The organism is Microcella alkaliphila (assembly GCF_004216855.1).
Lineage (GTDB): Bacteria > Actinomycetota > Actinomycetes > Actinomycetales > Microbacteriaceae > Microcella > Microcella alkaliphila.
The window spans coordinates 1-56922 of record NZ_SGXT01000015.1 but is presented as its reverse complement, the minus strand read 5'-3'; the positions used below and the strand labels follow the sequence as shown (position 1 = coordinate 56922).

The 56922-nt window shown below is 67.7% G+C and carries 50 protein-coding genes, 2 tRNA genes and 5 pseudogenes (1 of these 57 only partly in view); 32 read left to right on the top strand and 25 right to left on the bottom strand.

Annotated features, from left to right (window positions below):
- The 10 genes from EV140_RS07540 to EV140_RS07495 form a co-directional block, all read right to left on the bottom strand.
- Positions 1 to 282: the 5' end (the start) of a saccharopine dehydrogenase NADP-binding domain-containing protein gene (locus EV140_RS07540; RefSeq protein ID WP_130282623.1), read on the bottom strand. 630 nt of this gene lie to the left of the window's left edge; 282 of the gene's 912 nt are visible here — the first part of the coding sequence; its start codon is at positions 280 to 282; its stop codon lies off the left edge, out of view.
- Complete coding sequence (locus EV140_RS07535) at positions 279 to 935, bottom strand: bifunctional 4-hydroxy-2-oxoglutarate aldolase/2-dehydro-3-deoxy-phosphogluconate aldolase (RefSeq protein ID WP_130282621.1); 657 nt, start codon at positions 933 to 935, stop codon at positions 279 to 281. Before EV140_RS07535 ends, EV140_RS07540 begins: the two co-directional genes overlap by 4 nt.
- Positions 932 to 1954 (bottom strand): NAD(P)-dependent oxidoreductase, encoded by a 1023-nt coding sequence (locus EV140_RS07530; protein WP_130282619.1) that lies wholly within the window; start codon positions 1952 to 1954, stop codon positions 932 to 934. Before EV140_RS07530 ends, EV140_RS07535 begins: the two co-directional genes overlap by 4 nt.
- Positions 1954 to 3459, bottom strand: coding sequence for a xylulokinase (gene xylB / locus EV140_RS07525; protein WP_130282617.1), 1506 nt, complete (start codon positions 3457 to 3459; stop codon positions 1954 to 1956). The genes EV140_RS07530 and xylB overlap by 1 nt, the downstream gene beginning before the upstream one ends.
- A complete protein-coding gene (locus EV140_RS07520) occupies positions 3456 to 4037 on the bottom strand; it encodes a glucose-6-phosphate isomerase family protein (RefSeq protein WP_241971361.1) in 582 nt (193 codons plus the stop codon). The genes xylB and EV140_RS07520 overlap by 4 nt, the downstream gene beginning before the upstream one ends.
- Positions 4038 to 4123: 86 nt before the next feature.
- Positions 4124 to 4942, bottom strand: a complete 819-nt coding sequence (locus EV140_RS07515) for a GntR family transcriptional regulator (protein WP_130282615.1) — start codon at positions 4940 to 4942, stop codon at positions 4124 to 4126.
- A gap of 2 nt (positions 4943 to 4944) precedes the next feature.
- Complete coding sequence (gene rbsD / locus EV140_RS07510) at positions 4945 to 5349, bottom strand: D-ribose pyranase (protein ID WP_130282613.1); 405 nt, start codon at positions 5347 to 5349, stop codon at positions 4945 to 4947.
- Positions 5349 to 6314 (bottom strand): ribokinase, encoded by a 966-nt coding sequence (locus EV140_RS07505; RefSeq protein ID WP_198674384.1) that lies wholly within the window; start codon positions 6312 to 6314, stop codon positions 5349 to 5351. Before EV140_RS07505 ends, rbsD begins: the two co-directional genes overlap by 1 nt.
- 128 nt (positions 6315 to 6442) lie before the next feature.
- Positions 6443 to 7189: an SDR family NAD(P)-dependent oxidoreductase gene (locus EV140_RS07500; RefSeq protein WP_130282611.1), complete on the bottom strand. Its 747-nt coding sequence runs from the start codon at positions 7187 to 7189 to the stop codon at positions 6443 to 6445.
- On the bottom strand, positions 7186 to 8037 hold the full coding sequence (locus EV140_RS07495) for a fumarylacetoacetate hydrolase family protein (RefSeq protein WP_130282609.1): 852 nt from the start codon (positions 8035 to 8037) through the stop codon (positions 7186 to 7188). Before EV140_RS07495 ends, EV140_RS07500 begins: the two co-directional genes overlap by 4 nt.
- A 154-nt stretch (positions 8038 to 8191) precedes the next feature.
- Here EV140_RS07495 and EV140_RS07490 point away from each other — a divergent pair, with 154 nt between their 5' ends.
- The 4 genes from EV140_RS07490 to EV140_RS07475 are packed head-to-tail and all read left to right on the top strand — an operon-like array spanning position 8192 to position 11748.
- On the top strand, positions 8192 to 9523 hold the full coding sequence (locus EV140_RS07490; protein WP_130282607.1) for an enolase C-terminal domain-like protein: 1332 nt from the start codon (positions 8192 to 8194) through the stop codon (positions 9521 to 9523).
- Between the two features lie 4 nt (positions 9524 to 9527).
- The gene (locus EV140_RS07485; protein WP_130282605.1) at positions 9528 to 10505 is read left to right on the top strand and encodes an aldo/keto reductase; all 978 of its coding nucleotides are present in this window, start codon (positions 9528 to 9530) and stop codon (positions 10503 to 10505) included.
- Positions 10502 to 11329 carry an amidohydrolase family protein gene (locus EV140_RS07480; protein WP_130282603.1) on the top strand — a complete coding sequence of 276 codons (828 nt, stop codon included), beginning with the start codon at positions 10502 to 10504 and terminating at the stop codon, positions 11327 to 11329. Before EV140_RS07485 ends, EV140_RS07480 begins: the two co-directional genes overlap by 4 nt.
- Positions 11329 to 11748 carry an RbsD/FucU family protein gene (locus EV140_RS07475; protein ID WP_130282601.1) on the top strand — a complete coding sequence of 140 codons (420 nt, stop codon included), beginning with the start codon at positions 11329 to 11331 and terminating at the stop codon, positions 11746 to 11748. Before EV140_RS07480 ends, EV140_RS07475 begins: the two co-directional genes overlap by 1 nt.
- Before the next feature lie 19 nt (positions 11749 to 11767).
- Here the strand turns inward: EV140_RS07475 and EV140_RS07470 are convergent, their stop codons facing one another.
- Positions 11768 to 12469 (bottom strand): FadR/GntR family transcriptional regulator, encoded by a 702-nt coding sequence (locus EV140_RS07470; protein WP_130282599.1) that lies wholly within the window; start codon positions 12467 to 12469, stop codon positions 11768 to 11770.
- A 137-nt stretch (positions 12470 to 12606) separates the two neighbouring features.
- Here EV140_RS07470 and EV140_RS13330 point away from each other — a divergent pair.
- The 5 genes and pseudogenes from EV140_RS13330 to EV140_RS07450 form a co-directional block, all read left to right on the top strand.
- Positions 12607 to 12744: pseudogene (locus EV140_RS13330) on the top strand (IS256 family transposase); the annotation flags it as partial.
- A pseudogene (locus EV140_RS07465) lies at positions 12724 to 13152 on the top strand (xylose isomerase); the annotation flags it as partial. The pseudogenes EV140_RS13330 and EV140_RS07465, both read left to right, overlap by 21 nt.
- 2 nt (positions 13153 to 13154) lie before the next feature.
- Positions 13155 to 14512: pseudogene (locus EV140_RS07460) on the top strand (FGGY-family carbohydrate kinase).
- Positions 14513 to 14521: 9 nt separating this feature from the next.
- Positions 14522 to 15502 (top strand): annotated as a pseudogene (locus EV140_RS07455) (1-phosphofructokinase family hexose kinase).
- Positions 15503 to 15732: 230 nt separating this feature from the next.
- Entirely contained in the window at positions 15733 to 16602 is an 870-nt protein-coding gene (locus EV140_RS07450) for a sugar phosphate isomerase/epimerase family protein (RefSeq protein WP_130282595.1), read from the top strand.
- 278 nt (positions 16603 to 16880) lie between these two features.
- On the opposite strand, the gene EV140_RS07445 is transcribed toward EV140_RS07450, so the two are convergent.
- Positions 16881 to 17837, bottom strand: a complete 957-nt coding sequence (locus tag EV140_RS07445; protein WP_130282593.1) for a sugar-binding transcriptional regulator — start codon at positions 17835 to 17837, stop codon at positions 16881 to 16883.
- A gap of 102 nt (positions 17838 to 17939) precedes the next feature.
- On the opposite strand from EV140_RS07445, the pseudogene EV140_RS13615 reads away from it, so the two are divergent.
- The 9 genes and pseudogenes from EV140_RS13615 to EV140_RS07400 all read left to right on the top strand — a co-directional run.
- A pseudogene (locus tag EV140_RS13615) lies at positions 17940 to 18107 on the top strand (biotin/lipoyl-containing protein); the annotation flags it as partial.
- A 45-nt stretch (positions 18108 to 18152) separates the two neighbouring features.
- On the top strand, positions 18153 to 19190 hold the full coding sequence (locus EV140_RS07440; protein ID WP_241971359.1) for a dihydrolipoamide acetyltransferase family protein: 1038 nt from the start codon (positions 18153 to 18155) through the stop codon (positions 19188 to 19190).
- A gap of 34 nt (positions 19191 to 19224) precedes the next feature.
- Positions 19225 to 21693 carry an alpha-ketoacid dehydrogenase subunit alpha/beta gene (locus EV140_RS07435; RefSeq protein WP_130282589.1) on the top strand — a complete coding sequence of 823 codons (2469 nt, stop codon included), beginning with the start codon at positions 19225 to 19227 and terminating at the stop codon, positions 21691 to 21693.
- A complete protein-coding gene (locus EV140_RS07430; RefSeq protein ID WP_130282587.1) occupies positions 21694 to 22140 on the top strand; it encodes a transaldolase family protein in 447 nt (148 codons plus the stop codon). It abuts the gene before it with no gap.
- 7 nt (positions 22141 to 22147) lie between these two features.
- The gene (lpdA, locus tag EV140_RS07425; protein WP_130282585.1) at positions 22148 to 23548 is read left to right on the top strand and encodes a dihydrolipoyl dehydrogenase; all 1401 of its coding nucleotides are present in this window, start codon (positions 22148 to 22150) and stop codon (positions 23546 to 23548) included.
- A gap of 82 nt (positions 23549 to 23630) precedes the next feature.
- On the top strand, positions 23631 to 25301 hold the full coding sequence (locus EV140_RS07420; RefSeq protein ID WP_130282583.1) for a circularly permuted type 2 ATP-grasp protein: 1671 nt from the start codon (positions 23631 to 23633) through the stop codon (positions 25299 to 25301).
- On the top strand, positions 25295 to 26224 hold the full coding sequence (locus EV140_RS07415; RefSeq protein WP_130282581.1) for an alpha-E domain-containing protein: 930 nt from the start codon (positions 25295 to 25297) through the stop codon (positions 26222 to 26224). Before EV140_RS07420 ends, EV140_RS07415 begins: the two co-directional genes overlap by 7 nt.
- On the top strand, positions 26221 to 27066 hold the full coding sequence (locus EV140_RS07410) for a transglutaminase family protein (RefSeq protein ID WP_130282579.1): 846 nt from the start codon (positions 26221 to 26223) through the stop codon (positions 27064 to 27066). Before EV140_RS07415 ends, EV140_RS07410 begins: the two co-directional genes overlap by 4 nt.
- 378 nt (positions 27067 to 27444) lie before the next feature.
- A complete protein-coding gene (locus tag EV140_RS07400; protein WP_130282574.1) occupies positions 27445 to 27912 on the top strand; it encodes a MarR family winged helix-turn-helix transcriptional regulator in 468 nt (155 codons plus the stop codon).
- Positions 27913 to 28126: 214 nt separating this feature from the next.
- Here EV140_RS07400 and EV140_RS07395 read toward each other — a convergent pair whose 3' ends face one another.
- Both EV140_RS07395 and EV140_RS07390 read right to left on the bottom strand, forming a co-directional pair.
- Positions 28127 to 29455: an MFS transporter gene (locus EV140_RS07395; RefSeq protein WP_241971358.1), complete on the bottom strand. Its 1329-nt coding sequence runs from the start codon at positions 29453 to 29455 to the stop codon at positions 28127 to 28129.
- A gap of 5 nt (positions 29456 to 29460) precedes the next feature.
- Positions 29461 to 29922: a MarR family winged helix-turn-helix transcriptional regulator gene (locus EV140_RS07390; protein WP_130282570.1), complete on the bottom strand. Its 462-nt coding sequence runs from the start codon at positions 29920 to 29922 to the stop codon at positions 29461 to 29463.
- A 75-nt stretch (positions 29923 to 29997) separates the two neighbouring features.
- Here EV140_RS07390 and EV140_RS07385 point away from each other — a divergent pair, with 75 nt between their 5' ends.
- The gene (locus EV140_RS07385) at positions 29998 to 30900 is read left to right on the top strand and encodes an alpha/beta fold hydrolase (protein ID WP_130282568.1); all 903 of its coding nucleotides are present in this window, start codon (positions 29998 to 30000) and stop codon (positions 30898 to 30900) included.
- Here the strand turns inward: EV140_RS07385 and EV140_RS07380 are convergent.
- Positions 30897 to 31247: a cupin domain-containing protein gene (locus EV140_RS07380; protein ID WP_130282566.1), complete on the bottom strand. Its 351-nt coding sequence runs from the start codon at positions 31245 to 31247 to the stop codon at positions 30897 to 30899. The two genes, EV140_RS07385 and EV140_RS07380, sit on opposite strands and share 4 nt — an antisense overlap.
- A gap of 22 nt (positions 31248 to 31269) precedes the next feature.
- Here EV140_RS07380 and EV140_RS07375 point away from each other — a divergent pair, with 22 nt between their 5' ends.
- The 4 genes from EV140_RS07375 to EV140_RS07360 are packed head-to-tail and all read left to right on the top strand — an operon-like array spanning position 31270 to position 35051.
- Positions 31270 to 32106 (top strand): sulfurtransferase, encoded by an 837-nt coding sequence (locus EV140_RS07375; RefSeq protein ID WP_130282564.1) that lies wholly within the window; start codon positions 31270 to 31272, stop codon positions 32104 to 32106.
- Between the two features lie 28 nt (positions 32107 to 32134).
- Positions 32135 to 33184, top strand: a complete 1050-nt coding sequence (locus EV140_RS07370; protein WP_130283022.1) for a lipoate-protein ligase LplAB — start codon at positions 32135 to 32137, stop codon at positions 33182 to 33184.
- On the top strand, positions 33181 to 34221 hold the full coding sequence (locus EV140_RS07365) for a FecCD family ABC transporter permease (RefSeq protein WP_241971357.1): 1041 nt from the start codon (positions 33181 to 33183) through the stop codon (positions 34219 to 34221). The genes EV140_RS07370 and EV140_RS07365 overlap by 4 nt, the downstream gene beginning before the upstream one ends.
- On the top strand, positions 34221 to 35051 hold the full coding sequence (locus tag EV140_RS07360; protein ID WP_198674381.1) for a heme ABC transporter ATP-binding protein: 831 nt from the start codon (positions 34221 to 34223) through the stop codon (positions 35049 to 35051). Before EV140_RS07365 ends, EV140_RS07360 begins: the two co-directional genes overlap by 1 nt.
- A gap of 192 nt (positions 35052 to 35243) precedes the next feature.
- Here the strand turns inward: EV140_RS07360 and EV140_RS07355 are convergent, their stop codons facing one another.
- Positions 35244 to 35528 (bottom strand): GNAT family N-acetyltransferase, encoded by a 285-nt coding sequence (locus EV140_RS07355; RefSeq protein WP_130282560.1) that lies wholly within the window; start codon positions 35526 to 35528, stop codon positions 35244 to 35246.
- A gap of 86 nt (positions 35529 to 35614) precedes the next feature.
- Between EV140_RS07355 and EV140_RS07350 the strand changes: the two genes are divergently transcribed.
- Positions 35615 to 36256, top strand: coding sequence for a DUF6226 family protein (locus EV140_RS07350; protein WP_130282558.1), 642 nt, complete (start codon positions 35615 to 35617; stop codon positions 36254 to 36256).
- Between the two features lie 39 nt (positions 36257 to 36295).
- On the opposite strand, the gene EV140_RS07345 is transcribed toward EV140_RS07350, so the two are convergent.
- From EV140_RS07345 to EV140_RS07325, 5 genes are all read right to left on the bottom strand, one after another.
- Positions 36296 to 37315 (bottom strand): LacI family DNA-binding transcriptional regulator, encoded by a 1020-nt coding sequence (locus tag EV140_RS07345; protein WP_096420375.1) that lies wholly within the window; start codon positions 37313 to 37315, stop codon positions 36296 to 36298.
- 36 nt (positions 37316 to 37351) lie between these two features.
- Positions 37352 to 38788: a glycoside hydrolase family 1 protein gene (locus EV140_RS07340; protein WP_130282556.1), complete on the bottom strand. Its 1437-nt coding sequence runs from the start codon at positions 38786 to 38788 to the stop codon at positions 37352 to 37354.
- Positions 38788 to 39690 (bottom strand): carbohydrate ABC transporter permease, encoded by a 903-nt coding sequence (locus EV140_RS07335; protein WP_422386094.1) that lies wholly within the window; start codon positions 39688 to 39690, stop codon positions 38788 to 38790. The genes EV140_RS07340 and EV140_RS07335 overlap by 1 nt, the downstream gene beginning before the upstream one ends.
- A complete protein-coding gene (locus EV140_RS07330; protein ID WP_241971356.1) occupies positions 39687 to 40742 on the bottom strand; it encodes a carbohydrate ABC transporter permease in 1056 nt (351 codons plus the stop codon). Before EV140_RS07330 ends, EV140_RS07335 begins: the two co-directional genes overlap by 4 nt.
- Positions 40743 to 40825: 83 nt before the next feature.
- Complete coding sequence (locus tag EV140_RS07325; RefSeq protein WP_241971355.1) at positions 40826 to 42142, bottom strand: ABC transporter substrate-binding protein; 1317 nt, start codon at positions 42140 to 42142, stop codon at positions 40826 to 40828.
- A gap of 197 nt (positions 42143 to 42339) precedes the next feature.
- Here EV140_RS07325 and EV140_RS07320 point away from each other — a divergent pair, with 197 nt between their 5' ends.
- Complete coding sequence (locus EV140_RS07320) at positions 42340 to 43128, top strand: M15 family metallopeptidase (protein ID WP_130283006.1); 789 nt, start codon at positions 42340 to 42342, stop codon at positions 43126 to 43128.
- On the opposite strand, the gene EV140_RS07315 is transcribed toward EV140_RS07320, so the two are convergent.
- Both EV140_RS07315 and pgm read right to left on the bottom strand, forming a co-directional pair.
- Entirely contained in the window at positions 43116 to 44333 is a 1218-nt protein-coding gene (locus EV140_RS07315; protein ID WP_241971354.1) for a MalY/PatB family protein, read from the bottom strand. The genes EV140_RS07320 and EV140_RS07315 overlap by 13 nt on opposite strands.
- 2 nt (positions 44334 to 44335) lie before the next feature.
- Positions 44336 to 45955 (bottom strand): phosphoglucomutase (alpha-D-glucose-1,6-bisphosphate-dependent), encoded by a 1620-nt coding sequence (gene pgm, locus EV140_RS07310; protein WP_130282552.1) that lies wholly within the window; start codon positions 45953 to 45955, stop codon positions 44336 to 44338.
- Positions 45956 to 46148: 193 nt separating this feature from the next.
- Here pgm and pheA point away from each other — a divergent pair, with 193 nt between their 5' ends.
- Positions 46149 to 47102: a prephenate dehydratase gene (gene pheA, locus EV140_RS07305; protein WP_130282550.1), complete on the top strand. Its 954-nt coding sequence runs from the start codon at positions 46149 to 46151 to the stop codon at positions 47100 to 47102.
- 233 nt (positions 47103 to 47335) lie between these two features.
- Positions 47336 to 51157 carry an endo-1,4-beta-xylanase gene (locus EV140_RS07300; RefSeq protein WP_130282548.1) on the top strand — a complete coding sequence of 1274 codons (3822 nt, stop codon included), beginning with the start codon at positions 47336 to 47338 and terminating at the stop codon, positions 51155 to 51157.
- 138 nt (positions 51158 to 51295) lie between these two features.
- On the opposite strand, the gene EV140_RS07295 is transcribed toward EV140_RS07300, so the two are convergent.
- Positions 51296 to 52282: a diacylglycerol/lipid kinase family protein gene (locus EV140_RS07295; RefSeq protein WP_130282546.1), complete on the bottom strand. Its 987-nt coding sequence runs from the start codon at positions 52280 to 52282 to the stop codon at positions 51296 to 51298.
- 107 nt (positions 52283 to 52389) lie between these two features.
- On the opposite strand from EV140_RS07295, the gene serS reads away from it, so the two are divergent.
- The 5 genes from serS (at position 52390) to EV140_RS07270 (ending at position 56128) form a co-directional block, all read left to right on the top strand.
- Positions 52390 to 53658: a serine--tRNA ligase gene (serS, locus tag EV140_RS07290; protein ID WP_130282544.1), complete on the top strand. Its 1269-nt coding sequence runs from the start codon at positions 52390 to 52392 to the stop codon at positions 53656 to 53658.
- On the top strand, positions 53655 to 54485 hold the full coding sequence (locus EV140_RS07285) for an HAD family hydrolase (RefSeq protein WP_130282542.1): 831 nt from the start codon (positions 53655 to 53657) through the stop codon (positions 54483 to 54485). Before serS ends, EV140_RS07285 begins: the two co-directional genes overlap by 4 nt.
- Before the next feature lie 57 nt (positions 54486 to 54542).
- Positions 54543 to 54630 (top strand) — tRNA-Ser (locus EV140_RS07280).
- A gap of 34 nt (positions 54631 to 54664) precedes the next feature.
- Entirely contained in the window at positions 54665 to 55957 is a 1293-nt protein-coding gene (locus tag EV140_RS07275; protein WP_157985629.1) for an LCP family glycopolymer transferase, read from the top strand.
- Between the two features lie 79 nt (positions 55958 to 56036).
- A tRNA-Ser gene (locus EV140_RS07270) sits at positions 56037 to 56128 on the top strand.
- Positions 56129 to 56367: 239 nt separating this feature from the next.
- On the opposite strand, the gene EV140_RS07265 is transcribed toward EV140_RS07270, so the two are convergent.
- The gene (locus tag EV140_RS07265) at positions 56368 to 56781 is read right to left on the bottom strand and encodes a hypothetical protein (protein WP_130282538.1); all 414 of its coding nucleotides are present in this window, start codon (positions 56779 to 56781) and stop codon (positions 56368 to 56370) included.
- Positions 56782 to 56922: the final 141 nt, after the last annotated feature.

The following is a 56922-nucleotide window of genomic DNA, read 5'->3' as shown; positions in this document are numbered from 1 at the left end:
TTCGCCGCACGCCAGCGCGAAGTCGTCGAGCTCGTCGAAGAGGTCGTGAGCCGCGGCGAAGAGAGCCATCTTGTGCGTGGTGACGAGCGCGCCGCGGTGCTCGGGGTCGTCCCTGATCGTCGTGACCAGCGCGCGGTACTCGGCCGATGAGGCGCCGATCGCGACGTCGTGGCCGTCGAGCTGGCTCGTCGGCAACCCGAGCTCGGTCGCCCACACGGGAAAAATCTGCATGATCGACGATCCCGAGGTAGTGACCCCCACGAAGCCCATCCGTCCGCTCATGCAACCCTCGTGCTGGCGAGCGCTGCGGCGTATTCCCGCGCGCGCGTTTCGATGCGGTCCCAGTCGCGCTCCGCGAGGGCGTCGCGGGCGATGAGGTCGCCTCCCGCGCCGACGGCGATCACTCCGGCGGCGAAGAACTGCCCGAGGTTTTCTGCCGTTACTCCCCCGGTCGGCATCAGGGCCGCCTCCGGGAAGGGCTCGCGGAGAGCCTTAATATGGGGAACACCTCCGAAGGATGCGGGGAACACTTTGACGACGTGAACGCCCAGTGCCAGCGCGCTCATGAGCTCGGTGGGGGTAAGGGCGCCCGTCATTGTGATGAGGCCGGTGTCGAGCATGGCGCGCGCGACGTCGGGCAGCGTGCCGGGCGAGACGAGAAAGCGTGCCCCGGCGGCGGCTGACTCGTCGGCCAGGGCGGCAGTGGTGACGGTGCCCGCGCCGATCAGCGCTGCATCGCCGTGGCGGCGATGCAACTCGGCGATCACGGATGCGGCTTCGGGCGTCGAGTAGGTCACTTCGATTCCCGTTACCCCGCCACGAATCAGTGCGTCGGCTGCGTGGAGGGCGGCATCCGGGTCGGGGGCGCGCACGACCGCGAAAACACCCGTCGTGTGAACGCTGTCGAGGGCGGGCGAAGGTGTCGAGTCGCTCACGGTGTGTCCTTGAGGGTGGTGTCGAGACGTGCCGCGGCCCGGTCGCGCGCGGCACGAGCATCCGGGTCGGGAGTGTTCACGGCGTCGTGCGGTGTGTCGCCCGCGAGCACCGCGAGCACGTTTTCGACGGCGCGGGAACCCATGCCGTCGACCGCTTCAACCGTTTGCGCGCCGAGGTGCGGCGTGATGGTCACCCGCGGCGACAGCCGCGGCGTGAGCAACGGTGACGGTAGGCCACCTGTGTCGCCGTGCAGCGTGTCGGCGGCGTACGCGGCAATTCGGCCCAGCTCGAGGGCCGCGGCGAGCGCGGCTTCGTCGACAAGGTCGGAGCGCGCCGTGTTCACGATCACGCACGAACGCTTGATTGTGTCGAGCCACTGCGCGGTGATAAGCGTGTCGCCTCCGGGTGCGTGCAGGGTGATGACATCGCACTGGCTCGCCATATGCTGCAGCGTGCTGGGCTCGACACCGAGATCGCTGAGCTGCTGCGGCGTGATCATCGGGTCGGCAGCGAGGATGCGCGAGCCGAATCCGGAGAGGCGCTGCGCGACTCCCCGCCCGATGCGGCCGAACCCGACGATGCCCACGGTGAGCCCACCGAGCTCGCGGCCACGAAAGGTCGACCAATCACCCTTGCGCACCCGACGGTCGCCGTCGACGACGCCACGGAGGGCGGTCAACATGAGCGCAATGGTGTGTTCAGCGACAGCCGATGAATTCGCGCCGGGGGTGTTGGTGACCCAGACACCTCGTACGGCAGCGGCCTCGAGGTCGACTGCTTCGAAGCCGACCCCGTAGCGGGCGACAACGCGCAGGTTCGGGGCGGCGTCCAGATGTTCGGCGGTTACTGGGCCCGTGCCCGCGACCCACGCGTCAGCGTCGGCGAGTTCGCGCGCGACGAACGCGAAGTCGTGATCACTCGGACCGCGCAGGATGCGGTGCCCGGCGTCTTCGAGCTCGCGCGCCAGATCGAGGTCGCCGTCTCCGAATGATCTGCTGGTCGCCAGTATCGTCGCCATCAGGAGGCGCCGCTGCCCGAGACAGCGAACCACGGCGCCAGTGCGGTGTACGCCTCGTCGAAGCGCGCGAGGCGGTCGCGGTAGGCGCCGCGTCTGCTCGGTTCGGGGGTGAATTCTGCGGTCACCTGAGACAGGTCGCGCGCGGCCGAGAAGTCGTCGACGAGGCCGAGGCCGACGGCCCCAACGACGGCGGCGCCGAGGCTGTTGGCCTCTTCGACGACGGAGCGCCGCCGCACGGTGACGCCCCAGACGTCCGCCATGATCTGTAACCACGTGTCGCTTGCCGCGCCGCCGCCGACCGCATCGATGCGGTCAATAGTGACGCCCGCATCCCGGAAGGCTTGAATGCCGATCGCGAGGTTGAAGGCGACCCCCTCGAGCACCGCGCGCACGAGGTGGGGGCGGCCGTGGTGCCGGCCGATGCCCACGAACGCGCCCCGCGCATCCGGATCCCAGCGGGGGGAGCGCTCGCCCAGCAGGTAGGGCAGAAAGTACAGCCCGCCTGTCGCCGCTTCGTCGGTGTCGGCGTCGGCGACCAGTCGCGCAAGCGTCGAGCCGTCGGCGGTCTCGCTAAGCACTTCGTTGATCCAGCTGACGGATGCGCCGGCCGCCTGCATCGTCGCGGTCGGCACGAACATGTCGGGCACGACGTGGGTGAAGGTGAAGGTGCGACGGCTGGGGTCGAGGGCCGAGGTGGCCGAGGCAAACGAGATCCACGACGAGGTGCCCATGCACACGTAGGCACCGTCTTCGGGGGCGACAACTCCGGCCCCCACAGCGGCGATCGGCCCGTCGCCTCCTCCCATGACGACGCGGGTGCTCGCGTTCAAGCCGGTTGCAGCGGCAACCCGGTCGGTGAGCGTGCCGACCACCTCGGTCGACGGCACGACCTCGGGAAAGATCGATGCATCGAGGCCGGCAGCGTCGATGGCCTCGTGCGACCAGGTCCCCGCATGCAGGTCGAAGGCGTTGGTGGCGGATGCGTCGCTCGGCTCGGTCACGAGGCGACCGGTCAGTCGGTGCACAAGGAAGTCTTTGGCGACGCAGAACCAGCGCACGCGGTCGAAGACGTCGGGCTCGTTGTCGCGCACCCACATCACTTTGGCGAGGGAGTATGTGGGGTTCACCCGGTGCCCCAACAGCTCGTAGGCCTCTGATTCGCCCAGGCGTTCCGCGAGTTGTGCGGTCTGCGCGTGGGCACGCGTGTCGGCCCAGATGATGGCCGGGCGCACGGGTTCGTAGTGCTCGTCGAGCAGAACGGCGCCCATCATCTGGCCGCTGAGGACCATGCCGGTGACGCGGTTGCGGTCGGTCTGGGTGCGTTCCAGCAGCGTTCGGGTGGCCTCAATGACGGCGTTTTCCCAGTCGCGGGGGTTTTGTTCGGCGATGCCGCCGTCGCGAAAGTCGACGGGGTACGAGACGGTGACGGCCGACAACAGTCGGCCGGTTTCGTCGTGCAGCGATGCCTTGTTGCCGGTGGTGCCGAGGTCGTGGGCGATGATCATGAGAGCCCTCCGTAGGGGCGCAGCTCGAAGCCGTTGGGAGTCTTGTAGACGCGATTGCCCATGCCGTGCTCGAGCACCCAGTTGTAGTCGTGTCCTGCCCCGCCCGGGTAGACTGCGAGCATCGAGTAGGGCTCATCGCCGATGTTGATGGAGCGGTGCGCCCAGCCCGGCGGGATGTAGCCGATGGTGCCGGGAGCCATGGTGACCCATTCGACGCGGTCGCCGTCGAACATCAAGAGCCCCCCGGTGCCGTGCAAGGCGAGGTAGATCTCGCCCTGGTAGTTAGGGTGCTGGTGGCCTTTCGTCATCCACAATTCACCGCCGGTCGTGCCCGGCTCGATGGTGGTGATCGACTGTGGCAATTCCCGATCGATCTCGGGCACCGGCGACGACTGCACGCGGTAGACGACGGGGTTGTCGCCGTCGACAGCCTTCTGCCAAGCGTCGCGATCGGCAAAGAGGCCTTCGAGGTCGCTCATACGACGTTCCAGGGTGGGCCCGGGGGGAGAAAGGGTCGCAGCGGCGGCGTCGAACTGAATAGCGAACGGGGCGATCGGGGTCGCTGCGTAGGACTGCACGGCGTCTCCTCAGGGGTCAGCGGGCTGAATCTGGACGAGCCCAATCCTACCTGTAATTACAGGTTGACGCCACTGATTTCTGCCCTCTACTGCGTGATGAACACCGGGCGATCGCGGGAGGTGCTCGCCTCGAGGTGAAACTCGAATCGGCTGCGGTCACCGCGGTGCAGCGCTTCAAAGTATTCGACTGGGCGCCGGTGAGCATCGAAGGTGCGGCTGCGCAGTTGCAGTACCGGCTTGCCCGGTCCGATTCCGAGCAGTTGGCCCTCCCGCGCATCCGTCAGTGCCGCCTCGATCGACCGGATTCCGGTCTCGGCCTTGACCCCACGTGACTCCAGCAACGCGTACAGCGAGCTGTTCGTGAGGTCGACGCCGAACACGTGTCGTCCGATCGCCTCGGGCATCCAGGTCGTCGAGAGTGACCACCGTTCGTCGTCGACAAACCGCAGCCGCTCGAGCACGACGACGGGCGTGCCGACTGCGAGGTCGAGCTGTTCGGCCACAAACTCTGACGCTGGCTCTCGTTCGAGCCGCAGCACGGTCGAGCGCACGTGCCCGTTGCGTGATGCGACCTCCTCGAACAGTCCCGCGAGGCGCCCGGCCAGGGTCTCCGTTGTCTTTTGCGGTGCGACAAAGGTGCCTTTGCCCTTCACGCGAACGATGACGCGCGCGTTTTCGAGCTGCGCCAACGCCTGCCGCACGACCGTGCGCGAGACTCCGTAGAGCTCACAGAGGTGCAGTTCCCCGGGCAACAGTTCGCCGGGCTTGAGGATTCCGTCTGCGATGGCCGCGCGAATAATGCGCTCGAGCTGGTCGTACATGGGCAATGCTGAGCCCTTGTCGATCCGCCCGGCAGACAGGTGAGCCCGCGCGCGCCCGCGCCGCACCGCACCCTCGGTGCTCATGGCTAGTAGTCGACTCCCATGATGAGGGCGACATTGGCGTACGACGTGTATTCGCCCGAGCGAACGAAGGCGCGTGCGTGCTGCGAGCGCGCCTTGTAATCTACGTGCGGAATCAGCTCGACCTCGATGCCGAGCGGCGCAAGGCGTTCGCGCACCGCCTGCAACATGTGGGGGCTCGCCTCGGCCACTTCGGCCGGCATGACGGCGCCCTCGATGACGACCTCATTGAGCAGGGTGTCGAGAACGTCGAGAAACGCCGGCTCGCCCTTGCGATAGGCCAGATCGACCCGTTCGGCTCCGGGGGGAATCGGCAGACCCGCGTCGGTCACGAAAACTTCGTCGTAGTGACCGAGTTCAGAGATGATGCGGCTCAATTGGGGGTTGATCGTGGTCGTACTGCGTCGCATTAGGCACCGTCTTTCTGGGTGGTGGAGGCGAGGAGGGCGTCGACGTCATCCGCAGTAGGCAGGCTCGGCGAGGCGCCGCGCTTGGTGACCGCGAGGGCGCCGGCGGCGCTCGCCCGGCGGATGGCCTCGTCGCGGTCAATCCCGGCTGCCAGCGAGGCTGCCAGGTGACCCGCGAAGGCATCGCCGGCGGCGGTGGTGTCCTCGACGGTCACAGCAATCGCGGGGTAGTCGACGACCGAGTCACCCGTGACGAGCACGCTTCCCGCCCCGGCGAGGGTGATGAGCGCGGCACTGACGCCGCGCGATACGAACCATCGCCCCGCCTCCACCGCGGTGTCGCGCGAGGTGACGGAAACGCCCGTCAGCAGGGTCGCCTCGGTCTCATTCGGCAGCACCATGTCGACGAGCGGCCAGATCGAGTCGTCGAGCTCGTGCGCCGGCGCGGGGTCGAGCAACACCATGATGGAGCGTTCGTGGGCTCGTCGGATCGCGTGCATCGTCAGCGAGAACGGAATCTCGAGCTGGGTGAGCATGACCGCGGTGTTCGGGCCGAGCTCTTCGAAGGCCTGATCGATGTGTTCGACGCTGAGGGCAGCGTTGGCGAGCGGCACCATGACGATGTCGTTTTCTCCGCTCGCATCGACGCGGATGTGCGCGACGCCGGTCTGCCCCGGAACCTCGCGCACCTGCGTCATGCCGACGCCCGCATCCCGCAACCCGTCGCTAACCAGATCCCGAAACAGGTCGTCTCCCACGCATCCGACCATGTGTGACCGGGCCCCGGCCCGTCCTGCCGCGATGGCCTGGTTGGCTCCCTTGCCGCCCAGGACGAGCGTGAACGCGTCGCCGAGGAATGTTTCTCCGGGCTGGGGGAGCCTGCTCGAAAAAGTTGTCACATCAGCGGTTATCGACCCAACGACGAGCACGTCTCCCGGACGGGGCTGACTCTGGGGGGCAACGGTCACGACGATCTCCGAGTTCTGCGCGGTCCTCGTTGATATCCGCGCGTACGTGTCATTACATTACCGATGACCGGTGAGTTTGTTGTGCGCCGTGCCCCGTGCCCCGTGCCCCGACGGCGACCGTCGAGCGACTACGCCTGTGGCTTGCGCAGCCGCAGCTCCTGCATCCCTCCGTCGACAGCGAAGCTTGTGCCGGTGGTGGAGGTGGCGCGCGGGCTGGCCAGCGAAGCAACGGCGTACGCGATCTCCTCGGCGGTCACGAGGCGGCCGTGCGGCTGGCGAGCCTCGAGCTGCGCACGCTCGGCGGCAGGGTCGTCCGCGTTGTCGAGCAGCCGCTGCACCCACGGGGTGTCGGCGGTGCCGGGGCAGACGGCGTTGACGCGAATTCCCTCGGGCAGGTGGTCGGCGGCCATCGCGCGGGTGAGCGAGAGCACCGCCCCCTTCGTCGCCGAGTACAGTGCGCGCTGCGGCAGGCCGGCGGTCGCGGCGATCGATGACGTGTTCACGACGGCAGCGGCAGGCGATTGGCGCAGGTACGGCAGGGCTGCCCGCGTAACGCGGGCGATTCCGACCACGTTGACATCCCACACGCGGTGCCACTCGTCATCATCGTTGCCGTCAATTGCTCCGGTCGCCCCGATTCCCGCGTTGTTGATCACGATGTCGATGCGGCCCAGCCGATCGACGACGCGGTGGATGGCGGTGCGCACGGATGCGTCGTCAGAGATGTCGCAGACCACGCCCGTGTGCTTGTCGCCCGGTGTCAGATCGAGCACGGCGACGCGCGCGCCACGGTCAGCGAGTTCGTCCGCGACGGCGGCGCCGATGCCGCTGCCCCCGCCGGTGACGAGCGCGACGAGCCCGGCGAACTCGCTCATGCTGATGCCTCCGCGACGACGCGGTGGCGTTGAACGCCGATGCCGTCGATCTCGATTTCGACGACGTCGCCGTCGGTGAGGTACGGGAAGCGACCCGACAACGCGACCCCTTCGGGCGTGCCGGTGAGAATCAGGTCGCCCGGGTCGAGGCGCATGTAGCGGCTGAGGTCGTGCACGACCGTAGCCACGTCGAAGATGAGGTCAGCGGTCGACGAGTCCTGTCGCGTTTCGCCGTTGACGCGGCTGGTCAGGCGCAGGTTGCCCAGGTCGAGTTCGTCCACGGTGACGAGCACGGGCCCGAGCGGCGTCGAGTGGGGCGCGCACTTGCCTTTCGACCACTGGCCGCCCGAGACCTCGAGCTGCCAGGTGCGCTCTGAGAGGTCGTCGGCGATGGTGGCGCCGGCCACGCAGGCCATGGCTTCTTCACGTGAGCTGAGGTTCCAGACGGTGCGCCCGATCACGATGGCGAGCTCAACCTCCCAGTCCATTTTGTGGGCGTGCGCGGCGAGGGGAAAGTCGTCATTGGGGCCCACCACCGTGTTGGGGTGCTTGAGGAAGATGACCGGCTGGGTGGGGGGCGCACTTCCCGATTCGGCCGCGTGGGCGGCGTAGTTCATCCCGACACACACGACCGCACCCGGCCGCGCGATCGGCGCCCCGACGCGAACGCCGTGCGAGGCGAGAATGGGTAGCTCGTTCGCGTCGAGTGCGGCGCGCACGGCGTCGAGCCCGGTGGCGAGAAAGGCAGCATCGATATCTGCGGTGAGCGAGCGCAGGTCGCGGGCCTCGTCGCCGTCGAGAACAACCGGCACTTCGTGCCCCGGTGGTCCGAGTCGTGCCAGTCGCATCTGCGCACCTTTCGTCTGGTGTTCACTGTCACGGATGTGCGAACATCCGAAGTCTGATCCCCGATCGTAGGGGAAAGAACGCGGAATTCCGAAGTCTTGCCCCAAAAACATCCGATCTATATGATGACTGATCAGACCTAACGAAGGGGCGACCGTGAGCGTTATCGTGAGCATCGACACCGCCGATGTGAGGTTCCCCACATCGCAGAGCCTGGACGGCTCTGACGCCATGAACCCCGACCCGGATTACTCGGCCGCGTACCTCGTCGTTCACACCGACGCCGCGGACGGCCTGGAGGGGCACGGTTTCGTCTTCACGATTGGCCGCGGCAATGAGGTGCAGCTGACCGCCATCTCGACCGTTGCCGAGCACCTACGAGGCCGCAATGTCGAAGCGCTGCTCGACGATATGGGCGCGACCAGTGCAGAACTGATCGGCGACTCGCAACTGCGCTGGCTGGGGCCCGAGAAGGGCGTCATGCACATGGCGATCGGCGCCGTGATCAATGCGCTGTGGGATCTCAAGGCGAAGCGGGCGTGCATGCCATTGTGGCAGTTGCTCAGCCGCATGAGGCCAGAGGAGCTCGTCAACCTCGTCGACTTCCGGTACCTGAGTGACGCCCTCACCCGCGACGAGGCGCTCGCGATCCTGCGTGCCAGCGAGCCCGGCCGCGCCGACCGTGAACGTCAACTGCTCGAGTCGGGTTTCCCCGCCTACACGACGACGCCGGGCTGGCTCGGCTATTCCGACGAGAAGCTGGCGCGGTTGTGCCGCGAGGCGATGGACGAGGGCTTCCCACAGATAAAGCTGAAGGTCGGTGCCGACCTCGACGACGACATTCGCCGCATGCGCATCGCGCGCGAGGTGTGCGGGCCCGACTACCCCATCGCGATCGATGCGAACCAGCGTTGGGATGTCGCCGCCGCGATCGAGTGGGTCACGGCGTTGGCCTCGTTCTCGCCGAGCTGGGTGGAAGAGCCGACGAGCCCCGACGACATCTTGGGCCACGCCGCTATCGCCCGCGGCATCGCACCGATCCCTGTCGCGACCGGCGAGCACGTGCAGAACCGCATCGTGTTCAAGCAGCTCATGCAGGCCGGCGCGCTCGAGATCGTTCAGATCGATGCGACGCGTGTGGGCGGCGTGAATGAGAACATCGCCATCCTCCTGCTGGCGGCGAAATTCGGTCTCACCGTCTGCCCGCACGCCGGCGGCGTGGGGCTGTGCGAGCTGGTGCAGCACCTGTCGATGTTCGACTTCGTGGCGGTGGCGGGCACGACCGAGGGCCGAATGATCGAGTTCGTCGACCACCTGCACGAGCACTTCGTCACACCGATCGAGGTCGAGCGGGGCGCGTACCGTGCCCCGCTCGCACCCGGTAGCGGGGCCGAGATGCGGGCATCGTCGATACGCGATTTCCGGTGGGCTGGCGCGCATCACTCCGCCGGGGATGCACCGCTCGTCGCGGAGTTCGCGGCAAGCTAGAGCCATGACGATTCTCGCGACGTATCCCCTCGCCTTTGGGGCGGCTACGGTCGGCAATCTTTACCGACCGCTCTCTGACGAGAAGGCGTTCGAGACGTTGGCCGCCGCGTGGGATGCGGGCATTCGACATTTCGACACGGCTCCCCACTACGGGCTGGGTCTGTCAGAACGTCGGTTGGGGGCGTTCTTGCGCACCAAACCGCGCGATGAGTTCGTGATCTCGACGAAGGTCGGGCGCATCCTTGAGCCGGTCGATCAGGCCGATGGTGCAGAAATCGGCGACGACATGGCGCACAATTTTGCGGTGCCGCGAACGCATGTGCGTCGCTATGACGCGAGCGCGGCGGGCGTTCGGCGCAGCCTCGACGAGTCGTTGCAGCGGCTGGGGCTCGATCGGGTCGACATCGTTTACCTGCACGACCCGGATGTCGCGCCGGAGGGCGAGCGTCGGGCTCTCGATTCGGCGCTGCCCGCGCTCGCCGAGTTGCGGGCTGAGGGGATGGCGTCGGCGGTGGGGATCGGCTCGAAGTCGCTGACGGCGCTGGAGGGTGCAGCGACGAGCGGGCTCTGCGACGCCCTCATGGTGTCGAGCCGCACGACGTTGCTCGACTACTCGGCGGTCGACACCGTTTTGCCCGCGTGTGTGTCGAACGGGGTGGAGACGATCGCCGTGTCGATCTTTAACTCCGGTCTGCTCGCGCGGCCGCGGCCAGACGCCGCGCTGCGTTATAATTATGGCCCCGCCTCCGCCGAGCTGGTCGACCGCACGTCGCGCATCGCCGACATTTGCGAGCAGCACGGTACCGACCTGCCGACCGTCGCGATCGCCTTCCCGCGCCGCCTGAACGGTGTCGCGGCGGTGTGCGTCAGCGCGAGCAGTGCCGAACAGTCGACGCAGACGGCCGAGCGTGCCGTCACGCCGGTTCCCGAGGGGTTGTGGAGCGACCTTGAGGCCGCGGGATTGATCCCTGCGCTGCCATGAGAGTCGATGCCCACCTGCACCTGTGGCCGTCGACCGAGGGCTACAGCTGGCTGACCCCGCAACTCGCGCCGCTCTTTCGGGGGTTCTCTGCCGACGAGGCGCTCGCCGCTATCACGGGTGCGGGCTTTGACAGTGCGGTGCTGGTGCAGGCGGCAGACACGGATGCGGACACCGAGTGGCTGTTGGATCTCGCCGCCACGCACCCCTGGATTCGCGGCGTGGTCGGCTGGGTGCCGCTCGATGACGCGGCGGCGGCAGAACGCCTGCTCGATGCGCGGGCCGGCCGCGCGCTGGTGGGCATTCGCGCACTCATCAATGACTACGGCATGCCCGACTTTCTTGACCGCCCCACCGTGCGTGACACTCTGCGCCTGATTGCGTCATGGCAACTGCCCTTCGATGTGCACGACGCGTGGCCGCACCATTTCGACCGTGCGACGCGGGTGGCTCACGAGGTGGAGGGCCTGACCGTCGTGCTCGATCACCTGGGCAAGGTTCCGCACGATGCGCGCAGCTTTGCCGACTGGCAGAGCGCGCTGCGACGTTTCGCGGCGGCGCCGAACACGTGCGCGAAGCTCTCCGGAATGCATCGGGGCGGAACTCCGCTCGACAACCAGACCTTCTCGCGCGCGTGGGATCTCGCGTTCGACGCGTTTGGGGCCGAGCGTCTCATGCTGGGATCGGATTGGCCGATCCCGTTGTTGGTCGATGGTTTCGGCGCTGTCACCGAGCAGGTGAACGACGCCGTTTCTCGACTGTCACCCTCCGACCGAGCACACATTGAGGTGGGCACGGCGGAACGAATATATGTATGGGATACATGATGCTGACTGGAATCAACCCGCTCTTGACCGGCGATCTCTTGCGGTTACTAGACCGCATGGGCCACGGTGACTCTGTGCTGATCGCTGACGCGCACTATCCCGTGTATGCGGTGGGCGTTCCGGTGGTCGAGGTGAACGCATCCGCCCCCGCGGTGTTGGAGGCGATTCGCTCGGTGGTACCGTACGACGACTACGCCGACGAGTCGGTGGCGCTCATGGAGGCAGAGCCGGGCGAGGGCGTGGAGGTCGGCGCTGAACTGCGCGAGGCGGCCCGCTGCCCGGATGACCGAGTGACAAAGGTCGAGCGTTTCGCGTTCTATGAGCTCGCGAGCAAGGCGTTCTGCGTGGTGCGCACGGGCGAGGCCCGCAAGTATGGCAACGCGCTGCTGCGCAAGGGTGTCGTCGGCTTCGGCGACTAACGAGCGCGGCTGAGCGCGGCTACGCCTCGTTGGTGGCCTGGGCGTCGCGCTCGGCTGCGGCGTGCAGCCAGCGTTCGACGCCGACGATGTGCATGGTCATGGCGGCGTGGGCGGCTTCGGCGTCTCCGGCATCGATGGCGTCGAGCACGGCCTCGTGCTCGTTGAGGGTGCGGGGTACCGCGCCTTCTTGGGTGAGCGCCCGCCACACGCGTGCTCGCGCCGTCTGACTCGAGATTCCTTCCAGGATGCTCTCGAGGTAGCTGTTGCCGGTGGCGTTGGCGATCATGCGGTGATAGACCAGGTCGTGTTCGACGAGAAGGTCGCTCGAGGTGGTGGCGTCGATCGTGCTGAGGTGTGCGCGCATGGCGGCGACGTCGTCGGGTGTCGCGCGGCGGGCGGCCAGTGCGGCCGAGGCGGTTTCCAGGATGCGCCGCACCTCAAACACTTCGAGTACGGCGTGCGACTCGTGAAAGTCGTGCACAAACGACATGGCTTCGAGCAGCAGGCTGGGCTGCAGGCTGGTCACGTAGGTGCCGTCGCCGCGCCGCACATCGAGGATACGCATGGCTTCGAGAGCTTTGACGGCTTCGCGCATTGACGAGCGGGATAGCCCGAGTCGGGCGGAGAGCTCTTGCTCGGGCGGCAGCCGGTCTCCGGGGCGCAATTCGCCCTCTTGGATCATCTGCTTGATCTTGTCCATCGCGTCGTCGGTCAGAGCCACTATGTCAGCCTACGCGGAGTGGAGTCCCGCATAGTGGTGTAGCGCCCGGTGGCCCACCGCGTCGATGACGACGTGAACGCGGTCTCCGTGTGATTCTTCGAGAAGTCTCTTACCTCCACTCGAACGGCATCAACACGATGACCGCTTCACACATTCTCGACCCTGCCGGCCTGCTTAGTGAAGCCCTCACCGAAGCATCACCGGATTTGATGCGTTATCTGCTGCAAACCGTGCTCAACGCCCTGCTCTCCGCCGACCAAGACCTCGTATTCGGCCACGGCGGTCTGCACAACGCGTTCTCGCTCGTCGACCTGCTTGAGAACGGAGGGCCGGGAGGCGGCAGTGGGTACGACGACCCCCGCCGCTTCGACTACAAGCCAAGCCGCACCGAGGACGAGTCGGGCGTGTGGGAGTCGGCAAAGGCCAACGTGCGCACCTACCTGCTGCTCAAGGAGCGCGCCGCGGTCTTCCGTGCCGACCCCGAGGTGCAGCAGGCGCTCGCCGCGGACCGCGCGGCCGAGCTCAGCGAGCCGACGCTCGGCGCCGACGAGACGGTCGAGGCGCTGCTCGCCGACCGCAGCGCGTTCGAAGACTTCGACGCGAGTGCGTACTTCAATGGCAAGGACTTCGGCTACGTGCGGCGGCAGCAGCTCGCCACCGAGCAGCTCCTTGGCGCCCACTAGTCGTGGCGCTCGTCGCGGGAGTCGACTCCTCGACTCAGAGCTGCAAGATGTTCGTCGTCGCCCTCGACGTCGCGAGCGGCCGCGTCGTCCGTGAGGGGCGAGCCGCGCATCCCGGCGGAACCGAGGTCGCCGCCACCGAGCTGATCGCGGAGGTCGGAGCGGAGGAGTACGCCCGCCGCGTGGGCGTCGTGCCGGTGGCGTCCTTCACGGCGACGAAGTTGCGCTGGCTGCGCGACCACGAGCCCGACAATGCCGCGCGCGTCGCCGCCGTGGCCTTGCCGCACGACTGGCTGACCTGGCGCCTGCGCGGCTACGGGCCCGAGGGCGAGAGCGCACTCGGCCCCGTCCTCGACGAGCTGGTCACCGACCGGTCGGATGCCAGCGGCACCGCCTACTTCTCGGCCGCGACGGGCGAGTACGACCTCGACCTATTCGAGCGCGTGCTTGGCCGCCCCGCTCGGGTTGCTGACGCCGCACGCACTCATGCCGGTTCGGCCCGCGCCGACTACGCTCACCAGGCTGGCTCGGCCGACCCTGAGGCGACCGCGTTCTCAGGAGTCGTCGTGCCTCGCGTACTTGGCCCCGCGGGTTTCCGGGTGATCGACGCGGCAACTCCTGAGATCGCGTCGGCTCGACCGGGCACGCGGGTAGGCGCGGGCGCGGGCGACAACGCCGCCGGCGGGCTCGGCCTCGGCGCGGGCCCCGGCGACGTCGTCGTCTCGATCGGTACGAGCGGCACTGTCTTCGCCGTCAGCGCCCACCCCGTAGCGGATGCACGGGGCACCGTCGCCGGCTTCGCTGACGCTGCCGGTGCCCACCTGCCCCTCGTCGCGACGCTCAACGCCGCACGCGTGCTCGACGCGATCGCGCTCGTGCTCGGCGTCGACCACGAGGGCCTTGCGGCCCTCGCCTCCCTGCCGAGCCCGGGGGCGGGGGTCTCGTGCTGCACCCGTACTTCGAGGGCGAGCGCACCCCCAACCTGCCCGACGCGACAGCGACTCTCAGCGGCCTCACGCTCGCGAGCAGCACGCGCGAGAACCTCGCGCGCGCGGCGATCGAGGGTATCCTGTGTGGGCTTGCCGACGGCCTCGATGCGATCACGCGCCTCGGGGTGTCGGCCGAGCGCATCCTTCTCATCGGCGGTGCCGCGCGCAGCACCGCGGTGGGTGTGATCGCCGCTCAGGTCTTCGGTGCCCCAATCGTCATCCCCGCACCGGGAGAGTACGTCGCGCTCGGCGCTGCTGCGCAGGCCGTGTGGGCACTGGCCGGCGAGCGACCCACGTGGCCTGCGGCAACGTGGGCTGAGCATCCCGCAGACGACCGCCCGGTGATCCGCGAGCAGTACGCGGCGCAGGGCTAGCCTGGGCCCATGGCCGAGACCACCTCCGCGCCACCCCAGCCGATCGTCACCTTGACGATCAATCCCGCGCTCGACGTGAGCACCTCGACCGAGCGCGTGCGACCTCAACACAAGATGCGGTGCGGCCCGAGCCGCCTCGACCCGGGTGGCGCCGGGGTCAACGTGAGTCGGGTCATCCGGCGCCTCGGTGGCCAGTCGACCGCGATCTACGCTCTCGGCGGCGCGACCGGGCAGGCCTACCGTCAACTGCTCGAGGAGGAGGGGATTATCGGCCGCGTCATCCCGATCGGCGGGTCGACGCGTGAGAACGTGGCGATCGACGAGACATCGACGGGCCAGCAGTTCCGCTTCGTGCTGCAGGGCCCCGAGCTGAGCGACCGCGAATGGCAGGCCGCGCTGGATGCGACCGAGGATGCGAGCCGCCTGGGCGGCTACGTCGTGGTGAGCGGGTGGCTCTCGCCGGGAGTGCCCGACGACTTCTATGCCCGGCCCACGCAGGCGGCGCACCGCCATGGTGCGCGCGCGATCGTGGACGCCTCGGGCGACGCCCTCGCCGCGGCGCTGGACGAGGGAGTCTACCTCATCAAGCCGAGCGGCCGCGATCTGGGGCAGCTCGTCGGCGCGACCATATACAACTATCGAGGATCATGTTGCGGCAGCCGAGGAGCTCGTGGACCGCGGCCGGGTGGATGTTGTCGCGCTCACCCTCGGCGGCGACGGCGCGGTGCTCGTCACTCGTGACGGCACACGGCTAGACTGCGTCCGCCGCCCATCGAGGTGAGGTCGACGGTGGCCGCGGGGGACAGCTTCCTCGCGGGTCTCGTGTTGCGGATCGCGGATGGGCGTGACCTCCAGTCGGCGTTCTGCATGGGGGTCGCCGCGGGCGCACCGACCGCGATGACCGAGGCGACGCAGCTCTGCCACAGCGCCGACGTCGAGCGCCTCGAGGTGGAGCTCGCGAGGACGATCACGGAGACATGCCCACCCTGAGCTGCGACGTCCGGGTCGCCACACCCTGACCGGTCTTCGTCTGAGCTCGCGGGCACCACGATAGCCATCGCTCCGGAACGGACAAGGGGAGCGGGGCCACGCTGTGGTCGAGGGGCGGCCGTGTCGTGCGGCATCGATAGGATGGCTGCCGGCGTGAAGCCCGGACCTTCACCATGGCGCACGCCCGCCGGGGCCTCGCGTGAAACCCCCCTCGAGCAAAGGAGTCCCGCATGCAGATCGGCGTACACGGCCTCGTCTTCACCGGAACATTCGACGAAGCTGGCCTGAACACTGCCATCAGCGGCACGCAGGCGGCGGGGTTCGATCTCTTGGAGTTGCCATTGATGGACCCCTCCTCGTTCGACGGTGCTCTCGTGCGACGGATGCTGGACGACCACGGAGTCGCCATGTCAGCAAGTATGGGTCTCGACGCTGACCACGATCTCTCAAGCTCCGACGCGACGGTGAGCCGCAGTGGCGAGTCACTTCTGGAGAACGCCATTGACGTAGTGGCCGAGGCCGGCGGCTCCCAGCTGTGTGGTGTCATCTACTCGGCAATGCAGAAGTACATGACCCCTGTGACCGAACTCGGCCGGTCGCATTCAGCGGAGGCTCTAGGACGTCTGGGTGCTCGGGCGGAAGCCGCGGGGGTCTCCCTCGCGCTGGAGATCGTCAACAGGTACGAGACCAATGTCGTCAATACCGCGCGGGAAGGTCTTCGCTTTCTCGACCTGGTCGATCACGACAACGTGCACCTGCACCTCGACACTTACCACATGAATATCGAGGAGGCTGGGATGCTCGAACCCGTGCTGGATGCCGGTGGCCAGCTCGCCTACGTGCACATTGGTGAGAGTCATCGCGGCTATCTGGGCACGGGCACCGTCGATTTCGGCGCATTCTTTCGGGGACTCACGCGTCTCGGCTACGACGGCCCGATCGTGTTTGAGTCCTTCTCGAGTGCGGTCGTGTCGGAGTCGCTCTCCAACACCTTGGGCATTTGGCGCAACCTGTGGGAAGACTCTGCTGACCTGGCCGCCCACGCGAATCGATTCATCCGGGATCAGCTGCGCGCGGTCGCGACACTTGACCTGCAATAGAGGCGGCTGTCGTTATTCGGCTTGCCAGCGCCGCCAGCTGCGTCTGGACATCTCGATCAGCTGACAAAACCTAGAGGTGGACATGCTTGCCTCCTCGCGTGTCACCTCGAGGATCTCGAAGGACCCCTGGGTCAAGCCCCGGGAAGTGGCGTTCAGCCTATTCCGCGCCAGCGCCTCGCATAGTTGGAGGGAGAAGCTCCTGCAGCAGAGATTGCGTACCCCGCTCCTCGCGCGACGACGTGCCAGTACACACTGTTGCGCCCAGAGGGGGAGGGCGCTCAGTCCTGGGGCATGAGGGCAATCGCAGTCACATCGTCGATGACGAGCGTGTCGATCATGCCGCTACGGAGTGACGCGGCAATCGCATCCTTTTTGTCCGCTCCGCCGGCGACCGCGATCACTTCCGGCACGCGCATCAGTTCTTCGCTCGTGACGCCCACGGAGCGAGCCGTAGCATCGCTGCTGACCACGTGACCGTTCCGGTCGAGAACAAACGTGCAGATGTCTGCGACGGCGCCTCGCGCCTCCAGCTCGGCACGCTCGGTCGCATCAAACTCTCCTCGAAGCGATGATCGTGCGGGATTCCATGATCCGATGCCGACAAGCGCGGCTCTTAAGCGACTGTAGCGGCTCGTCGTCTCGGCCAAACTCGGGTCGGCACGCAGAGCTTCGGCCATACTGGCCGACCCGACCAGGAGTGGTGCGTGCAGTACGAACGGTCGCCCACCGGTGTGCTTCGCGAAACGTCGCACCAACTCTGCTCCTGGAATCGAGGTGTTGGAGCGAAGGCCTCCCACCAGTTGTACAACGTCTACTGCGGGGAACGAGCCCGCCGCGTCGACAGTGCTGGTCAGGCTTCGGCCCCACGACATTCCGAGAAGGTCTCCGGGCGCAAGCACCCGAGAGAGATACTGGGCCGCCGCTGCACCGAGCAAAGGAACCGTCTGGTCAACCGCACCCAAGGTTCTCACGATCAATGCGCGGCGGAGTCCATGGCGACGAGCAAACTCGTCCCCCATTGGTACGTCGAAATCAGCAGGCATGTCGATGGAGATCTTGACCAATCCCCGAGCGCGGGCCTCATCGAGTAGGCGAGCCACCTTGAATCGAGACAGCCCCAACTCATCGGCGATCTCATTCTTCTTGCGGTCGTCTAGGTAGTAACGACGGGCCACGATCGCTGCCTCGAGAGCCTCTGCCCAACCACCCGGGTTGGATGCTTCGGACGTCGACATGTCGTCTCCTCAATTTGGCCGCCTCTTGACCGGGCGGGCGCATACGCTAAACTATCACGCGCGCTCAAAAGAGCGCATCGCGATCGTTTGAGCGGAGACTTTGTGGCTGTCGATGTGAGAGTGCCCACCACCGGCAATGCGGGCGAAGACGCCATCGTCGTCGAGTGGAGCGTGAAAGTCGGAGATGACGTGAGTGCTGGCGATGTCCTGGTCGTCCTCGAGACGGCAAAGTCGACCATCGATATCGAGGCGCCCGCCTCCGGTCGCGTCCTCGACATTCGCTATGAGCCAGGCGAGGAAGTGCCAGAGCACGAGGTGCTCGCGATCCTCGGGGAGCCTGGGGAGCAGTTGGAGCGCGGCGATAGTGGCGGTCGTGGCGCAACGCACGACGACGACGTTTCTCCTTCGACGCCTGCCGCCGGTGGCAGCTCGATGGGCAGCGAGGACGCCTCCAACACCCAGGCGAGCAGTGAGGTCGAGCGCGGCTCGCGCCTACGAATCTCGCCACGTGCCCGGGCGCTCGCGGCGGAGCGCGGCCTTGATGTGTCTGGCATCACAGGAACCGGCCCCTTTGGTCGAATCGTGATCGAGGATGTCCGCCACGCGGTGTCGCCTGAGACCGCTGGTTCCGCGGGAGCCCCGGTCGCCGAGAGTGAGTCAGGTGCGGCAACATCCTCCCCTTTCACACTCATCCCCGTCCGCGGAGCACGCAAAGTCACCGCGCAGCGAATGCACGAGTCACTGAGCAGCACGGCGCAGGTCACGCTCACCCGCTACGCCGACGCCAATCACCTTCTTGCTTTTGTATCCCGGCTACGCCAAGTCACTGATGTGCAGAAGGCAGGCAAGATCGGAGTCAACGATGTCCTCCTCTACGCGGTCGCCCGGGTCGTTGCACGGCACCCTGAGGCAAACTCCTGGTTCGCGTGGGATGGCATCAAGCAGTTCCACGACGTGAACCTCGGGTTCGCTGTGGACACTGGCCAGGCACTCCTCGTCCCCGTTATCCGCGGTGCTGACACCCTTTCTCTTGGCGAGATTGCTCGCGCCGCGCGCACGTCCATTAACAAGGCGCGATCCGGTGCTATCACGGCTGACGACATGGCGGGCGGCACCTTCACGCTCACGAATCTTGGCAGCCTCGGCGTCCACTGGTTCACCCCGGTGCTGAACCCCCCACAGAGCTGCATCCTCGGGGTTGGTGCCGCTCACCGGAGCGCGCCTGATGCGCCTGCACTGCTCCCCCTTTCCCTCACCTTCGACCACCGGGCGCTCGACGGTGCTGCTGCGGCAAAGCTCCTCGCGGATCTCGCCGACGGCATCGCCACGGTCGATGTACTCGCTGCTCTCTGACCTCTCTCCGTCTCCTCGCCCCTAAGGACATCCCATGGCAAAAGAACTTCTCATTGACCCCACGGCCATTCGCGCCACGTCGTCGGTCTCGCTCGGCGCGATTCCTGTCAACAACTACTCTCCCGATCTGAAGCGCGAGCGAGCGCACGTGGGCGATGACGCCATCGAACGGATCGGACGAGACATGATTCTGGTTCGCGAATTCGAACTCATGCTCTACGCGATCAAGCGCGACGGTTCGTACCTCGGCGTCGACTACGTGCACGCCGGCCCTGCTCACCTGTCCATTGGTCAGGAAGCAGCCGCCGTCGGACAGTCATTCACGCTTTCGGCTGAGGACAAGGTCTTCGGCAGTCACCGCAGCCACGGCGAGGTCATCGCCAAAGGCCTCTCCGCGATCAGCAAGAGCTCACCTGAGTTCCTTGACGACGCTTTCACGAATTGGTCGGGCGGCGAAACGTGGGAGATCACTCAACGACGTCTTCCCGCCGGTGATGACGAGCAACAAGCAATCAACTGCTTAATGTACGGCATGACCGCGGAAACCTTCGGCCGCAGAACCGGGTTCAATCGCGGACTGGGGGGCAGTATGCATGCCTTCTTTCCTCCGCTCGGCATCTATCCCAATAATGCGATTGTCGGCGGATCGGGGCCGCTCGCGACGGGTGCCGCGCTCTACAACAGACTCCAGGTACAGCCGGGACTTGTGGTGGCGAGCATCGGAGACGCCTCGACCGGAACAGGGCCCGTCTGGGAGTCATTCAATCTGGCGAGCATGGCGCAACTCGAATCCCTGATGGACACCAAGCACCGTGGCGGATTGCCGGTCGTATTCTTCGTAGTCAATAACTTCTACGGAATGGGTGGCCAGACCATCGGTGAGACGATGGCATACGAGCGACTCGCTCGCATCGGCGCCGGCATCAACCGGCACAACATGCACGCCCAGACCATTGATGGCAATGACCCCTTTGCCGTCATCGACGCCATGGAGGCGGCTCGACGCCATATTGAGGAGGGTACGGGCCCCGTTCTTATCGATTGCCAGACCTATCGGCTCTCCGGGCACTCGCCCAGCGACTCGTCGTCGTACCGCACTAAAGAGGAGCTGGATCTGTGGGCGGCCGTCGATCCGATCTCGACGTACTTCGATCGTTTCGTCGAGGCCAAGGTCTTGTCAGCTGGCCGTCATGAGGAGCTCAAGGATTGGGCGCAGCAGACGGTCCGTTCGGCCTTGGAAGTCGCGATCGACAGCAATGATTCTCCGCGCCTCAACCTGCGCCATGATCCGTCCCTCATGGCGAAAATGACATTCAATTCGGAAACGATCGAACAGGACTCTGCGCCCGTGGGTGAGACTTCTGTCCCTCTCGACGAGTTACCGCAACTTGTGGCGATCGGGAAGAAGTCGCGCACCGGCATCGTCGATGGCAAGACCGTCAGCGGACTCAAGGCTGTGACTTTTCGAGACGCTATTTTTGAGGCCATCGCCACAGGAGCCGCGGCCGACGACCGTGTAACACTGTGGGGTGAAGAGAACCGTGACTGGGGTGGATCCTTCGGTGTCTACCGGGGACTCACAGAACTGCTGCCGCGTCACCGGCTCTTCAATTCGCCCATCTCGGAGGCCGCCATTGTGGGTGCGGGTGTTGGCTACGCTCTGAGCGGCGGTCGTCCCGTCGTCGAGCTCATGTATGCCGACTTCATTGGCCGGGCGGGCGACGAGATCTTCAACCAGATGGCCAAGTGGCAGCCGATGTCCGGTGGACTCGTCAAGATCCCGATGGTGCTTCGCGTCTCGGTTGGCGCCAAGTACGGAGCCCAGCACTCGCAGGACTGGAGTTCCATGGTCGCAGGAGTGCCGGGCCTGAAGGTTGTGTTCCCCGCTACGGCAAAGGACGCCAAGGGGCTTCTCAACGCCGCTCTTCTCGGGAACGATCCTGTTGTCTTCTTCGAGAGCCAGCGCCTGTACGACCTGCCCGAGACGGTTCACGCTGACGGCGTGCCGACTGAGCGTTTTGTCACGCCGATCGGTGAGCCCAATATCGTCCGTGCGGGCGAAGATCTCACCATCCTGACCGTGGGTGCCGCGCTGTACCGTGCGATCGATGCTGCAGCTCGACTGGAGGATGAACACGGCATCAGCGTGGAAATCATCGACGCTCGATCGCTCGTGCCATTCGACTACACGCTACTGCTCCAATCCGTGGCGAAGACCGGTCGGCTCGTGTGCGTATCCGATGCGAACCTGCGTGGCAGTTGGCTGAACACTGTCGCTACTCGAGTGAGCACCGAATCATTCGACGACCTCGATGCGCCCGTCGTCGTTCTCGGCGCACGCAACTGGATTGCGCCGCCCGCGGAACTCGAGTGGGACTTCTTTGTCACCCCAGACGACATCATTGACGCCGTCCACACCCGGATTCGACCCCTCAAAGGTCATCGCGTGCAGGACGGCCCGGGTGCCGAGGGCACACTGGTGGAATCGTCAATGGGTATCTGAATGCAGTCCTACATCGACAGTGCCGATCGGGAAGTAGTCGAACCCTTGCTGTTGACCGGGCTATTCTCTGGCGTCACCACGAATCCTGTGATTCTGGAAAAGGCGGGCTTGGGGAGCAAGGACATTCCTGACCTCATCGCCTGGGCCACCGAGTCTGGCGCGCAACAGGTGTTTGTCCAATCCTGGGGTCGATCTGCCGCGGAGATTGCTAACTGCGGTGCATCATTTCGAGATTTTTCCGAACGCGTCGTCGAGAACTCAGGCGCACGAACCCGACTCCTCGTCGATAGTGTCCGCTCCCCGAAACAGGTGCTGGAATGCGCAGAGATCGGCGTGGAGCACGTCACTCTCGCCCCACATGTGTGGGAAGAGTTCTTCTCTGACCCACTCACCGACGCGGCCGTCGACCGCTTTCAGTCCATTGCTAGCTCGGCGCACGAGGGATAGGACGAACGTGACTCAACACTACGATCTGGTCGTACTCGGCGCGGGCCCCGGCGGGTACGTTGCCGCCATTCGGGCATCGCAACTAGGACTCTCGGTTGCGATCGTCGAGCGCCGCTACTGGGGCGGTGTGTGCCTCAATGTGGGTTGCGTACCCACGAAAGCGTTGCTGAGGAACGCCGAAATTGGTTATCTCGTTACTCGCGAGGCGGCACGGTTCGGCATTTCGGGTGACATCTCGATTGACTATTCAGCCGCATTCGAGCGCAGTCGTTCCGTCGCCGATGGCCGCACCGCGGGCGTTCACTACCTGATGAAGAAGAACGGCGTCGTTGAGTACGAGGCGAGCGGGATCTATCAGGATGCGCACACGATGTCGATCGTGCGCGACACCGGCGAGCCGGAGACCATCACCTTCGACGCGACCATCATCGCAACCGGCTCCACAACGCGCTTGTTGCCCGGCGTCACGTTGGGCGAGCGGGTCGTGACCTACGAGTCGCTCATCCTCGAGCCGACCGCTCCTCAGTCGATCGTGATCGTGGGTGGGGGTGCCATCGGGCTCGAGTTCGCCTACCTCTTGCGCGCCTATGACACCGAGGTCACCGTCGTCGAGTATGCCGATCGGTTGCTCCCGAACGAAGACGCTGACGTCTCCGCTGAGGTTCACAAGCAGTTCAGGAAGCTGGGCTGCACCGTCGTGACCTCCGCGCGCGTCGACAGCGCTGAAACGGTGGGTGACGTAGCCGTCGTGCGCTACACCGACGCGGCGGGTTCACGCTTGACAGTCGAAGCAGAGCGTGCCCTCATTGCGGTGGGCTTCGACCCCAACCTCGACGGCTACGGCCTCGACAACCTCGGTGTCGAGCTGCGGGAGCGCGGAGGCATCGCGGTCGATGATCGCATGCGCACGTCGGTGGACGGCGTCTACGCCATCGGCGATGTGACGGCACTGCTGCAGCTCGCCCATGTGGCAGAAGCGCAGGGCATCGTGGCGGCTGAGACCATTGGCGGCGCGGAAACCCTGCCCATCGACGACTACCGGTTCATGCCGCGCGCCACATATTTCCAGCCACAGGTGGCGAGCTTCGGGCTCACGGAAGCACAAGCCCGTGAGTCGGGACGCGAGCTGCGCGTCACGACGTTCCCGTTCGCGGCCAATGCGAAGGCACACGTACTGGGCGATGCAAGCGGTTTCGTCAAACTCATCGCGGATGCTGAATTCGGGGAGCTGTTGGGAGCCCACATCGTCGGCCACGATGCTTCAGAACTGCTGCCGGAGCTGACGCTCGGCCACCAGTGGGAGCTCACCTCTCGTGAACTTTCCCGAAACGTGCATGCTCACCCCGGCCTCGGCGAAGCTCTTCAGGAGGCTTTCCACGGACTCGAGGGTCATACGATCAACATGTGAGTCGCCGCCGGCCCGGCCGGCTACGACCGCTGCACGACACGCGGGAAACATCGCCGCAACACGTCACGGGTAGGGTCGGGGGATGGCGGACCTCTTCGACGGGTACGGGGTGAGCACCACCTCGCGCACCTCAGCGATCGCCTTCGACGAGATGTTCGACCCCGAATCGCAGGTGCGGTTGCCGTATCGGCAAATCCACGCGGCACTCGCGCAGATGACCCAGGAAGAGCTGCGCGGTCGCACGGAAGACCTCGCCAACTCCTACCTCGCCCAGGGCGTTACCTTCGACTTCGCCGGTGAGGAGCGACCCTTCCCGCTCGACGCCGTGCCGCGCGTCATCGACCGGGACGAGTGGACGGTGCTCGAGAAGGGCGTCGCCCAGCGCGTTCGGGCGCTCGAGGCGTTCCTCTCCGATGTGTACGGCGAGCAGCGCGCCGTCGCCGACGGCATCCTCCCCGCGAGCCTCATCTCCTCGTCCTCGCACTTCCACCGCCAGGCGCACGGGATCGTCAGCGCCAACGGCGTGCGTATTCAGGTCAGCGGCATCGACCTCATCCGCGATGAGTACGGCGGTTGGCGGGTGCTGGAGGACAACGTCCGCGTGCCCAGTGGCGTGAGCTACGTCATCTCGAACCGCCGAGTCATGGCGCAGACGCTCCCCGAGCTGTTTGTGCAGATGCGCGTGCGGCCGGTCGGCGACTACCCGCACAAGCTCCTGCAGGCGCTGCGAGCCGCTGCCCCGAGCGATGTGACCGACCCGACCGTCGTCGTTCTCACGCCGGGTGTCTACAACTCGGCCTACTTCGAGCACACCCTGCTCGCCCGACTCATGGGCGTCGAGCTCGTGGAGGGCCGCGATCTGTTCTGCTCCGGTGGTCGCGTCTTCATGCGGACGACGGCGGGCGCCCAGCGCGTCGACGTCATCTACCGCCGTGTCGACGACGAGTTCCTCGACCCGCTGCAGTTCCGCGCCGACTCGATGCTCGGCACGCCCGGCCTCATGCTCGCCGCGCGACTCGGCAACGTCACGATCGCCAACGCGGTCGGCAACGGCATCGCCGACGACAAGCTCATCTACACCTACCTGCCCGACCTGACCCGCTACTACCTGGGTGAAGAGCCGATCATCGCCAACGTCGACACCTGGCGACTGGAGGAGCCCGAGGCGCTCACCGAGGTACTCGACCGCCTCGACGAGCTCGTCGTGAAGCCTGTCGAGGGCTCGGGCGGCAAGGGCCTCGTCGTCGGCCCCGCAGCGAGCAAGGCCGAGCTCGAGGAGCTCCGCCAGCGCTTGCTCGCCGACCCTCGCGGCTGGATCGCGCAGCCCGTCGTGCAGCTCTCCACGATCCCGACCCTCGTCGACGGTGGCCTGCGCCCCCGTCACGCAGACCTGCGCCCCTTCGCCGTCAACGACGGCCGCGATGTTTGGGTGCTACCCGGCGGTCTCACCCGCGTCGCCCTGCCCGAGGGGCAGCTTGTCGTCAACTCCAGCCAGGGCGGCGGCTCGAAAGACACCTGGGTCGTGGGCCAGACGGCGATGGTCGCCGATGGCCACGATGTGCGCGGAATCGTGGCCGAACAGGCGACCGTGACCTCCAGCATCCCGATCATCACCGAAGCCCATTACATGGAGCACAACCCGAACGACGACCCGCGACGGGACCAGCAGCAGCAACAGCAACAGGAGCACACAGACACACCGGCGACCAAGGATGCTCGCCCCGACTCTTCGGGGAGGGGGAACGCATGCTGAGTCGCATCGCTGAAAGCCTGTTCTGGATCGGACGGTACGTGGAGCGAGCGGATGGGACCGCGCGCATCCTCGACGTTCACCTGCAGTTGCTGCTGGAGGATCCGTGGGTGGAGGAAGACGAGGCCTGCCGGTCGCTCCTCAGCGTCATGGGCGGCGAGGCGCCGGAGGGGCACGACCTCACCCGCGGTGATGTGCTGAGCATCCTCGCCGTCGACCGTACGCACCCCGCCTCGATCGCCTACTCACTCGGCGCCGCCCGCGAGAACGCCCGCCGGGCCCGCGAAGTCGTCAGCACCGAGCTGTGGGAAGTGCTCAACACCACCCGAGCCCGCATGCCCCGCAAGGTCGCCAACGAGAAGGTCAGTGAGTTCTTCGCCTGGGTGCGCGAGCGCTCGGCGCTCGCCGTCGGCATTGTGGAGTCCTCGACGAGCCGCGACGAGTCGTACAGCTTCTTCACGCTCGGGCGCAGTCTCGAGCGCGCCGACATGACCGCCCGTTTGCTCGCGACGCGCGCGCTGACCGAGGCGAGTGGCGCATCCTGGACCACGATTCTGCGCTCCTGCGGCGCCTATGAGTCGTACCTGCGCACCTACCGCGGCATGCCGAGCGCCGAGAACGCGGCCGAGTTCCTGCTCCTCGACCGGCTGTTCCCGCGCTCGATCCTCTTCTCGGTGACGCGCGCTGAGCAGTGCCTGCGAGGCATCGCACCACCCGTCGACCGCGCTGGCGTCGGCGACCTCGCCCTGCGGCAACTGGGCCAGATCCGGAGCGAGCTCGAGTACCGACCGATCGCCGACATTCTCGACGAACTGCCCCGTCACATGGATGCGGTGCAAGCGGCCACGAGCGCCACCAGCGACGCCGTGCGCCACCGCTACTTCCCGACGAACGTGGCGCCCAACTGGGTGGCGGAGAGAACATGAACCGCCTGCGCATCCGCCACCGCACCGGCTTCCATTACGCCGGCGACGTCTCCGCCTCCTACAACGAGGCGCGGATGCTCCCCGCCAGTCTCGAAGGACAGGTCGTCCTCTTTTCCCACGTCGCGATCACCCCTCCCGCGGTGCAGCACCACTACAGCGACTACTGGGGTACGCGCGTCTCGGCGTTCGAGCTCCTCGAGCCGCACCGCGAGTTGGCGCTCAGTGCCGAGAGCCTCGTCGAGGTGCGGTCGCGCCCGCACGGAGTAAACGACGGACTCAGCTGGGATCAGCTGCCACGGGTCGCGCAGTCGGCGGTCGCGCTCCTCGAGCAGACTCGCCACACCAAGCTCGCTGTCCCGCCGGAGGAGGTGCGCGAGCGAGCCATCGCCCTCGCCGCCGGGTCGACGAGCCCGGCCGCCGCCGCCCGTGCCATCAGCGACCTCCTCCACAGCGAGGTCGAGTACATGCCCGGTGCGACGACCGTGCACTCGACCGCCGCCGAGGCGTGGGCGCACCGCAAGGGCGTCTGCCAGGACATCACGCACCTCGCCCTCGGCGCCCTGCGTTCCGTGGGCATCCCGGCGCGCTACGTCAGCGGGTACCTGCACCCCAAGCCCGACGCCGAGATCGGCGAGACCATCGCGGGGGAGTCGCACGCTTGGGTCGAGTGGTTCGACGGCAGCTGGCGCGGCTACGATCCGACGAACGCGATCGAGATCGGCGACCGGCACGTGATCGTCGGCCGCGGCCGCGACTACACCGACGTGCCGCCGCTGCGCGGGGTCTACGCGGGCCCGAGCTCGGCCCTCTTCGTGACCGTCGAGATCACCCGCGAGGCGTAGGCGCCTCCGAGCGCCCGGTGCGCGTCGCGAGATGCGCCACTTTGGGCGCAGTGCGCCAGAACACACCGGCGCAGTGCGCGCAAACTGACGCACGTGCGGGGTGGTCAGAGCCGCGCGGCCGGGCAGTGCAGGCGCGTCGGGGTGGTTCCCGCCCCGCGTTCGATCACATGATCCGACATCGCTGAGTGGCACATCGGGCACGTTGGGTTTGCCGGCGCGACATACGGCGCCTCGTCGCGTCCGATGCCCACGTGAGCGGGCCCAGCGATGGGGTAGAAGAACCGATTGACGGCACCCCAGAACCCCTTCACGCCCGCGAAAGGGTTGGGATACCTATTGTTGTCCACAAATAGTTAGTGTACTCGGTAATATGAAGCTATGACCGACCCTCTCGCCCTCGACCGTCAGGTGTGCTTCGCCATCGCGGTCGCCAGCCGCAGCGTCATCAGCGTCTACCGACCCGTGCTCGAGCCGCTCGGGCTCACCCACCCGCAGTATCTGGTCATGCTGGCGCTGTGGGAGCAGAGCCCGCGCCGCGTCGGCGACATCGCCGAAACGCTCTACCTCGACGCAGCCACGCTCAGCCCACTGCTTAAGCGGCTCGAAGCCAACGGGCTCGTGACCCGCGCGCGGAGCGCCACCGACGAACGCAGCGTCGACGTGGACCTCACCGAGGCTGGTCGTGCCCTCCGCGCTCGCGCCGAGCAGGTACCGGCCACCATCGTCGAGCGCCTGGGGGTGCCGCTTGCGACGCTCGAGGGTGTGCGCGACGAGCTCACCCACCTCATCGACGCCGCCGTCGACGCCACGACTCGCGACCGCGCGGGCGAGTCACGCGCCCGTTAGTTGCGCGTAGCCTCAGGTCTTTCGCGCGCATTCCAGGATGCGCCGGTTTGGGCACAGTGCGCCACGGCGCACCGGCGCAGTGCGCCCACGCGGACGCAAGCGCGTTGTGGTCAGCGCCGCGCGCCTGACTCGGAGCGCATTCGGTGGACTAGAGCCACTTCACACTCGCTCTGATTCACCACACTGGCTCCGGTTCGCGCGGAGTCTTCGCCCCCTAGATTCGGCGGCTCTCGGCCTCGACGATCGCGATCTCCTGCGTGGCCGTCTCGCGGTCGTACTTGTCGCCGTCGTACCGCAGCAGCAGGCGCGGACGGTACCAGCGCTGCCGCCCACCCGACCGGCGGATGCGCAGATTGCGCGTGGCGCGCATCCAGATGACGGCGACGGTCGCCGCCGCGATGCCGGCGAGCGCGCCGACGGCGATCGCCCAGCGCGGGCCGAACTCGTTGGCGATGAGGCCGAGCAGGGGGCCGCCGAGAGGGGTGCCGCCCATGAAGATCATGAGGTAGAGCGACATGACGCGTCCGCGAATGGCGGGCCGGGTCGTGGTCTGCACGTACGCGTTCGCGGAGGTGATCATCGTGAGCGCGAAGAAACCGATGGGGGCGAGGGCGAGCAGGAACAGCGGGAAGGTCGGCATGAGGGCGGCGACCACCATGGCGGCTGAGAACCCGAGCGCCGAGCCGACGATCACCCGCAGACGCGGTCGGTCGCGGCGCGCCGAGCCGAGCGCGCCGATCACCGAGCCAACGGCGACGATCGACGACATCAGGCCGAACTCCCCGGCCCCGCGGCCGAACTCGACGCTCGCCATGGTTGCGGTAAAGATGGCGAAGTTGAAGCCGAAGGTGCCCATAAGGAACACCATCGCGAAGATCGCCATCAGGTCGCCGCGGCGGCGCACGTAGGCGAGGCCGGCGCGGAACTGTCCGCGGGCCTTCGCCTCCTTCTTCATGGGGTGCAACTCGTTCTCGCGCAGCAGGTACAGGGCGACGAGCATCGCGAGGAAGGTGACGGCGTTGATGACGATGACCCACCCGGCGCCCACGGCCACGGTGAGCAGCCCCGCAACGGCGGGGCCGATGAGGCGCGCGGTGTTGAACGACGCCGAGTTCAGCGCGACGGCGTTCGGCAGGTCCTTCGTGCCGACGAGTTCGCCGACGAAGGTCTGGCGGGCGGGCGCGTCGATCGCGGTTGTGATGCCGAGCCCGAGAGCGAAGAGGTAGACCATCCACAGTTCGGCGACGCCGGCGACGATGATCGCGCCGAGGCCGAGGGCCAGTAGCGCGAGGGTGATCTGCGTCGCCGCGAGTAGCCGCCGCCCGTTGATGCGGTCGGCGAGGATCCCCGCGTATGGGCTGATGAGCAGCGCTGGCCCGAACTGCAGTGCCATCGTGATGCCGACCGCGACTGCGTCGTTGTCGGTGAGCTCGGTGAGCACGTACCAGTCTTGGGCGGTGCGCTGCATCCACGCGCCGATGTTGGAGATGAGCGCGCCGGCGAACCAGATGCGGTAGTTCACGCCGGCGAGCGAGCGGAACATCGCGTTCAACTGTTCGCCAGCTTCCGCAGCACGGGGCGTGCCGCTTCGAGCGCCGCGCGCTCGTCGTCGCTCAACTCGTCGAGCCGGTCGTGAAACCACTGCGTTCGCAGGCGCCGCGTCTCGGCGACCACCTGCTCGCCCTCGTCGGTGAGCGTCACCCACACACACCGTGCGTCCACGTCGCTCGGCGTGCGGGCGACGAGCCCGGCCGACTCGAGCGCGTTGATGGTGCGGTTCATGGCCGGGGCGCTCACCCGCTCGCGTTCGGCGAGCTGCCCGGGGGTTGAACGCCCCTCGCTCGCCAGCAGCCAGAGCACGCCGAGCTGGCTGTCGGTGATGCCCTCCCCACCCCGCTCGTTGCGGATGCGCCGCGCGAGCTTCTGAATGAGCACGCGCAGTTCTTCGTCGGGGTCGGTCGACGCGGGCGGCGAGCTGCCGGGCAGGGGAGGCGGTGGTGCGGTCGTCATGGCAACTCATTACCCTAGGTCATTAACCTGGGTAACGAATGGATGCGCGTACGCTGGCCCACAAGGAGGCCATCGATGGTGAAATTCATCGCCGAGCGCGATCACCGCACGTTCGTCGACGACCACGGCGTCACGGTGCACTACTACGTCTGGTCGCCGGGGAAACCCCGCGGCGTCGTCCAGATCGCACACGGTGTCGGTGAGCACGCGCTGCGCTACGAAGCGCTCGCGCAAGACCTCGTCAACCGCGGCTACGCCGTCTACGCCGACGACCACCGCGGTCACGGAGCGACCGGGGTCGAGCAGTGGTCAGGCGACCTGACGAGGATTGGCAAGCTGGGCGTGGGCGGGCTGCGCGCGACGCAGCAGAACCTGCGAGACCTGGCCACGATCATCCGTCGAGAGCGCGCCGGAATGCCGCTCGCGCTCGTCGCCCACTCGTGGGGCTCGCTGATGGCGCAGAACCTGCTGAACGCGGGCCGCCAGCCGTGGGACGCCGTCGTGCTCACGGGCACCGCCCACCGCACGCCGTGGGGCATGAACGCGGGCGAGTTGAACGCCCGACACGCGCACCTCGGCGACACCGGGGCCGAGTGGCTGAGCCGCGACCCCGAGGTCGCCGCCGCCTTCGTCGCCGACGAACTCACCACCGACGCGAAGGTTCTGAAGCTGTTCGGCCTGTTCGACGCGCTGCGCCTCTACGGCCGGCCGAAGAAGCTCGACCGCGACGTGCCGCTGCTGATTATGGTCGGCGACGACGACCCACTCGGCGGCGAAGAGAGCGCGGCGAAGCTGGTCAACGACTACGTCGGGCGCGGAGGGCTGAGCGACGTGCAGCTGATCGTCTACCCGGGCGCGCGCCACGAGATCTTCAACGAGACGAATCAGCAGGAGGTGCGCGACGACCTCATGGCCTGGCTCGACGAGCGCCTGTTCGCGGGCGCCCGCGCCTCCGGGTCGGTGGAGGAAACCGCCTAGCCGCGCGCAACCTGCACGAGCAGCAGCGCGCTCGTCTCGTGCGCCTCGACACGGTGACGTGCCTGCGGAATCGGCGCGAGCATCCCGGTCGCGAGTGGCACTTCGCGACCATCGGCGCTGAGCAGCGTGACCGATCCGGCGAGCACCTGCAGCATGGCCTCGCCGCGGTTGTCGTGCTCGGGAAGCACGTGACCGGCGGCGATTCCGATGCCGATGACGCGCATCCGGGCGGCGTCACCCTCGTCGGTCACCGGCAAAGGGCGCGTGACAAGCCCCCGCTCGGAGTCGGCCGCTTCACCCATGATGGCGGCGGCAAAGCGAACGAGATCAAGGGCGACGAAATCCATGCCCGCACCCTAGCCTGAGTGCATGTTGCCGCCGATCGTTTCTCCCTCCTGGTTCGCCGAGCACCGCGATGAGGTCGTCGTCGCCGACGTGCGCTGGTACCTCGACGGGCGGTCGGGGCGCGAGGCGCACGAAGCCGGCCACATTCCCGGCGCCGTGTTTGTCGACCTCGACGCGTGGCTCGCCGCCCCCGCGACGCCAGCCGATGGTCGGCACCCGCTGCCCGACCCGGCGGTCTTCGCGATGGGGCTCGGAGCGGTCGGCATCGGCGACGGCGACGCCGTGGTCGCGTACGACGACGCCGGCGGCGTCATCGCCGCGCGTCTCGTCTGGATGCTCCGGGCCGTCGGCCACGACGCCGCCCTTCTCGACGGCGGCCTGGATGCGTGGGTCACCGCGCATGGCGAGGATGCGCTCGAGACGGGCCCGGTGGACGCGCGGCCGCGGTCGCTGTCGACCCGCGCGTGGCCCGCCGAGCGATTGGCCGACCTCGACGAGGTGAGCCGAGCATCCGCCGATGAGGGACCCTTGCTGGTCGACGCCCGCGCGCCCGAGCGGTACCGCGGCGAAGAGGAACCCGTCGACGCCCGCGCCGGCCACATTCCCGGCGCGGTGAACCTGCCCACCCGCGACCACGTCGGACCCGACGGCCTGCACCTCGCGCCGGAGGTGCTGCGCGAGCGCTTCGCGGCGGCCGGCGCGGCCGAGCGCGAGGTGGTCGCCTACTGCGGCTCGGGCGTCACCGCCTGCCACACGCTGATAGCCCTCGAGTACGCGGGTCTTTCCGCCGGGCGCCTCTACCCCGGCTCGTGGTCGCAGTACGCGGCCGCTCCCGGCCTTCCCGTAGCCACCGCTCAGTAGGCTTGCCCGCATGAGCGGTGAGAGCCCCCTGCACGGCGAATACAAGGTTCCCGGCGGAAAGCTTGTTGTCGTCGACCTGACGGTCGAGAACGACGCGATTGCGAGCATCCGAATCGCGGGCGATTTCTTCGTCGAACCCGACGAGACCGTTCACGAAATGGAACGCGCCGTCACCGGGATGCGCGCCGACAGCGACGCTGTCGCCCTCACGCGGGCGCTCACCGCCGCGGTGCCGGCCGGGGCGCAGCTGCTGGGGTTCAGCCCCGAGGCCGTGGCGACGACGATCCGCCGAGCGGTGAACAGCGCCACCACGTTCGCCGACCACGACTGGCAGCTCGTGCGCGGGCCGGCGCTGCAGCCCGTGCAGCAGATGGCGACCGACCAGGTGCTCACCGAGGAGGTCGGCGCCGGGCGGCGCGGGCCGACGCTGCGCATCTGGGAGTGGGCGAGTCCCGCCGTCGTCATCGGGTCGTTCCAGAGCGTGAAGAACGAGGTCGACCTCGACAACGCTGCCGCCTACGGCTTCGAGGTCGTGCGCCGCGTGTCGGGCGGCGGTGCCATGTTCATCGAGCCGCAGTCGGCGATCACCTACTCGCTGTACGCGCCCGTCGACCTGGTGAAGGGCATGAGCTTCGCCGAGTCGTACGCGTTCCTCGACAGCTGGGTGCTGACCGCCCTGCACGACCTCGGCATCGACGCCTCATACGTGCCGCTCAACGACATCGCGAGCCCCGCCGGCAAGATCGGCGGCGCCGCGCAGAAGCGCCTCGGCGCCGGAGCCGTGCTGCACCACACGACCATGGCCTACGACATGGACGGCGACCGCATGACCCAGGTGCTGCGCATCGGGCGCGAGAAGATTAGCGACAAGGGCATCGCGAGCGCTAACAAGCGCGTCGACCCGCTGAAGTCGCAGACCGGAATGACCCGCGACGCCATCATCGACTCGCTCGTCGACACCTTCGACCGGCTGTACGGCCTCACCGAGGGGGCCATCACCGACGACGAGAGCGCCCGCGTCGAGCAGCTTGTCGCCGAGAAGTTCGGCACGCACGGCTGGGTGCACCGGGTGCCGTGAGGTCGCGCCTGCGCGCGACCGCGCTCGTCCTGCTACTCGCCGGCCTCCTGGTCGGCGGCATCATTGCGAGCGCTGTCACGGGGCAGCTGGCCGTCGCCCCCACCGAGGTGCTCGGCTCGCTGCTACGGGCCATCGGCATCGACACGGCGTGGGCTCCGACCGACCCGATCGTGGAGTCCACCCTGTGGGTCGTGCGCTTCCCGCGCATCGTCATGGGCCTCATGGTGGGGGCATCGCTCGCCGTCGCTGGCGCCGTCATGCAGGCCATCTTCGGCAACCCGCTCGCCGAGCCCGGCGTCGTCGGGGTGTCTTCAGGAGCCGCGCTCGGCGCATCCATTGCGATCACGATCGGCGCGAGCGTGCTCGGCGGTCCGGGAGTCGCGGTGTTCGCCTTCCTTGGCGGGCTAGTGGCCACGCTACTCGTCTACGCCGTCGCGCGGGCAGGGGGGCGCACCGAGGTCGTCACTTTGCTGCTCACTGGTATCGCCATCAACGCCTTCGCGCACGCCGGCATCGCCTTCGTGCTGTTCATCGCCGACTCGGCCAGCCGCGAGCAGATCGTGTTCTGGCAGCTCGGCTCGATCGCCGGGTCGCTGTGGAACCAGGTGCTGATCGTCGCCGTCGTAGCGCTGTTCGGCACGCTCGCCGCGCTCTTCCTCGCCCGCCGACTCGACCTGCTCGCACTCGGCGAGCGCAACGCCCGCCAGCTGGGGGTCAACGTCGAGCGGCTGCGCATCGTCGCCATCGTGCTCGTCGCCCTACTCACGGGTGCCGCGGTCGCGTTCACCGGCATCATCGCCTTCGTCGGCCTGGTCGTGCCGCACATCATCCGCATGATCATCGGGCCCGCCCACCGCGGTCTCATTCTCGCCAGCGCTGTCGGCGGCGGTGCCCTGCTCGTCATCGCCGACCTCATGACCCGAACCCTCATCGCCGGGGCCGAACTGCCGATCGGCATGCTCACCTCGCTGGTCGGAGGGCCGTTCTTCTTCTACCTGCTCTGGCGGCAGCGTCGACGCAGCGGGGGGTGGGCGTGATGAGCGACCTGCCCGGAACGCCCGTCACCGGGTCGATCCCCGCCCACCCGTCAGAGAGTCGCGTCGTGCTTGAGGCGCGCGGCGTCGGGGTGACACGTGACGGCCGGCCGATCCTGCACGACGTCAACCTTGAGGTGCGCACCGGCGAGGTGCTGGCGCTTGTCGGCCCCAACGGTGCTGGCAAGTCGACGCTTCTCGGCGCCCTCAGCGGCGAACTCGACTACGACCACGGCACCGTGCTACTCGACGGCAAGCGCCTCGGCGACTACCGCACGATCGAGCTCGCCCGTCGCCGCGCCGTACTCAACCAGGCCAGCGAGGTGAGCTTCCCCTTCCTCGTGCGCGAGATCGTCGCCATGGGCCGCAACCCGTGGGTGCGCACCCCGCAGTTCGACGATGACGAGAAAGCCATCGCCGAGGCGGTGCGCACCGCCGACGTCGGCCACCTCGTCGAGCGGCGCTTCACCGCGCTGTCGGGCGGCGAGCGCGCGCGGGTGTCGCTCGCCCGCGTGCTCGCGCAGCGCACCGAGATCGTGTTCCTCGATGAGCCGACTGCGGCGCTCGACCTGCGCCATCAAGAAGACGTGATGCGCGCATCCCTGGCCCTCGCCCGCGCGGGGCGCGCGGTCGTCGTGGTGCTGCACGACCTCTCGCTCGCGGCCGCATACGCCGATCGCATCGGCATGCTCACCGGCGGAACCCTTGCCGCGATCGGCACCCCGAACGAAGTGCTGACCGCCGAGCGCGTCGGCCGCGCCTACGGCCTGGGTGTGCGGGTGTACCACCCGACGCCGGGCTCGCGGCCGGTCATCCTGCCGCTGCGCGACTAGCCGCGTTCGCGCCGACTCGCGTCGCGCAGGCCCCGCCGCGCCGCACTGTTGTCGCGTCGCCCCGGAGGGTCTCGCGGCACGCGGCGGGCCGGCCGCGACACGCCATGACGCGGGGGCATCCACCGGGGCTGCGCGACACTGGCTCGACACATGAGCCGGCTGCACACACGGGCGAGACCGGCGAAGTGCCTGCTACCGACGCGCGAGGTCGTCGTATTCGGGATGCCGGCGCATCCACATGCGCACGAACCCGCACACCGGCTGCACCGGTTCCGCGCGTGTGTTACGAACCTCGTCGAGGATCGCCTGCACGACCTCACCACCCACGCCCTTGTTGCGCATGAGCGGGGGCACTTCGGCGTGCAACAACCGCAGGGTGCCGCCGGCGACGTCGTAGTCGATCCAGCCCTGCAGTTCGTCGCCGCGGTGCACGGAATAGCGGGAGGCATCGGGCTCGTGGGTCACGGTGAGGCTCATGCCGGGCACCCTATCGGCGCTGCACGGCAGTGGGCTGGGTGGCCCCGGTCGTCGACACGCTCTCGACGATCCATCACAATCGAGCCATGACGTCGTACGTTCGCCCCGAGATCGCGCCTCAGGAGTACCGCGATGTGAGCGGCACTGTGATTCCTTACGGCGAGCGGTGGGGCTTGGCTGGACCTCCCGAAGACTCGTACAGCTGCGTCACGCACCCCGAGCGATTCGCGCCGCTACACGAGGTCGCGCGAGCCCTCGTTGCGCACCTCACTCTCACCTTCGACATTGAGATAGAGCGTGGCGCCTCCCTCGCGGACGAGCTCGGGAGGAGACAGATCCCCATCATTGATGCTTACACGTTGCGCCCACGTGCCGTCGACGCGGCACCGTTGGACATTGCGCTGACCGGCTACCCGGGGGTGGTCCTCGCGGCGGGAGTGCTGTGGGAGTCGTCTTACCCGGTATGTGGCTGCGACGCCTGCGACGAGACCTGGGAGAGAGCAGCCGACGAACTGGAGAGCCACGTCCTCGCTGTCGCCGATGGTCGCTTCCGTGAATCGGTGGCAACGCAAGGGCGTGCGGATGGTCGGGCAACATACGGCTACCGGTTCGCCGGAAGCATGTCCGGAACGGGCGGCCTGACGCATGTGTCCGACGCGAAACGAGAAGCCGCTATCGAGCGGCTCGCGACTCTGTCTGCTGGTTGGCTGTCGTGGCCTCGACGCTGACGGCTCGGCGGTTCGAATCGGCGACTGCGGCCGCCCCCGTCAGGCCGATTGGCCCTGCACGAGCGCCGTCGGCAGGATCGTCACCCGAGAGATCTCGCGTCCCTCGATGCGGTCGATCAGCAGCCGCGCCATCGTGCGCCCGACCTCGACGGTCGGCTGCTCGATGGCCGTGAGGCGCGGGTTGGCGTTGGTGGCGAAATAGTCGTTGTCGATCGAGGTGATCGAGACATCCGCGGGCACCGCGAGGCCCGCATCCCGCATGGCGGAGAGTGCGCCGGAAGCCAGCTGCGAGCTCGCCGCGAAGAGGGCGTCGAAGCTCTCCCCGCGGGCGAGCAGCCTCCGCATCGCCTCGAATCCGCCCGCGGGCGTGAAGTCGGCGCGCTCGACGAGGGAAGATGCGAGCCCTGCGGCGTTCAGCGCGTCGCGCCAGCCGTCGAGGCGGTCGACACCGGCGGCCATGTCGGCCGGCCCCGCGATCGTAGCGATGCGCGTGCGGCCCCCAGCGATCAGGTGCTCGGTTGCCACGCGCGCGGCGGCCCGGTTGTCGACGTCGACGTAGAAGGCGTGCTCGCCCTCCGGCCCCATGGGGCGTCCGCCGAACACGACCGGCATGGTGCGGGCGAGGGCGAGGAATGCGCGGTCGTCGGAGTGGTGCGAGAGCACGAGCGCCCCGTCGACGTTGCCCGCCTGCAGGAAGTTGCGGCTCTTCTCTGCGTCCGTCTCGGGCGTGATGAGCAGGCTGAGGGTGTACTTCGTGCTCGACAGCGCCATCGCCACGCCCTGAATCACGGAGGCGAAGTAGGGGTCGGCAAAAAACTTCGCGGTGTTCTCGGGGATGACGAGGGCGATCGCGAAGGTGCGCCGCGAGGCCAGGCTGCGCGCCGCGCGGTTTGGCACATAGCCGAGCTCGGCGATCGCTCGCGAGACCGCCTCCCGCGCCTCGACGGTCACCTTCGGCGAGTCGTTGATCACCCGCGAGACCGTCGCTCTCGACACGCCTGCGACCGCGGCGACCTGCTCGAGCGTGGGCGCGCTCGGCGGCGACGTCTCGAGGGTCATGGGCGCTCCGCAGTAGAGGTGGGGTGTGGCCCCATCCTAGATCGCGGCCGCGATGCCCTGCCCGGCGGGGGTCGGCGCCGCATCCCGGTGGGCGCGAATGATCTCGGCGTACACGTGCCCGCTGCGCTTGACCGTGCGCAGTTGACTGTCGTAGTCGACGTGCACGATGCCGAAGCGCTTGTCGTAGCCCCACGCCCACTCGAAGTTGTCGAGCAGCGACCAGACAAAGTACCCGCGCACGTCGGCGCCCTCCTCGATGGCAGAGGCGACGGCGTCCAGGTGGTCCTCCAGGTAGGCGACGCGATCGGGGTCCTCGACACTCCCGTCCTCGCCGACCACGTCCTCCCAGGCGGAGCCGTTCTCGGTGACGTAGAGGGGCGGCAGCTGCGGGTACTGCTGACCCAGCCGCACGAGCAGCGAGCGCAGCCCGTCGGAGTTGATCTCCCAGCCCATGGCCGTGCGCGGCAACCCGCGCGAGGGGAAGGTCAGGTCCTCGGATCCGACGAACATGCTGCCGCGTGCATACGTGGTGGGTCGCAGCCCCGGCGGGGTTTCGGGTGGCAGCGGATGCCCGCTGACGTTGTCGTCGTGATAGTGGTTCACGCCGAGAAAGTCGAGCGGGGCGGCGATCGTCGCCAGGTCGCCGTCGTGGATGAACTCGGCGAAACGGTGGTCGGCAACGCTGTCAAGGAAGAGTTGCGGGTACCGGCCGAGCAGTAGGGGCTCGAGAAAGGCGCCGTTCCAGATCGCGTCGAGTCGCGCGGCCGCGTCGAGGTCGACGGGGTCGCTCGGGTCGTTCGGCACCGCGTTGGTGAGGTTCAGTGTGATGCCGATGTTCTCGGCGCCGCGCCCGCGCAGCGCTCGCGTCGCCAGCCCGTGCGCGAGGTGTTGGTGGTGTAGCGCGCCGAGCGCCGCGCGCGGCTCCATGCGCCCCGGTGCGTGCTCACCGCCGCCGTAGCCGATAAGAGAGGAGCACAGCGGCTCGTTGAAGGTCGTCCAGTGGTCGACGCGGTCGCCGAGCACATCGTGGACAGCGTGCGCGTAGTCGAGGAAGCGGTGAGCGGTGTCGCGGTTCGGCCAGCCCCCGGCCTCTTCGAGCGTCTGCGGCAGGTCCCAGTGGTAGAGGGTGAGCCACGGCAGGATCCCTACGGTGAGCAGCTCGTCGACGAGCCGGCTGTAGAAGTCCAGGCCCGCGGCGTTGGTGCGCACGCCGTCGGGCTGGACGCGCGCCCAGCTCACCGAGAATCGGTACGAATCGAGACCGAGTCGGCGCATGAGCGCAACGTCCTCGGGCATCCGGTGGTAGTGGTCGACCGCGCGTTCGGGGGTGTCGCCGCCGGCGATCGCGCCGGGGACGCGAGCGAACGCATCCCAGATGGAGTCGCCCTTGCCGTCTTCGTGGGCGGCGCCTTCGATCTGGGCGGCGGCGGTCGCCGCGCCCCAGAGGAATGCGGGGGGGAAACGGTGAGCCATCAGCCCTTCACTGCTCCTTGCATGATTCCAGAGATGAGTTGACGCCCCGCTGCGATGAAGAGGATCAGCAGGGGCAGCGTCGCGAGCACGGCGCCCGCGAGCACGATCGAGTAGTCGACGTAGTAGCCGGACTGCAGCTGGCTGAGGGCCGTCTGCAGCGTGGGGTTCTGCGGGCTCAGCACGATGAGCGGCCACAGGTAGTCGGTCCACGCCATCATGAACGTGAACAGGCCGAGGATCGCCATCGCGGGCCGCGCGGCGGGCACGGCGACGGTGAAGAAGGTGCGCAGCTGGGTGGCGCCGTCGACCCGCGCCGCCTCGATGAGTTCGTCGGGGATCACGCCGACCAGGTACTGGCGCATGAAGAACACGCCGAACGCCGTGACGAGGGTCGGCACGATGACGGCGCCGAGCGTTCCCGTCCAGCCGAGTTCGCGCATGACGATGAACAGCGGGATGATGCCGAGCTGCGTCGGGATGGCCATGGTGGCGATCACGAAGACGAGCAGACCTTCGCGGCCGCGGAAGCGCAGTTTCGCGAAGGCGTAGCCCGCGAGCGTCGAGAACGTGACGACCGAGATCGTGATCACGCTGGAGACGATGATCGAGTTGCCGAGCGCGAGCCAGAAGGGGATCGCGTCGAGCACGCGGGCGGCGTTCGCGAGGAAGTTGCCGCCGGGGATGAGCGGCAGGGTCTCGCCGCGCGTCGCGTTCGTGCCGCTCGCGACCACGAACGACCACCACAGCGGGTAGGCCGAGCCGAGGATCCAGGCGAGCAGGAGGCCGTAGCTGAGGAACCCGGGCCGCAGGGCGACGCCCGATCCGCCGCCACGCCGACGCTTCCGCGCGGACGAGGACTCGGGGGACGGCCGGACGGGGGCCATCATCGGTTGGGCGGTCATCGGGTTCCTCCCTGGTGGGCGGCGAGCCGGCGTTGCGCGCGGCGGCTGATGCGTGCGGTCTCCACCGAAGCGATGCGGCGCGAGATGGCGAAGTTGACGAGTCCGATCGCGACGATGAGCAGGAACAGGAGCCACGCGATGGCAGCCGCGCGACCGAAGTCGCCGCGGAAGAAGGCCATCTCCCACAGGTAGAGCACGGTGGTCTGGAACTGCCGCTGCGAGCCTCCAATGCCGCCGGCGTTCGACACGTCGAACAGGCGCGGCTCGGCGAAAATCTGCAGGCCGCCGATGGTGGCGGTGATGATCACGAAGATCACGGTGGGGCGGATGCTCGGGATCGTGATCGAGAAGAACCGCCGTGCCGCTCCCGCCCCGTCGATCGCCGCCGACTCGTGGAGGTCGCGGGGCACGGCCTGCATCGCGGCGAGCAGGATGAGTGTGTTGTAGCCCGTCCAGCGCCAGTTCACCATGGTGGCGATCGCGACGTGGCTCGCCAGGACGTCGTTCTTCCACTGGATCGGGTCGATGCCGACGAGGCCGATGAGGTTGTTGACGAGCCCGGACTGCTCGTTGAAGACGTTCGTAAAGATGAGGGCGACGGCGACCGGGGTGACGACGTAGGGCAGCAGCACGCTCATCCGCCAGAAGGTGCGAGCCTTCAGGTGCTGGTCGAGGATCGAGGCGAGCACGAGCGCGACGGCGAGCTGCGGGATCGTCGATAGCAGGAAGATGCTGAGCGTGTTGCCGATCGAGTTCCAGAAGAAGCGGTCGCCGAGCACGGTGGCGAAGTTCTCGAGGCCGACGAAGTCGCCCTGCCCCTGCAGTAGCGGCCAGTCGTGCAGCGAGACGACGAGGGTGTAGACGAGGGGGAAGAGCCCGGTGACGGCGAACAGCACGAAGAAGGGCGCGATGTAAAGGTAGGGCGATGCCGCCATGTCGAGCCGCGAGAGCGACCAGCGGCGGCGTCGCCGGGTGCGCCCGTTCGCGTCGGCGGGGGAGGGCGTGCCGGGCGCATCGCCTGCGGCCGCGGTGCGCGGCAGTGTGTCAGTCACGAGAGGTCCGTTCGCGGTAGCGGGCTGATGTGGGGGCGGGCTCCCCGCGTCGGTCGCAGGGAGCCCGCCGGGTCGACGTCGGGTCAGTCGACCAGTTCGTTCAGCAGTTGCAGCGCCTCTGCCCACGCCTCGTCGGCGGTCATCTCACCGCGGTCGAGGGCCTGCAGGGGCGGTCCGAAAACGTTCTCCTGGATGAGCGAGTCGTCCGGACCCTTGAACTGCGCGATGACACCTTCGGCGCGGCCGGCGAGGATCTCACCCACGGGAGCGTCGTTGAAGAACGCGTTCGGGATGGGGTTCGCGGCGAGCTCCTGCTGCGCCTCGAGGGTGCTCGGGAAGGTGCCGGCGGCCTCAAACTGCTTGATCTGCTGCTCGGGCTGCGTCAGCCAGTCGGCGAGCTTGGCGGCCTCCTCCTTGTTGTTGCTGGTCTCGGGGATGGCGAGGAAGGCGCCGCCCCAGTTGGCCGCACCGCCGGGGAACACGTCGGCGAAGTCCCAGCCGGTGTCGGCGCTGCCGCCGCCGGCCTCGGTGTTGCCCTGCAGCACCCCGAGCATCCAGCCCGGGCAGATGAAGGTCGCGAAGGTGCCGTCGACGAACGACTGTCCGCCGTTCCAGTCCCACGCCGACTGCGCGGCCGACTGGCCACTCAGCGTCGCTTCGGCCAGCTGGTCGAAGCGGGCGCGGAGCTCGGCGTTGCCCTCGACGTTCAACTCGCCGCTCGAGGTGTAGTAGCCCTCGTCGAGCTGGTTGACCATCGCGTTCCAGACGAAGCCCGAGTGGTCGTACCAGGCGCGTCCGGTCTCGGCGAGGTAGTCGGCGCCGACCTCGAAGTAACGGTCCCAGCCGCCATCGAGCAGCTCGGCGACGCCCTCACGGTCGCTCGGCAGGCCGGCCTCTTCGAAGAGCGGGCCATTGAAGCAGATGCCCTCCGGTCCGATGTCGGTGCCGTAGCCGATGACGCGGCCGTCGGGGTCGGTGGCCTGCTGGTACTTCCAGTCGACCCAGTCGCTCCCGCGGTCCTCGATGCCGTACTCGCGCAGGTCGACAAAGCGGTCGCTGACCTCCATGATCGAGCCGAGCCAGCCCTCCTCGAGGGCGACGATGTCCGACAGACCGCTGCCGGCGCCGAGCTTCGTGAAGACGTCGGTGCGGGCGTTGCCGCCGGTGTCGATGTTGTTGGCGACGATCCGGACATTGGGGTTCAAGTCCATGTACTCCTCGTACAGGGCCTCGTAGCCGAAGGTTCCGAAGGTGGTGATGGTGAGCTCGATCTGCTTGCCGTTGCCGCCGGGCTCGTTCGGCCCGGTCGCGGTGTCGGTGGCGCAGCCGCTCGCTACGAGGGCCAGCACCGCCGTGCCCGCCGCGATGCTCGCGGCGGACGTTGCTCGTGACAATCTCACGGGGGTCACTCCTTTGTGCGTGGTGGGTGGGAATGAGAGCGCTCTCATTCCGAAGCTGTGAGAGCGCTCTCACGTTGGCGGTCACGCTAGACCGGCCGCGCATGGTGTGTCAAGGATCTCTGCTCGATTCGCAAAAATGCCTGGTCAACGGCACGCGCTCCACCCCCGGTCCGGTCGCCTAGGCTCGAAGGGTGCCGATGTTCCCCGCCCGCCGACACCGCGCTACCGCCGTGGGAGCCGCCGTCGTGCTGCTCGTGGTGGCCGCGTGCGCGTCGGAGCGCGACGTCCCCGAGGTGCCGACCGTGAGCATCCCGCCGGCACCGTCGCCCACCGCGTCACCGACGCCGATCCCCGAGCCGTCTCCCGAGCCGACATTCGACCGCGAAGCCCGGTCGATCGACGACCCCGCGAGCATCTGGGTGGTCGTGAACAAGCTCCGGCCGCTCGACCCCATCGATTTCACGCCACCGGACCTGGTCACGGCACCCGTCTCGGCGACGAACCCGGCGACGATGCGCGCTGAGGTGGCCGACGCTCTCGTCGCGCTGTTCGACGCCGCGCGCGTCGAGGAGGGCATCGAGCTGCAGTCGCAGAGCGCCTACCGCAGTCACGCGACACAGAGCACGATCTACGCGAACGGTGTCGCGGCCAACGGCGTCGAGTACACCGACCGCTTCAGTGCGCGCCCCGGCCACAGCGAGCACCAGACGGGCCTCGCCGTTGATATCGGGGTGCCCGGAGGCGAGTGCTCGTTCCAGGCGTGCTTCGGCGAGCTTCCCGCGGGCGTCTGGCTGGCTGAGAACGCCCACCGCTTCGGGTTCCTCCTGCGCTACCCCGACGGCGCTCAACCCATCGTCGGATTCGACTACGAGCCATGGCATTTCCGGTACATCGGCGTCGAGCTGGCGGCCGAAATGCACGAGCAGGGCGTCGCCACCCTCGAGGAGTTCTTCGACCTGCAGCCCGCCTCCGACTACGCCGACTGAGTGAGAGCGTCGGCCATCCGGTCCACGATCTCGAGCGCGATCGGACGCGGCGTCGCGAGGATCACCCGCACCCCGCCGGCGCCGGCCGCGCCGCACGCGCGGCCATCGGTCAGGGCGACGCCGGCCTCGCGGCGGAACCACTCTCCGAGGTCGGTCTCGCGCGGGTCAATGCGGCTGGGGAAGGACACATCGCGAAGGTCGATCCAGCCGATGTAGCTGCCCTCCGGCGCGACGAACCGGGCGCTCGGGATGCTCGTTGCCAGTCGATCGGCGACCGCCGCGACCGTGCCGCGCAGGTAGTCGACGAACACGTCGAGCCAGGGCCCGCCCGCGCGGTACGCCGCGATGTTGGCAACGGCGCCGAGCGTGCTGGTGCCGTGCCCGAATAGGGGGCCCTGCTCGGCGACGATGCGCTGATCGTCGTCGTTCGTGACAATGAACTGCGCGCACTTGAGGCCCGGCAGCGTGAAGGCCTTCGACGCGGACGTCGCGGTCAGCGCCTGGCGCGCGGCGGCCTCGCTCACGGTTGCGTACGGCACATGGACGGCGTCGCCGAGCAGCAGCGGAGCGTGCACTTCGTCGGCGAACACGCGCGCACCCTCGTGGCGGGCGATGACCTCGGCCAGGGCGGCGAGCTCGTCGCGCTCGAACACTCGACCGCCAGGGTTGTGTGGGTTGCACAGCACGACGAGCCGTGCGCCGGCGGTGAGCGCCGCGTCGATGGCGGCGAGGTCGAGCGTCCAGCGGCCCTGCGCATCCGTGACGTGGGGCACCTCGATGACGGCGCGTCCATGCCGGGGCGGAATCGTGAGAAATGGCATATATGCCGGAGTCGGCACGATCACCGGCGTGCCGTCCGGCGTGAAGAGGTCTATGGCGACCTCGAGGCCGTGAATCACGTCGGGAAGGTAGTGAATGCGCGCGGGCGGGACGTCCCACGCGAAGCGGTCGCGCATCCAGGCGTTCGTCGCCTCGCGGAGTTCGGCGGCAAGCGAACGCGGCAGATAACCGAAATCGCCGCGAGCGACGGCGGCGTGGAGGGCCTCGGTGACGGCGGGGGCCGTGCCCAAATCACTCTCGGCAACCCACGCGCCGATCATCCCGGGGTTTGCCGACCACTTCATGCCGCCGCGAGCATGAAGCTCGTCTGCGGTGATGGCATCCCACGATGCGTGCAGCGCCTCGCGGTCAATTGGGGCGGCCACCGCTACCCCCCGAGGGCAGCGTCGACGATCGCCTTCGCCTCGGCCTGCACCTCGCGCAGATGCTCCTCGCCACGGAACGACTCGGCGTAGATCTTGTAGACGTTCTCGGTGCCGCTCGGGCGGGCCGCGAACCACGCGTTCTCCGTCGTCACCTTGACCCCGCCGATCGCAGCGCCATTGCCGGGCGCCTCGCTCAGGCGCGCGGTGATCGGCTCGCCGGCAAGGGTGTCAGCGGTGATGGCATCGCCCGAGAGCTTCGACAGTGCCGCCTTCTGCTCGGGGCTCGCCGCCGCGTCGATGCGCTCGTAGGCGGGCGAACCGAACCGCTCGGTCTGCGCACGGTACAGCTCCGACGGGCTGCTGCCGGTGACCGACGCGATCTCGCTCGCGAGCAGGGCGAGCAGGATTCCGTCCTTGTCCGTCGTCCACACGCTGCCGTCGTGGCGCACGAAGCTCGCGCCCGCGCTCTCCTCACCGCCGAAGGCCACGGAGCCGTCGATCAGGCCCGGGACGAACCACTTGAATCCGACCGGCACCTCCCACAGGCGTCGGCCGAGGCTGTCGACGACGCGGTCGATCATGGTGGACGACACGAGCGTCTTGCCGATGGCGGCATCCGGTCGCCATTGCGGGCGGTGGGTGGCGAGGTATTCGATCGCGACGGCCAGATAGTGGTTCGGATTCATCAGCCCGCCATCCGGAGTCACGATGCCGTGCCGGTCGGCGTCGGCGTCGTTGCCGGTCAGCAGAGCGAAATCGTCGCGGTGGGCGAGAACGCTCGCCATCGCGCTCGGGCTCGACGGATCCATGCGGATCTTCTCGTCCCAGTCGAGCGTCATGAAAGCCCAAGTCGGATCGACGGCCGGATTCACGACGGTCAGGTCGATGCCGTACGTGTCGGCGATCGCGGCCCAGTAGTCGACCGACGCGCCGCCAAGCGGGTCAGCACCGATGCGCAGTCCAGCGTCGCGCACGGCACCCAGGTTGACGATGTGGCGCAGGTCATCGACGTAGTGCTTGCGGTAGTCGTACGCCTGCGTATCGACAACGGTCGAGCGCTTCACCTCGGCGTTGCCGCCCCGGATGGTCGCGTTCGCACGATCGGCGATCCACCCGGTCGCGTCCGAGTCGGCGGGCCCGCCGTGCGGGGGGTTGTACTTGAAGCCGCCGTCGCGGGGCGGATTGTGGCTCGGGGTGATGACGATTCCGTCGGCCTGCGCGCTGCCGGCATCGCGGTTGTGACAGATGATCGCGTGGCTGAGTGCGGGAGTGGGGACGTAGTCGGCGCGAGCATCCACGAGCGCGGTGACGCCGTTACCGGCGAGCACCTCCAGGGCGGTGCGCTGCGCGGGTGCCGACAGGGCATGGGTGTCGGCGCCGACGAACACCGGGCCGCTCGTGCCAGCCTGCGCGCGGTACTCGACGATCGCCTGCGTGATGGCGGCGATGTGGGTGTCGGTGAAGGCCCCGTCGAGGCTCGACCCGCGGTGGCCGCTCGTGCCAAACGCGACCCGCTGGGCGGGGTCATCCATGTCGGGGGCGCGGTCGGCGTACGCGGCGACGAGCGCCTCGACGTCGACCAGGTCGTGCGGCTGGGCGGGGGTTCCGGCGCGTGACGTCATAGCGTCCATCCAACCACCGCGACCCCGCCCGAGCCGTGACGTTTCTCAGGAGTTCGAGCGAACTCACCCCGGAATCAGTGGGCAGGTCTCGCACGATCGACCCTCTACTCCTGAGAAACGTCACGCGCGCCGGCGAAAAACGTCACTCACGAGCGCGGGGCGGCTCCGCCGAGTCCCGCAATAGACTCGCCGCATGAGCGAGACAGCCGCCGAAACCCCGACGTACTCGTACCTCGGGCCGGTTGGCACGTTCACGTGGGAGGCACTGCGCCAGGTGCCCGAGGCCGCTGGCGCAACCTGGCGCAGCGTCTCGAACGTCGGCGAGGCCCTCGACGACGTGGTGAGCGGCCGCAGTGTCGGCGCCATGATTGCCATTGAGAACTCCGTCGAGGGCGGCGTCAGTGCCACGCAAGACGCGCTCGCCACCGTGCCGGGCCTCCGCATCGTGGGCGAGTACCTCGTGCCCGTCGACTTCGTGCTCGTCGCGCGTCCGGGTACGACGCTCGCCGATGTGCGCACGGTTTCCGCGCATCCCGTCGCGTACGCGCAGTGCCGTCGCTTCCTGGAAGCGCAGCTGCCGAGTCACGGCCACATTCCGTCGGCGTCCAACGTGGCGTCCGCCGCGGGCCTGCTGGAGTCGACGCTCGCCGATGCCGCGATCGCGCCACCGAACATCACCGAGCACCACGACCTCGCCGTGCTTGCCGAGCACATCGGCGACAACCCCCACGCCGTCACGCGCTTCGTACTCGTCAGTCGAACGCTCGGGCTTCCGCAGCGAACGGGCGCCGACAAGACGAGCATCATCGCTGAGCTACCCGACGACGCCCCCGGACGCCTGCTCGAAATGCTCGAACAGTTCGCCACCCGCGGTGTGAACATGAGTCTGATCGAGTCGCGCCCGATCGGTGACGCCCTCGGTCGGTACCGCTTCGTCATCGACCTCGACGGGCACATCCACGACGAGCGGGTGGCCGACGCGCTGCTCGGCCTGCGTCGGTTCAGCCCCAATGTGCTCTTCCTCGGCTCGTACCCGCGCGCCGACAAGCGCCCGGTCGAGTTCGTGCCGCAGTACTCCGACGATGTCTTCACGGATGCCCGTGATTGGCTTCGCGGCATTCTTTCCGGCGAGCCCCCGCTCACCTAACCGCTCCCTGCTCGGCGCTCCGCCGGTGACGAACGGCCGTCACCATTGTCGCGCCTCCGCGCCCCCCAAACGGGGGTGAGAGCGCGACCACGGCATAATCCGAAATGTTTCGATTGCATTTCGATAACGGATGCATAACAGAAAGTTGTTCCCCACAACAAACGGGTTGTTGCTTCCAGGATTGTCTGCCTATTCTCCGCGGGTAATCTTCACCACTCGCGCAAAGGAGCGCCATGCCTCGGCATCGCACAACCGAAATTTTCGAGCTTGATACCGGCTCGTCTCCCACCCGCAGACGCCGAAGCGGGGTCGCCGTGCTTGCGGCCCTCGCGATGGTCGTCGCTCCACTCACGGCATTCGCGCCAGCGACGGCAGCCGACACCGTCGTCGCCTCGGACGACTTCTCGCAGCCACTCAGTTCCAGCTGGCAGCAAAGCGGCGGTCCGACTCTGTCGATCGCCGACGTCGACGGCAACCCGGCCCTTGAGGTCGCCGACCGCGCGCAAGACTTCGACGGGATTGAAACCGCACCCGCTGTGCTCCAGGCCGGCTCCACCTACACCGTGACTGCGCAGGTTCGCCTCGCCGAGCGAACCGACGGCGCACCCGAGGTGCGCTGGGTGCAGAACTACTCGGTCGGCGGCAACGCTCAGTTCGTGTGGGTGCCCGACAGCAACCGGCCGGTTTCCGCCGACGGCTGGACGACCATCGACGGAACCTTCACGATTCCGGCGAATGCGACCGCACCGAAGATCTACCTGGGCACCGCGAACCTCAGCGGCCCGTACACGTACTTGATCGACGATCTCGTGTTGACCCGCGCCCCCGAAACGCCGGATGTCACGCCGATCGCGAGCGACGACTTCAGCCAGCCGCTCAGTGAGTCGTGGCAGCAGAGTGGCGATCCCACCCTGTCGATCGTCGACGTCGATGGTGACCCTGCCCTGCGTGTTGGCGATCGCGACCAAGACTTCGACGGAATCGAGACGGCGCCCGGCGTTCTGGTCGCGGGCAACACCTACGAGGTCGGGATGCGCGTGCGCCTCGACGAGGGAACGACCGGTACCCGCGACGTGCGTTTCGTCACCAAGCCGGGCTTCCAATGGGTACCGAACACGAACACGCCGGTGTCGGCCGATGGCTGGACCACGATCGAAGGCACGTTCACGGTGCCCGCGGACGCTGACGAGCCCAGCGTGTACATCGGCACCGCAGACAGCGACCCCGCTGCCGCGTACGCCTACCTCGTGGACGACCTGTTCCTGAACCAGATCGGCGGCGACGGCCCGACCGACCCGGGCCCGACCGACCCCGGTACTCCGGGTGAGCAGGTCGTCGCGATGACGACGAGCTTCGAGGACGGCCTCGACGGCTGGATCCTCCGCCGCTCGAGCAACCTCGAGGTTGCTCCGACGGTGAGCGTCACCGACGAGTTCGCGCGCACGGGCACGCAGTCGGCGGTGGTCGCCAACCGCGGCAACCAGGGCGACGGCATCGGCTTCAACGTCATCGACGTTCTGCTGCCGGGCATCACCTACGAGATCGAGGCGTGGGTGCGGTTCGCGCCGAACCAGCCCGCCGGCGACATCTGGGTGACCTTGCAGGCGGACTCGGCGTTCCAGACGATCGCGCAGAACACGGGCTTGTCGAACGGCGAGTTCCGTCAGGTCAGCGCCACCGTCACGATGCCGCCGAACGCGCTCACGACGGGGCTCTTGTACTTCGAGACCGCGTACGTGGCCCCGCCGGCCACCGGAAACATCACCACGTTCTACATCGACGACATCACGGTGACCCAGGCCGAAGAGCTGACGGTCGCCGACGTCCTGCCGATCAAGAGCACGACCGACTTCCCCGTCGGCGTGGCGATCGACTCGCGTGAGACGGGCGGGGCGCAGGCCGGCACGGTCGTCCGCCACTTCGATCAGGTGTCGGCTGAGAACTCGATGAAGCCGGAAGCGTTCTACAACAACAACCGGCAGTTCGTCGCTCCCGGCGACGCAACGCAGGTGATGAACTTCGCCCGCGACAACGACCTGCGGGTGTGGGGCCACACGCTCGTCTGGCACGCCCAAACCCCGACGTGGTTCTTCCAGAACGCGCAGGGTCAGCCGCTGTCAACGTCGGACGCCGACAAGCAGATCCTTCGTGATCGGATGCGCGCCCACATCTTCAACGTAGCGGCGCTGTATGCGGATCAGTACGGCCCGTACGGCGGGGGTAACCCCATCGTCGCGTGGGATGTGGTGAACGAGGTCGTCACCGACTCGAACACGACGGATGACGGTCTGCGCCGCAGTGAGTGGTACCGCATCCTCGGCGAAGAGTTCATCGACCTGGCGTTCGAGTACGCGGACGAGGCGTTCAACGACGTGTATGCCGCGGAGGGTTCCGACCGACCGGTGGCGCTGTTCATCAACGACTACAACACGGAGCTGTTCCCGAAGGGCACGCGCATGCTGGCACTCGTCGAGCGCCTGCTTGACCGTGGTGTTCGCGTCGACGGTGTTGGCCACCAGATGCACGTGAGCCTGTCCTTCCCCGTGCAAGACCTGGGGGCGACGCTCGAGCGCTTCGAGCCGCTGGGCCTCATGCAGGCGGTCACCGAGCTCGACGTCACGACGGGCACTCCCGAGTCGGAGGCGCTGTTCATTGATCAGGGCCTGTTCTACCAGGAGGCGTTCAACGACTTCCGTGCCTTCCACGCTCGCACCGGTCAGCTGTACTCGGCGACGGTGTGGGGCCTGAGCGACAACCGTAGCTGGCGCTCCGACCGCGGCGGACCGTTGCTCTTCGACGCCCGCCTGCAGCCGAAGCCTGCCTACTTCGGCGTGGTCAACGGGGAGCTCCCGGCCCCGCTGCGCACGGCGAACGTGTTCGGCGCGACGGTGACCGACGTTGACGATCGCCAGTGGCAGCGGATGCCCGACATCCGTATCGACAGCACGGCCACCTTCCAGCTCCGCTGGGCAGACGGCCAGCTGTACGTGCTGGTCGAGGTGGAGGACGCGACGCCGAACGCCGGCGACGCTGTCGAGTTGCAACTCGGAACGGAGACGTTCACGGTCTCGCGTGCCGACGCGCAGCGCGACGACGCCGCAGGCTGGGCGACCGTCGCGACCGTGCCGCTGGGCGGTGTGGGCGAGGGTGACCTCGTCGACTTCGATGCCCGCGTCATTGACAATGGAACGCTTCGTGCCGGGTGGAACTCGCCGGGCGTGCTCGGCAGCCTGACCCTGCTCGAGCCGCTCAGCTTCCTCGAAGTCGTGGAGGCGGAGGTGGCCCCGACGATCGACGGCACGATCGATGAGGTCTGGGAGTCGTCAACGGTGGTCGAGACCGGCAAGCAGGTTGAGGGATCGAGCGGCGCGACAGCGACCGTCCGCACCGTTTGGCGCGACGACGAGTTGTTCGTGCTGATGGAGGTCACCGACCCCGTGATCGACGTGACCGGCTCTGACCCCTGGATCCAGGACTCGGTCGAGATCTACGTCGATGGGGGCAACTTCAAGAACGGGCCGTACCGCTTCGATGACACGCAGATCCGTATCAGCGCTGAGAACGTGGTCAGCTTCGGGGCCGGGGGTGACGAGGGCTTCCAGGCTTCTCGTCTGCAGTCGGCAACCTCGATTGTGGAGGGCGGCTACATCGTCGAAGCGTCGATCAACCTGTTGTCGTACTCGGGCCTAGGCACCACGCACGGCCTCGACTTCCAGGTGAACGACGCGCAGAACGGCGCACGCCAGTCGATCCGCAACTGGGCCGACCCTTCGGGTGCCGGTTTCCAGTCGACGGCGCGTTGGGGTGTCGGCCAGCTCGTGACGGAGGCCGGAGTCGACCCGACCGACCCGACGGACCCCACCGACCCAGTGGGTCCGCCGAACCAGGGTGGCCCGTTTGGACCGGGAGGGCCCTTCGGCCCCGGTGGTCCGTTCGGCCCAGGCGGTCCTCCCACCGCGGGCGAGCCCGGCGGTCCGTTCGGTCCGGGTGGACCCTTCGGTCCGGGTGGTCCGTTCGGTCCCGGCGGTCCGCGTGGAGGTGCGAAGGCCGTCTGAGGCTAATCGCGAGGCGGGGCGTGTGACGTGACCCGAACGTTGCACGCCTCGCTCCCTACGACGGGAGCAGGGAACCTGTCGTGGGGAGGGGGCGTCACCCACTGGGTGGCGCCCCCTTCGTCGTGTTGGTTGAGGCCGCTACTTCCTCTTCGGCGCCCGCACGATGAGCGACGCCGGCGCGACCTTGACGTCGACTCCCGTGACGAGGCCCATGCCCTCGCCGTCGATCTCAAACTCTTCGGGCTTCTCGAACCGCAGGGTCGCGTGCCGGCCCTGGAAGTAGCGCAGGCCCCGCACCGGCTTGTTGCCCGCGAGCAGTCGGCGGCCGGCGCGCGTCTTGCGCAGCACCCCGTTCTCCCAGAACACCGCCGTCGACACCCGAACCCAGCCCGCGAAGTTGCGCGGCCGCATGCCGACGATGTCGAGCAGACCGTCGTCGATTTCGGCGTCGGGCATGAGCAGCACGCCGCCGGGCAGTGCGCCGCAGTTGCCAACGAGCAGGGTGTGCACGCTCGTCGAGCGCGGCGACGACCCGTCGAGCGTGTAGGTGAGGCGCACGGCGTCGACATCGCGAACGATGCGCGCGATCGCCTCGACGTAGGCGAGCCAGCCCACGCGCTTCTTCAACTCGGGGTTCGTTGCGGCGATCATCTTGGCGTCGATGCCGATGCCGATCATGACGATGAAGGCGTGCGCCTCCTCCGCGCCATCCGGGCGGATGATCGTGGCGATTCCCGCATCGATCGCCCGGTCCTCGCCGTCGAATACCGTGTCGACGGCCTCGTCCATACGGTTCACGGAGATGCCGAGGTTGCGGGCGAGCAGATTGCCTGTGCCGGCCGGCAGCAGCGTCATGGGGAGCCCAGAGTCGATGAGTCCCTCGCTGGCGGCGCGAACGGTGCCGTCCCCGCCGGCGACGAGCACAGCATCCACGTTCTCGGTCGCGGCCTTGCGTGCGAGGTTTTGCCCCGGCTCTTCGGGGGTCGTCTCGAGCCAGAGGGTCGGCGCGTAGCCGTGCGCGACCTCGCGCTCGCCCACCATCTCTTGCAGGCGCTCGATGTCGACTTTGATCGGGTTGTACACGACGGCGATGCGGCGCTGAGCGGGGCGCGGGGCGGGCGGCATGGCGCTCAGCGTAGGGCAGATCACTATGCGAGTGCCGAGGGATGTTCGCCGAGCTTCACGGGGGCTACCCCCAGCGAGGCTCGTGGGCGCGTGCCAGACTAGAGGCCGTGATCGACCCCCACCTGCTGCGCGAGAACCCCGATCTGATCCGTGAATCGCAGAAGGCCAGAGGTGCATCGGTCGACGTGGTCGATGAGGCGATCGCCGCGGACCGCGCGCGCCGCGACGCGATCAACGCGTTCGAGACGCTTCGGGCTGAACAGAAGGCGTTCGGGGCGACGGTCGCGAAGGCTCCGAAAGACGAGAAGGCCGCACTCGTCGCCCAGGTGCAAGAGCTCGCTGCGCGGGTCAAGCGGGCGGAGGCCGAGGCGAAGGCGGCGGAGGTGGCTTTCGATGTCGCGATCACGAGCATCCCGAATGTGATCATTGGCGGCGTGCCCTCGGGAGGCGAAGACGACTTCGTGACGCTGCGCGAGGTGGGCGACAAGCCCACGTTCGACTTCGAGCCGCGCGACCACCTCGCCCTCGGTGAGATGCTCGGCGCGATCGACATGACCCGCGGTGCCAAGGTGTCGGGCGCCCGCTTCTACTTCCTGACCGGGGTGGGCGCGCGCCTCGAGCTCGCACTCATGAACTACGCGCTCGACACGGCCCTCGACGCCGGCTTCACGCCACTCATCACCCCGACCCTGGTGAAGCCCGAGATCATGAGCGGCACCGGGTTCCTCGGCGCCCACGCCGATGAGGTCTACTACCTCGCCGAGGACGAGCTGTATCTCACGGGCACGAGCGAGGTGGCGCTCGCCGGGTTCCATGCCGACGAGATCATCGACGTCTCGGCCGGCCCCGCGCGGTACGCCGGTTGGTCGACCTGCTACCGCCGCGAGGCGGGCAGCCACGGCAAAGACACCCGCGGCATCATCCGCGTGCACCAGTTTCAGAAGCTTGAGATGTTCAGCTACATCGACCCGGCGAACGCCGAGGCCGAGCACGAGGCACTGCTCGCCCTGCAAGAGGGGATGCTCGTATCGCTCGGTCTCGCCTATCGCGTCATCGACACGGCCGCCGGCGATCTGGGCTCCAGCGCCGCCCGCAAGTTCGACGTCGAGGCGTGGGTGCCGACGCAGGGTGCGTACCGCGAACTGACCAGTACGAGTAACTGCACGACCTTCCAGGCCCGCCGCCTGAACACCCGCTTCCGCGCCGAGGACGGCGGAAAGACGGCGCCGGTCGCGACGCTCAACGGCACGCTCGCGACGACGCGCTGGCTGGTCGCCATCATGGAGACGCACCAGCAGGCTGACGGCTCGGTGGTCGTTCCTGAACCGTTGCGCCCCTACCTGCGCGGCCTCCAGGTTCTGGAGCCGGTGCGATGACCCGCGAGCTCGGGCCTAACGCACACCTCGTCGCCCTCGACATCGACGGCACGATCCTGCACGAGGACGGCACGCTGTCGCCCGCGGTCGTCGCCGAGGTGCAAAGGCTTCGCGACCTCGGCCACGAGGTGACCCTCGCCACCGGTCGCTCCGTGTCGATGACGTTGCCGGTGCTCGACCGGCTCGACATCTGCCCCGAGTACGTCGTCTGCTCGAACGGGGCCATCACCCTGAAGCGCGATGACCACGCACCCACCGGGTACCGGCGGCACCACGTGGAGACGTTCGATCCGTCGGCGGTGTTGACGAGCATCCGCCCCCACCTGACGCGCGCGAACTATGCGGTGGAAGACGAGACGGGCATGTACCGGTACTCGGGGCGGTTCCCGGCTGGTGCGCTCGGGTCGAACACCGAAGAGGTGCCGTTCGAGCAGCTCATGCACGAGCCGGCGACGCGCGTCGTCGTCATCTCGCCCGGGCACGCGATGGACGAGTTTGTCGCCGCCGTCGAGCTGATGGGTCTGCACCAGGTCAGCTACAACGTCGGCTGGACTGCCTGGCTCGACATCGCCCCCGACGGCGTCAACAAGTCGACTGCTCTGGCGCGTGTGGTCGAGACCCTCGGCATTCCCACCGAACGTGTTGTCGTCGCGGGCGATGGGCGCAACGACATCGAGATGCTGACGTGGGCCGCGTCGGTCGGCGGCCGCGCCATCGCGATGGGCCAGGCGCCGGAGGAAGTGTCGAGCGTCGCCACCGAAATCACGGGAACCGACCAAGAAGACGGCCTCGCGACGGCGCTGGCGACCCTCACAGATCCTGCATAGGCACGGGAAGCCGTCGAATCTCGGGCGTGTCGGTTAGACTGGGCGGCTGATGTCCAAGGAGGGCTGTCCGAGCGGCCGATGGAGCTGGTCTTGAAAACCAGTGGGCAGAAATGTCTCGTGGGTTCGAATCCCACGCCCTCCGCCACCCGGCAGCCCGTCGAATCCCGGGGGAGGGGTCGATGACCGAGCTGATCCGCGATCGCGCGTTGCGCTCTTTGCCGACCGCGCAGATCCGTCACGGCCGCCTGCCCCGGCCCCACTGGTGGAAGACGCTCCTCACCGTCGTCGGTGCCGCGCTGTCGGTCGTGCTCGTCAGCGGCACGGCGCTCGCCGGCATCGTCGCGTGGCGATTCGCCGAGAACATCGACCAGGACGTGCTCGTCGACGCCGAGGGCAACGTACGCGCGATCCCGGCCGTCGGCGACTGGCCCGGCGGCTTCAACATCATGGTTTCCGCACTCGATAACGCGGAAGGTCAGTTCGACGGCGCGGATCGCGGCACAACCGTTCTCAACGACGCGAACCTGCTCGTTCACGTTGCGGAAGATCAGCAGTCTGCCGTTGTCATCAGTATCCCCCGTGACCTCATCGTTCCGATCCCGTCGTGCCCGGAGGCGGACGGGGAGGGCTTCTACTCCGCGATGTCGGCTCAGCAGTTCAACGTGGCCTACAGCTACGGCGGTATGAACTGCGTCGTGTTGACGGCCGAGGCCTTGACGGGTCTCACGATCGACTATTCCGCGACCATCAGTCTCGAAGGTGTTGCGGCCATGTCGACCGCGGTGGGCGGCGTCGACATCTGCGTGACCGAGCCGATTTTCGACCGATACACCGGCCTCGACCTGCCTACCGCTGGCACTCACACGGTGGAAGGTTTCCAGGCCATGCAGTTCTTGCGTACGCGATACGGCGTGGGCGATGGCAGTGACTTCAGCCGCATCGGATCTCAGCAGCAGTACATGGCGTCCCTTATTCGCAAGCTACAAGACGAAGGCACGTTGACCAACCCCGGCGCCCTGTACGGAATCGCTCAGGTGGCGACGCAGAACATGCGCCTTTCCAGCGGCTTGACAAGCCTCGACACGATGGTCTCGATGGCGCGCGTACTGGCGGACATCCCCCGCGAGAACATCATTTTCGTGCAGTACCCGGCGACGACCAACGCCGAGGGCCGTGCCATTCCGATTGCGTCGGAAGCCGACGTGCTGTTCAGCAAGATCCTGAACGGTGAGCGCTTCACGCTCGCCGACGATCCGACCGGGAATGGGACGACAATCGACCCGAACGCTCCGCAGCCCGAGCCGTCGGCTGAGCCCGAGCCGGCGCCAACGAGCGATGCGGGCGAGGAGACCCCTGCGCCGACGGTTTCCGACGAGCCGACCGCGAGCCCCGACGCGCCCACGGGTCCCGAAGCGCTCGACTTTGGTCGGGGCCAGACGGCGGCGCAAGCGACCTGCTCCGTCGCGAACTGAGCGCTTTCGGCCGCACGCCGGTGGGCGGACGAGCGTCGGGCATCCCCGTGACGGGCTATAGTGGTCACGGCTTTCGCCAGGAGACGTCGCATAGTCCGGCCGAGTGCACCACCCTGCTAAGGTGGAGTCCCCGCAAGGGGACCGCGGGTTCAAATCCCGCCGTCTCCGCCACGGGGCCCCTTGCGAAACTCGTCAAGAGTTTTTGCGAAACTGGGGCTCGAAAGAAACGCCGCCGAGAAATCGGCGGCGTTTTGGCGTTTTCGGCGTCTTTGCGGCCTAAGGATCGCGCTGGTGGAGATCGTGGCGTGGCCCGGAAACGACAAACGGCCCCGCGTGTCCGGTTTCGGGCACGGCGAAGCCGTCGATGGTGCTGATTGGGAGTGGTGTGAGGGCAGTGCTGTGCGCGCGGTTTAGGTTCGCTGCGGTGGGTCTGCGGTGTCGAAGCTTCGTGTCATATCGTCGCGCCAGCGGTCGCCTCGGAAGTAGCCGCTCTTTCGGAAGCGGTCGCGCGCGCGAATTGTGATTCGCGGCTTGCGCGGTTTGCCGCGTTGCTCAGCTGCCTGATCTGATTCCTCGGCTTTGAGGAATCGGGCGATGCGTTCGATGTTCACTTGCGCCAGGGCAACGGTCGTCATGAAATAGAGGGCGGTCAATCCGCGCATGCGGCGCCGGCGGGGTTCGACGATTGTGCCGCGGTCCTGTTTGAGTTCTTCGTTGAAGCTTTCAACGGTGTTGCGGCCGACGCGCATCGTTTCCATCCATTCGCGTGACATGTAGGAGTACTTCTGCCGGTACTTCTGACCGATTGAGGCCTCGAACTTCACGGACGTCTGGGTGCAGATGCGGTCGGGGGCGATCGGGAGGTTTGCGGGCTCTTCGTCATGAAGCGGGGGTGAGTGGTTCGGGCGTGCCGGTGGCGGGATAGGCGGCGGGGCCTTCCAGGATGGAAGTTCCTACGCTCCCCA

Coding starts and splice junctions, on each gene's coding strand:
- EV140_RS07530 (WP_130282619.1), bottom strand. CDS start 1,954: ATGGCGACGATACTGGCGACCAGCAGATCATTCGGAGACGGCGACCTC.
- xylB (WP_130282617.1), bottom strand. CDS start 3,459: ATGATCATCGCCCACGACCTCGGCACCACCGGCAACAAGGCATCGCTG.
- EV140_RS07515 (WP_130282615.1), bottom strand. CDS start 4,942: ATGAGCACCGAGGGTGCGGTGCGGCGCGGGCGCGCGCGGGCTCACCTG.
- rbsD (WP_130282613.1), bottom strand. CDS start 5,349: ATGCGACGCAGTACGACCACGATCAACCCCCAATTGAGCCGCATCATC.
- EV140_RS07500 (WP_130282611.1), bottom strand. CDS start 7,189: ATGAGCGAGTTCGCCGGGCTCGTCGCGCTCGTCACCGGCGGGGGCAGC.
- EV140_RS07495 (WP_130282609.1), bottom strand. CDS start 8,037: ATGCGACTGGCACGACTCGGACCACCGGGGCACGAAGTGCCGGTTGTT.
- EV140_RS07485 (WP_130282605.1), top strand. CDS start 9,528: ATGACGATTCTCGCGACGTATCCCCTCGCCTTTGGGGCGGCTACGGTC.
- EV140_RS07480 (WP_130282603.1), top strand. CDS start 10,502: ATGAGAGTCGATGCCCACCTGCACCTGTGGCCGTCGACCGAGGGCTAC.
- EV140_RS07475 (WP_130282601.1), top strand. CDS start 11,329: ATGCTGACTGGAATCAACCCGCTCTTGACCGGCGATCTCTTGCGGTTA.
- EV140_RS07450 (WP_130282595.1), top strand. CDS start 15,733: ATGCAGATCGGCGTACACGGCCTCGTCTTCACCGGAACATTCGACGAA.
- EV140_RS07445 (WP_130282593.1), bottom strand. CDS start 17,837: ATGTCGACGTCCGAAGCATCCAACCCGGGTGGTTGGGCAGAGGCTCTC.
- EV140_RS07435 (WP_130282589.1), top strand. CDS start 19,225: ATGGCAAAAGAACTTCTCATTGACCCCACGGCCATTCGCGCCACGTCG.
- EV140_RS07430 (WP_130282587.1), top strand. CDS start 21,694: ATGCAGTCCTACATCGACAGTGCCGATCGGGAAGTAGTCGAACCCTTG.
- EV140_RS07420 (WP_130282583.1), top strand. CDS start 23,631: ATGGCGGACCTCTTCGACGGGTACGGGGTGAGCACCACCTCGCGCACC.
- EV140_RS07415 (WP_130282581.1), top strand. CDS start 25,295: ATGCTGAGTCGCATCGCTGAAAGCCTGTTCTGGATCGGACGGTACGTG.
- EV140_RS07410 (WP_130282579.1), top strand. CDS start 26,221: ATGAACCGCCTGCGCATCCGCCACCGCACCGGCTTCCATTACGCCGGC.
- EV140_RS07400 (WP_130282574.1), top strand. CDS start 27,445: ATGACCGACCCTCTCGCCCTCGACCGTCAGGTGTGCTTCGCCATCGCG.
- EV140_RS07395 (WP_241971358.1), bottom strand. CDS start 29,455: ATGTTCCGCTCGCTCGCCGGCGTGAACTACCGCATCTGGTTCGCCGGC.
- EV140_RS07390 (WP_130282570.1), bottom strand. CDS start 29,922: ATGACGACCGCACCACCGCCTCCCCTGCCCGGCAGCTCGCCGCCCGCG.
- EV140_RS07385 (WP_130282568.1), top strand. CDS start 29,998: ATGGTGAAATTCATCGCCGAGCGCGATCACCGCACGTTCGTCGACGAC.
- EV140_RS07380 (WP_130282566.1), bottom strand. CDS start 31,247: ATGGATTTCGTCGCCCTTGATCTCGTTCGCTTTGCCGCCGCCATCATG.
- EV140_RS07375 (WP_130282564.1), top strand. CDS start 31,270: ATGTTGCCGCCGATCGTTTCTCCCTCCTGGTTCGCCGAGCACCGCGAT.
- EV140_RS07360 (WP_198674381.1), top strand. CDS start 34,221: ATGAGCGACCTGCCCGGAACGCCCGTCACCGGGTCGATCCCCGCCCAC.
- EV140_RS07355 (WP_130282560.1), bottom strand. CDS start 35,528: ATGAGCCTCACCGTGACCCACGAGCCCGATGCCTCCCGCTATTCCGTG.
- EV140_RS07350 (WP_130282558.1), top strand. CDS start 35,615: ATGACGTCGTACGTTCGCCCCGAGATCGCGCCTCAGGAGTACCGCGAT.
- EV140_RS07345 (WP_096420375.1), bottom strand. CDS start 37,315: ATGACCCTCGAGACGTCGCCGCCGAGCGCGCCCACGCTCGAGCAGGTC.
- EV140_RS07340 (WP_130282556.1), bottom strand. CDS start 38,788: ATGGCTCACCGTTTCCCCCCCGCATTCCTCTGGGGCGCGGCGACCGCC.
- EV140_RS07335 (WP_422386094.1), bottom strand. CDS start 39,690: ATGACCGCCCAACCGATGATGGCCCCCGTCCGGCCGTCCCCCGAGTCC.
- EV140_RS07320 (WP_130283006.1), top strand. CDS start 42,340: ATGTTCCCCGCCCGCCGACACCGCGCTACCGCCGTGGGAGCCGCCGTC.
- pgm (WP_130282552.1), bottom strand. CDS start 45,955: ATGACGTCACGCGCCGGAACCCCCGCCCAGCCGCACGACCTGGTCGAC.
- pheA (WP_130282550.1), top strand. CDS start 46,149: ATGAGCGAGACAGCCGCCGAAACCCCGACGTACTCGTACCTCGGGCCG.
- EV140_RS07300 (WP_130282548.1), top strand. CDS start 47,336: ATGCCTCGGCATCGCACAACCGAAATTTTCGAGCTTGATACCGGCTCG.
- EV140_RS07295 (WP_130282546.1), bottom strand. CDS start 52,282: ATGCCGCCCGCCCCGCGCCCCGCTCAGCGCCGCATCGCCGTCGTGTAC.
- EV140_RS07285 (WP_130282542.1), top strand. CDS start 53,655: ATGACCCGCGAGCTCGGGCCTAACGCACACCTCGTCGCCCTCGACATC.
- EV140_RS07275 (WP_157985629.1), top strand. CDS start 54,665: ATGACCGAGCTGATCCGCGATCGCGCGTTGCGCTCTTTGCCGACCGCG.